The sequence below is a fragment of the Pseudomonas sp. PSPC2-3 genome, assembly GCF_049898265.1.
In the GTDB taxonomy this organism is placed as follows: domain Bacteria; phylum Pseudomonadota; class Gammaproteobacteria; order Pseudomonadales; family Pseudomonadaceae; genus Aquipseudomonas; species Aquipseudomonas veronii.
This window is the reverse complement of record NZ_JAFCXJ010000005.1, coordinates 228,770-286,440: the sequence shown is the minus strand read 5'-3', so window position 1 is coordinate 286,440 and position 57,671 is coordinate 228,770. Positions and strand designations below refer to the sequence as shown.

39 protein-coding genes (2 of these 39 running past the window's edge) are annotated in these 57,671 nt (G+C 62.9%); 10 read left to right on the top strand and 29 right to left on the bottom strand.

From position 1 onward, the window contains the following. From ACP7E3_RS13835 to tssA, 18 genes are all read right to left on the bottom strand, one after another. Window positions 1–646 carry the beginning of a response regulator gene (locus ACP7E3_RS13835; RefSeq protein WP_411220269.1) on the bottom strand. The gene continues 2,537 nt to the left of window position 1, outside the view, so the window shows 646 of its 3,183 coding nt (coding positions 1–646); it begins with the start codon at window positions 644–646; the stop codon falls past the left edge of the window. After that, entirely contained in the window at window positions 643–4,584 is a 3,942-nt protein-coding gene (locus tag ACP7E3_RS13830; RefSeq protein WP_426123397.1) for a type VI secretion protein IcmF/TssM N-terminal domain-containing protein, read from the bottom strand. The genes ACP7E3_RS13835 and ACP7E3_RS13830 overlap by 4 nt, the downstream gene beginning before the upstream one ends. After that, window positions 4,584–5,252, bottom strand: coding sequence for a DotU family type IV/VI secretion system protein (locus ACP7E3_RS13825; protein WP_046383451.1), 669 nt, complete (start codon window positions 5,250–5,252; stop codon window positions 4,584–4,586). The genes ACP7E3_RS13830 and ACP7E3_RS13825 overlap by 1 nt, the downstream gene beginning before the upstream one ends. After that, complete coding sequence (gene tssK / locus ACP7E3_RS13820; RefSeq protein ID WP_046383450.1) at window positions 5,249–6,631, bottom strand: type VI secretion system baseplate subunit TssK; 1,383 nt, start codon at window positions 6,629–6,631, stop codon at window positions 5,249–5,251. The genes ACP7E3_RS13825 and tssK overlap by 4 nt, the downstream gene beginning before the upstream one ends. Before the next feature lie 63 nt (window positions 6,632–6,694). Next, window positions 6,695–7,336 carry a type VI secretion system lipoprotein TssJ gene (gene tssJ, locus ACP7E3_RS13815; RefSeq protein ID WP_017849109.1) on the bottom strand — a complete coding sequence of 214 codons (642 nt, stop codon included), beginning with the start codon at window positions 7,334–7,336 and terminating at the stop codon, window positions 6,695–6,697. Further along, on the bottom strand, window positions 7,333–7,737 hold the full coding sequence (locus ACP7E3_RS13810; RefSeq protein ID WP_026140301.1) for a DUF4150 domain-containing protein: 405 nt from the start codon (window positions 7,735–7,737) through the stop codon (window positions 7,333–7,335). Before ACP7E3_RS13810 ends, tssJ begins: the two co-directional genes overlap by 4 nt. A gap of 8 nt (window positions 7,738–7,745) precedes the next feature. Next, window positions 7,746–8,393 carry a DUF3540 domain-containing protein gene (locus ACP7E3_RS13805; protein ID WP_108524108.1) on the bottom strand — a complete coding sequence of 216 codons (648 nt, stop codon included), beginning with the start codon at window positions 8,391–8,393 and terminating at the stop codon, window positions 7,746–7,748. After that, window positions 8,390–9,295: a pentapeptide repeat-containing protein gene (locus ACP7E3_RS13800; protein ID WP_426123393.1), complete on the bottom strand. Its 906-nt coding sequence runs from the start codon at window positions 9,293–9,295 to the stop codon at window positions 8,390–8,392. The genes ACP7E3_RS13805 and ACP7E3_RS13800 overlap by 4 nt, the downstream gene beginning before the upstream one ends. Window positions 9,296–9,344: 49 nt before the next feature. Further along, window positions 9,345–11,939, bottom strand: coding sequence for a DUF2169 family type VI secretion system accessory protein (locus ACP7E3_RS13795; protein ID WP_426123391.1), 2,595 nt, complete (start codon window positions 11,937–11,939; stop codon window positions 9,345–9,347). 42 nt (window positions 11,940–11,981) lie between these two features. Then, window positions 11,982–14,609: a type VI secretion system Vgr family protein gene (locus ACP7E3_RS13790; RefSeq protein WP_426123389.1), complete on the bottom strand. Its 2,628-nt coding sequence runs from the start codon at window positions 14,607–14,609 to the stop codon at window positions 11,982–11,984. A gap of 36 nt (window positions 14,610–14,645) precedes the next feature. Further along, on the bottom strand, window positions 14,646–17,378 hold the full coding sequence (tssH, locus tag ACP7E3_RS13785; protein WP_426123387.1) for a type VI secretion system ATPase TssH: 2,733 nt from the start codon (window positions 17,376–17,378) through the stop codon (window positions 14,646–14,648). Then, entirely contained in the window at window positions 17,379–18,386 is a 1,008-nt protein-coding gene (gene tssG, locus ACP7E3_RS13780; protein ID WP_301556195.1) for a type VI secretion system baseplate subunit TssG, read from the bottom strand. It abuts the gene before it with no gap. Continuing rightward, complete coding sequence (gene tssF, locus ACP7E3_RS13775) at window positions 18,350–20,065, bottom strand: type VI secretion system baseplate subunit TssF (RefSeq protein ID WP_193040417.1); 1,716 nt, start codon at window positions 20,063–20,065, stop codon at window positions 18,350–18,352. The genes tssG and tssF overlap by 37 nt, the downstream gene beginning before the upstream one ends. Before the next feature lie 3 nt (window positions 20,066–20,068). Further along, window positions 20,069–20,488 (bottom strand): type VI secretion system baseplate subunit TssE, encoded by a 420-nt coding sequence (gene tssE, locus ACP7E3_RS13770; protein WP_226926231.1) that lies wholly within the window; start codon window positions 20,486–20,488, stop codon window positions 20,069–20,071. Between the two features lie 70 nt (window positions 20,489–20,558). Continuing rightward, complete coding sequence (locus ACP7E3_RS13765; RefSeq protein ID WP_017849099.1) at window positions 20,559–21,047, bottom strand: Hcp family type VI secretion system effector; 489 nt, start codon at window positions 21,045–21,047, stop codon at window positions 20,559–20,561. Between the two features lie 159 nt (window positions 21,048–21,206). Continuing rightward, window positions 21,207–22,691: a type VI secretion system contractile sheath large subunit gene (tssC, locus tag ACP7E3_RS13760; RefSeq protein ID WP_017849098.1), complete on the bottom strand. Its 1,485-nt coding sequence runs from the start codon at window positions 22,689–22,691 to the stop codon at window positions 21,207–21,209. Between the two features lie 3 nt (window positions 22,692–22,694). Continuing rightward, window positions 22,695–23,192, bottom strand: coding sequence for a type VI secretion system contractile sheath small subunit (gene tssB / locus ACP7E3_RS13755; protein ID WP_017849097.1), 498 nt, complete (start codon window positions 23,190–23,192; stop codon window positions 22,695–22,697). A gap of 98 nt (window positions 23,193–23,290) precedes the next feature. Further along, the gene (tssA, locus tag ACP7E3_RS13750; protein ID WP_426123383.1) at window positions 23,291–24,841 is read right to left on the bottom strand and encodes a type VI secretion system protein TssA; all 1,551 of its coding nucleotides are present in this window, start codon (window positions 24,839–24,841) and stop codon (window positions 23,291–23,293) included. A 638-nt stretch (window positions 24,842–25,479) separates the two neighbouring features. Here tssA and ACP7E3_RS13745 point away from each other — a divergent pair. Next, window positions 25,480–26,535 (top strand): helix-turn-helix domain-containing protein, encoded by a 1,056-nt coding sequence (locus ACP7E3_RS13745; RefSeq protein WP_169881074.1) that lies wholly within the window; start codon window positions 25,480–25,482, stop codon window positions 26,533–26,535. Here ACP7E3_RS13745 and ACP7E3_RS13740 read toward each other — a convergent pair. The 11 genes from ACP7E3_RS13740 to ACP7E3_RS13690 all read right to left on the bottom strand — a co-directional run bounded on the left by ACP7E3_RS13740 (window position 26,529) and on the right by ACP7E3_RS13690 (window position 48,425). Further along, window positions 26,529–27,806, bottom strand: coding sequence for an MFS transporter (locus tag ACP7E3_RS13740; RefSeq protein ID WP_046383439.1), 1,278 nt, complete (start codon window positions 27,804–27,806; stop codon window positions 26,529–26,531). The genes ACP7E3_RS13745 and ACP7E3_RS13740 overlap by 7 nt on opposite strands. Window positions 27,807–28,102: 296 nt before the next feature. Next, window positions 28,103–29,329 carry a RhtX/FptX family siderophore transporter gene (locus ACP7E3_RS13735; RefSeq protein ID WP_426123380.1) on the bottom strand — a complete coding sequence of 409 codons (1,227 nt, stop codon included), beginning with the start codon at window positions 29,327–29,329 and terminating at the stop codon, window positions 28,103–28,105. Between the two features lie 13 nt (window positions 29,330–29,342). Continuing rightward, window positions 29,343–30,833 (bottom strand): PepSY-associated TM helix domain-containing protein, encoded by a 1,491-nt coding sequence (locus ACP7E3_RS13730; RefSeq protein ID WP_426123378.1) that lies wholly within the window; start codon window positions 30,831–30,833, stop codon window positions 29,343–29,345. Next, complete coding sequence (locus ACP7E3_RS13725) at window positions 30,830–31,111, bottom strand: hypothetical protein (RefSeq protein WP_034097888.1); 282 nt, start codon at window positions 31,109–31,111, stop codon at window positions 30,830–30,832. Before ACP7E3_RS13725 ends, ACP7E3_RS13730 begins: the two co-directional genes overlap by 4 nt. Then, entirely contained in the window at window positions 31,111–33,183 is a 2,073-nt protein-coding gene (locus ACP7E3_RS13720) for a TonB-dependent siderophore receptor (protein WP_017849090.1), read from the bottom strand. Before ACP7E3_RS13720 ends, ACP7E3_RS13725 begins: the two co-directional genes overlap by 1 nt. Before the next feature lie 142 nt (window positions 33,184–33,325). After that, the gene (locus tag ACP7E3_RS13715) at window positions 33,326–35,020 is read right to left on the bottom strand and encodes an ABC transporter ATP-binding protein (RefSeq protein ID WP_426123377.1); all 1,695 of its coding nucleotides are present in this window, start codon (window positions 35,018–35,020) and stop codon (window positions 33,326–33,328) included. Continuing rightward, window positions 35,017–36,744 (bottom strand): ABC transporter ATP-binding protein, encoded by a 1,728-nt coding sequence (locus tag ACP7E3_RS13710; RefSeq protein WP_426123375.1) that lies wholly within the window; start codon window positions 36,742–36,744, stop codon window positions 35,017–35,019. The genes ACP7E3_RS13715 and ACP7E3_RS13710 overlap by 4 nt, the downstream gene beginning before the upstream one ends. Then, window positions 36,741–37,790, bottom strand: a complete 1,050-nt coding sequence (locus ACP7E3_RS13705) for a Gfo/Idh/MocA family oxidoreductase (protein WP_426123373.1) — start codon at window positions 37,788–37,790, stop codon at window positions 36,741–36,743. Before ACP7E3_RS13705 ends, ACP7E3_RS13710 begins: the two co-directional genes overlap by 4 nt. Next, the gene (locus ACP7E3_RS13700; RefSeq protein WP_426123371.1) at window positions 37,787–43,108 is read right to left on the bottom strand and encodes an amino acid adenylation domain-containing protein; all 5,322 of its coding nucleotides are present in this window, start codon (window positions 43,106–43,108) and stop codon (window positions 37,787–37,789) included. The genes ACP7E3_RS13705 and ACP7E3_RS13700 overlap by 4 nt, the downstream gene beginning before the upstream one ends. Then, window positions 43,105–47,376, bottom strand: coding sequence for an amino acid adenylation domain-containing protein (locus ACP7E3_RS13695; RefSeq protein ID WP_426123370.1), 4,272 nt, complete (start codon window positions 47,374–47,376; stop codon window positions 43,105–43,107). The genes ACP7E3_RS13700 and ACP7E3_RS13695 overlap by 4 nt, the downstream gene beginning before the upstream one ends. Window positions 47,377–47,531: 155 nt before the next feature. Then, the gene (locus ACP7E3_RS13690; protein WP_017849084.1) at window positions 47,532–48,425 is read right to left on the bottom strand and encodes a helix-turn-helix domain-containing protein; all 894 of its coding nucleotides are present in this window, start codon (window positions 48,423–48,425) and stop codon (window positions 47,532–47,534) included. Between the two features lie 222 nt (window positions 48,426–48,647). Between ACP7E3_RS13690 and ACP7E3_RS13685 the strand changes: the two genes are divergently transcribed. The 9 genes from ACP7E3_RS13685 to ACP7E3_RS13645 all read left to right on the top strand — a co-directional run. Continuing rightward, complete coding sequence (locus ACP7E3_RS13685; RefSeq protein WP_169881079.1) at window positions 48,648–50,303, top strand: (2,3-dihydroxybenzoyl)adenylate synthase; 1,656 nt, start codon at window positions 48,648–48,650, stop codon at window positions 50,301–50,303. Beyond that, the gene (locus ACP7E3_RS13680) at window positions 50,300–51,070 is read left to right on the top strand and encodes a thioesterase II family protein (RefSeq protein WP_269783918.1); all 771 of its coding nucleotides are present in this window, start codon (window positions 50,300–50,302) and stop codon (window positions 51,068–51,070) included. Before ACP7E3_RS13685 ends, ACP7E3_RS13680 begins: the two co-directional genes overlap by 4 nt. Further along, window positions 51,067–51,372 (top strand): isochorismate lyase, encoded by a 306-nt coding sequence (locus ACP7E3_RS13675; protein ID WP_169881080.1) that lies wholly within the window; start codon window positions 51,067–51,069, stop codon window positions 51,370–51,372. The genes ACP7E3_RS13680 and ACP7E3_RS13675 overlap by 4 nt, the downstream gene beginning before the upstream one ends. Further along, entirely contained in the window at window positions 51,369–52,766 is a 1,398-nt protein-coding gene (locus tag ACP7E3_RS13670) for an isochorismate synthase (RefSeq protein WP_426123367.1), read from the top strand. Before ACP7E3_RS13675 ends, ACP7E3_RS13670 begins: the two co-directional genes overlap by 4 nt. Window positions 52,767–52,850: 84 nt before the next feature. Next, entirely contained in the window at window positions 52,851–53,579 is a 729-nt protein-coding gene (locus tag ACP7E3_RS13665; RefSeq protein ID WP_017849079.1) for a helix-turn-helix domain-containing protein, read from the top strand. A 183-nt stretch (window positions 53,580–53,762) separates the two neighbouring features. Next, the gene (locus ACP7E3_RS13660) at window positions 53,763–54,827 is read left to right on the top strand and encodes an SDR family oxidoreductase (RefSeq protein WP_372813538.1); all 1,065 of its coding nucleotides are present in this window, start codon (window positions 53,763–53,765) and stop codon (window positions 54,825–54,827) included. Then, on the top strand, window positions 54,824–56,083 hold the full coding sequence (locus tag ACP7E3_RS13655; protein WP_017849077.1) for an aspartate aminotransferase family protein: 1,260 nt from the start codon (window positions 54,824–54,826) through the stop codon (window positions 56,081–56,083). Before ACP7E3_RS13660 ends, ACP7E3_RS13655 begins: the two co-directional genes overlap by 4 nt. Window positions 56,084–56,097: 14 nt before the next feature. After that, on the top strand, window positions 56,098–56,541 hold the full coding sequence (locus tag ACP7E3_RS13650; protein WP_046489543.1) for a type II toxin-antitoxin system RatA family toxin: 444 nt from the start codon (window positions 56,098–56,100) through the stop codon (window positions 56,539–56,541). A 3-nt stretch (window positions 56,542–56,544) separates the two neighbouring features. Beyond that, window positions 56,545–57,671 carry the 5' portion of an acyl-CoA dehydrogenase family protein gene (locus ACP7E3_RS13645; RefSeq protein WP_017849075.1) on the top strand. 16 nt of this gene lie beyond the right edge of the window, so the window shows 1,127 of its 1,143 coding nt (coding positions 1–1,127); its start codon is at window positions 56,545–56,547; the stop codon falls past the right edge of the window.

Genomic DNA, 57,671 nt, shown 5'->3' with positions numbered 1-57,671 from the left:
CATAGCCGGTCATGAACAATGGCTTGCCCGATGCATCCCGGGCGACCATCGCAACGCTGATCAACTGGCGGCCCAGCAACGGCTCGTAATAGGGGCCGTCCCACACAACCTCGGGCCCACCTGCCGGCAGCCCCTCGAACAGCGCCCGCAAATGGGTCGCCCGGGCCTGGGCGAAGCCCGAAGGAATATCGACTTGCGTGGAAAAAGCCGCCCCCGCGTCGGGAAAATAGAAAAACGTATCGACGGTCATCGCCTGGCCGGCCGTGCCGAATGCTTCGGCTGCGGAAGCGGCGCGGGCCAACCGCTCAGTGGCGGCGGCAGTGTCCGTGGCGCCCTGCCCGGGCGGGTTGAGCACCCAATGCAGGGTGCTGCGCTGGAAAATGTTGCTGCCGAACTCGTTTACCGCGCCGCCGTTCCAGCGTGACATGAGTCGTCTGGCGCCCTCCTCCGCATCGCGAAAATCGTCATTGTCGACACTGGAGAGCAGCGCCAGGCGCTGGCTGAGATCGTCCAGCGCCTTGCCTTGCAGCTGTTCATACGTGCGCCAGGCGCTAAGCCCGGCGGCCACGCACCAACTCAACGCCAGTACCAGCGCCAACACACAGGTAATGCGCAGCGCCAGTGACGCGCGCCACCCCTTTATCACAGGTCGACCTTACTGGCGGCCGCACTGTCGAGTGTGGCCGCCACGCCCATTTTGCGCACGATATCGCGGATCGCCCGTTGCGCAGCCGCGTCGTCACGCAGCGCCACCACCAGCAACCGCGTCACCTTGTCACCCGTTATCGCCTGCGTGGCTTCGCGCCGGCTGGTCAAGCCGAGGATACGCAGCTGTTCCTCAAGGTTCTTCAAGCGCGTCTCGTTGCCATAGGTGCCAAGATCCAAGCGCAGCCCTTCACCTGCCGACAGCCCCGTTACCACGGGCCGGGGCGTCCAGCACCAGGCAATCTGGGTCGGCGGTTGAATACTCGCGACCCCCTGTTCGACCGGTGAACCGAGGGCAGCCAGCCGCACATTCGTCGCGGCGGCCTGGGTATCCATCGCCGCCAACTGTTCGGCGGTGGCACTCAAGCGTGCATCGATGAGATTGGCCTCGCGCTGCATTTGGTCGGCCTGGTCGTACTTGTCCAGCAACACCTGTTCGCCTTCCTGGCGGTAAGTCAGTTGGATGCCGATGAGATTCTCACTGCCCATCAAATTGCGCTGGCCGGGGAAATCGTCGGCGCTGAAGGTGTGTTGCCCACCGTTGAACAGCCGCAGGAAGTCCACGAACGCGCGGTCTCCGGTCCAGTGCCGGGTCAGCTTGAAGTTGGCGAAGCTGATCTCCAGGGCGACATCGGCACAGGCCCCCGGCGCCCAGACGAAGCTGGCGCTGGTGGGGAAGTTGAAGTTGTCCAGTACCGTCGAACGGCCACTGCATTGCAGCGTCAGGCGCGTCTGCTGGGGCAGCGAACGGGCACCGAGGTTGACCTGCGACGGCGCGGCGGACAATTCCACCACCGCCGCGGTGGCCTGCAGTATGGCGATGCTCTGCTTGAGCTCCGCCCGTTGCGCCACAAGGCCTTTTTGCTCGGCTTCCAGTGCCTGTCGGCTTTGCTGCTCCGTGGCCTGCTGGGCCTGACTCTGTCGCTCGGCACCGAGCAGATCGTTGCGCGCATGCTGCATGCGGCTGACATAGGCGTAGAACGCACCGGTCAGCGGAATTTGCACACCCAGCGCCTCCCGTCCGCTGTAGCGCAGCACATCGCGTTGCACGAAGGTTTTCACCGCTCCGCTCATAAAGGCCGGCAGTTGACCGCGCTCGCCGTACAGCAGCTCGTTGAGCATGACCGGGTCCTGCACGCCCTGAATCGAGCTGAGCAACTGCCCGCTCCAGTCGCCTTGCAGGCGGCAGGCCGCCACTTCGGCGGCGTAATGCGAGGAGAAATCCAACTGGCCGGTGGCCAACGCCCAGACCGCATCTTCACGCGGGTCCGGTCCCTTCAGCGCCTGGATCAAGGCGCTGCGCACGCTGTCGGCTTCCCAGAGCGGTGCGGACTTCACCGAAGGATCGGCGCCGAAGCCCCACGTCTCCACGGCCACCTGGAACGCTTGTGCGTCGCTTTTCTGCAGATCGGCCACCACACCTTTCATCAACTGTTGGAACCTGGCCAAGGCACGGGCTTGGGTCAACTCGTCGCGCAAGCCGTTGACGCCACTCTCGATCGAACCGCCACTGGCCACGCCCTTGAGCATATCGCCGCCCAGGGCATTGGTGATTTTCAGACTGCCCAGCGCCCCCGCTTCGGCATGCAGATCGTTGTTACTGGCCAGTTCAAGCAAACGATCGAGCGACACCGCGCGGCTCGCCCAAGGTGCCCGCTGCTCGGGCGGGATCAAGGCAAACCGTTCGGCACTGCGATGCAACAGCTTCAGGAACGGATCATTGGGCGTACCGACCACACTCAGGGCCAATTGCCAGTCGCTGCGCGTCTTCAAGCGTGTCTGTGCACTGAGCAGGCTGCCCTGGATAAACCGATACCAGGCGTCCTGGGTATCGCTTTGGTACTGATCGAGGAATTTCACCCGCTGTGTCTTCCACAACGCGCTGTCACGGCTGGCGAGGCCGAGTTCATCCATGAACGCAAAAATCGCGCTGTGCCCTTGCAACGTATAGGCACCGGAAAGACTCAACCCCGGGTTATCGCTATCGCTCCAGTATTCCGTCAGCCGGATCGGTTGCAGATTGCCCTGCAGTTCCGCCCAGGCTTTCAGCCACGTCAGGGGGCGTCCTTCAAGCCCCATGCTCTCCAGCTGGCCCAGCAAGGCGGCGCGTTGGCCCTGCATCTGCGCCATATCGGTTTGCCACTCCAGATAGGAGCGATAGCTGCTCCCCAGGGTGACCAGTTGCCCGGCGCTGGTCGCTTCCTTGGAACCGTAGGTCAGGTTCAGGAAACCCACCTCGGAACCCGGCAGCGGCAAGTTATCCATCGACTGGTTATTCAGGCGGGCATCGAGCAGGTTGATCCGGCGCACGAGGAATTCGGCATACGCGGCAATCAGCCGTGGATCGCCGCTGTTCAACGCGCCGCGCAGGTTCTGCGAAATGAAACCATCGAATACCGGCGTGCGTATTTCGCTGTCGAACAACCTCACGTAGTCAGAGCGGTAGTGCTCCTGGACCTGTTCGATATGGCGTGAGAACGGCAGCAAACCATGCCATCCGCCCTGCTGCTGGTCAGATAAGCTGATCAACGCTTGGCGAAACCGACGCAGCGCATCCAGGTCGCTCTCCAGCCCACCGTTGAAGTCCTCGGCCGCTGGCGGCTCGTCCAGCGCGTCGGTGAGCACGGCTTGAGTGTGGTGGTCGGCATACACCAGCAATGCGCCAAAGCCGATACACAGCCCCAGCCAGCCGATGACTGCGGCGTGGGCCAACAGCCTGCGCCAGCGATGCCAGCTATCGATGGGCTGATAGGCGTGGCGTTGCGCAGGCAAAAGCCTGCCCAGCAACTCATGACTGAACCAGCCTTCGCTTGTGCCGTCTGCCTCTTGCCCTTGCGCGGTCAGGAACAGCCCGCAGAGCAGCGGCAACTCGCTGTAGGGGTTGGCGTCAAACGCGGGTAACAGCAGATGCTGGAGACGCGAGCGCAGTTCAACGATGCGCTCCGGCAGGCTGAAAGCTTCTTCATCCGGCAGGCCACGCACGCCCAACTCGATGCGCAGGTCGAACAGACGCTGGCCAAGCCCGCTGAACATCTCGTCGAGAAACACCTGCGCCGCCCCCGTGCGCTGTTGGCTGAGCAGGCCAAACGGTTGCTCGCGTTGTGGCGGCGTGAGAGCGCAAGCCCACTGGGTGAAGCCCGGCAAGGCTTCGGCACCGGTAATGATGAAATACACCGGCAGACGGGCACCAAAGACCTTCACCAGATCATCCAGGCGGCGGCGCAGATTGTGTCCCTGCTCGGCCAGGCGCGCATCGGAGTCGCTCAACAAGCGCTGGCAGTCGATCACCAGCAGTACACCGTTGAGGGGTTCGCGGCGCCGCGAACGCAGCAGCCAGTACAGCAACCGTCGCCATTCCGGGCCGGCGTCGCTGTTGCCCTCCGCCATGCGGCCGGCGGGGTCAATGATCACGCCACGCTCAAGGAACCACCAATCCAGAGTGCCGGTCGAGGCCGCCGGCTTTCCACCGCGGGTCGAACGCAAGGCCGAGGTCAGCCCGCTGTTGCCCAGCAACCGCCGGGTGCCGCTGCCACTCTCGCCCAGCGTCAGGAACCAGGGCAGCACATACAACGGTGAACCCAATCGACTCAGGCGCGACTGGCGCAACATTTGCACGCCGCTGTTCCAGTCCTGATCAAGCGCCGGCGCTTCATCGCGACGACTCTGGGGCAACTCGCTGTTCATCCGGCGACGCAAGCGCCAGGCATACCAGCGTCGCCCGACCCCGCGCAGGCAAAAAACCACCAACAGCGTCACGATGCAAATCAGCGGCACGTACCACAATGGCCAGCTTTTGTAGAGCGCCAGGCCCCAGAGCAATAGCACGATGCACGCCAGCAGCAGCACCCAGAGCAACAACACCCCTGCTTTCTTCAACATCAGCGCATCTCCAGCAATTGGCTGACTTGTCGACCCAGCGAGAGATCGAAACTGATGTAAAGCACGGTCAACAGAATCAACGGCACCCCGATCAGCAACAGCAGCGAAAGACCGGGCAAGCCCCGGCGCACCACACGCAGGCGCGTTGGCAGGTGGTCCTCGGGTTGTTCGAAGAGATGGCTGTTGGCGTCCAGCGGCACCATCTGCCGATCGAGAATGATCCGCTCCAGGCAAAGCCGGCGGTATTGCATCAGTTCACCACCCGGGCGGGTCGCGTAACGCCCCTGGAAACCGCCGAGCAAGGCCAGGCCGAAGACCTCGCGGGCACCGACCGCCGCCTCGGGCAAAGCCTCCAGGCGTTGGAAGAACTCGACACCGGCGCGACTGGTGGAAAAATAGTGGCGCTGCAACGGCGCCCGCCGCCATTCGGCCGCCCCGGGCCATTCGCCGGACATGGCCGCTTCGTCGATCCAGGCGACCACTGCGAACAGCGCCTCGCGCACTTCGGCTTCGGCAAAGTGCAGCTCGCGGGCCCGATTGGCGGCGCCATCGAGCTGCACGATGAGCGCCGGCGCAAGTGTCTCATAGGACTGTGCCGGATCAACGAAGCCGCGCTTGGCAGCCTCGAAACTCGACATCCAGCAGTCAGCCAGGCGGGGATTGATCATGTGCGAACCACCACCAGGTCGATACTCAGGTCAGCCGGCGGCTGGGGCAGGAAGAACGCCGCCTGACGCTCCTGCTGCAGCGTTTCCCAACCCTCGCTCAGCGTTTCCAGGCGGAAGTACAACGCGCCGGCCACCCGCGGCAAGCCCTGGGGCGGAACCTGCAGATAGATCAACTCAACCCCGGGCAACGCGCGGTTGACCAGGCCTTGCATGACGCTGAGAGCTCCCAGCTTGCCATCCAACGGCAGGCACTCGGCCAGCCACACCGGATCGACCAGACTGCGCGCCACCAGATAGTAACGATGCCGCGCGCCGAAAAACGCGTCCGGCAATGGGGCCTGATAAAACCCTTCCTGCAGTTGCAGGTGGACCAGCAACTCTGAGCCGATGCTGATCTCATTGAGCTGCTGGCCGATCAGGGCCACCAGTGCAATCGTCGCCGCGCCCGCGTCCTCATGCTTGTAGGCCGGCACCAACAGACGGCCATCCGGGGTTTCGCCGAGCATGTCGCAGACATCGGAAAACAGACTCAACTCACCAACAAGTTGGCGCAGGGTGCCGTAAAGCTGCCATGGCGACACCTGCGGGGTTTCCAGCAAATGCGTCAGCAACGGGCCATAGCGATTCAGTACCGCCAGGGCCATCAGGTGGTTGACCTGGGCCGCGTCGAGATCGCCCCGCCGCGACTCCCCCGGCTGCTTGTACACCGACAACTGCCGCGCCCGGCCGACCAGTTCGTCGCGGACTTCGCGCAAGGTTTGCAGGAGCATCGGCGATGCCGCCAGATTGACCGACGGCGGCACGTAGCGTTGGGCCGGCCGGAGGCGATCACCGTCCAGCTCAAGCCGTGCAATCGGCAGCAGCTCGTAGGCGCTCAGATGCTCCAGCTCATCGTCCCAGAACAGCCGCAACACATAGGACATGGGCCGCACCCGCGCTTCCGGGGAGTCGCCGAGACGGTCACCGATCACTTCCGGATCGGCCGCCACGATAAAGCGCGCTTCCGCCCGGGACCCCGCCGACAGTGTCTCGAACACCTGCGCGTTGGCGTCCCCCGGCAGCAAGCGGCGTAGCCCCACAAACAGCGTGCGGCCGCCACTGAATTCGCCGAGGTCAAGGGTGCGCGACTCCAGCACCGCATTGCCCGGATATTCAGCCAGCGTACCTTCGGCAAAGCGCACCGACAATTGCTCCAGCAGGCACTGTTTGGCAACCAGCGCGGGCTCGTTGATCTTCAGCGAGATCAAACCCCACGGGTACGGATGGTTCAACTCTGTGGTCCGGGTCAGACGATGCTCGATACGCGCATCGTTCTGTTGAAAATGCTGAGGCTGGAGGAACAAGCCCTGGTGCCAATACAACAACTGATCGATATTCATAGGGCTCGGTTTCAGGCAAAAAATTGAAAAAGCGTGGCCACTGCAACGCTCACGGCAAGCAGCTCAGTCCTGTGCGCCGGGCAGGCGCACCTCACCCTCTCGGGGCTGCACCGGCTTGGGCAACGCCAGGCGACTCTCCTTGCCACGCAACAGCGCATCGGGCCCGACGAGCAGGTCAATGGCGATGGGGCGCGGGGTGGCGGTCCAGGTCTTGCTGAAAAAACCTGTCGACGTCACGTCGACGCCGATCTGATAGAGCTTGACGCTGCGCGTCGGGTCCAGGTGCGCGTAACCGGCGGCGATACCGACCATCTTCGCGCCCTCCAGTCGCGGCAGGCTCAACTGGCGGGTCTGGCCCGGCTCGATAAACAGCCGCGTCAGCCCGATCATCCCGGGCGGCGCACTGTTCATCAGCAGCAGGCTGCTCAGTTGCTGGGAACTGCCGGTGTAGGCGGAAAACGCACTGATCTGATCGAACTGCGTGACCACCACCAACAGGTTATGTGCCTGGCCGTCGTACTGATTGAGGTCGTTATCGGCGGTGAAGCTCAGCTCGATGGCGTTTTCGGTGTAGTCCCATTTGAGCGCGGTGAGGGCCTTTTGCTCGGGGGTGAGGTCCTGGCTGCTGCAGGCGGCGAGCAGGATGCACAGGGCCAGTCCGCCCATGGAAAACTTGATGGAGGGCGCACGCCCCGCGCTGCTCACGCCATCACCAGCACAGCGGTCTGGCTCGGCTGCGAAACCGTCCCCATGGTGTTATTGGCGTTGTGCATGGTCTGGCAGGTGACACGCACGGCGGGCTTACCGGCGACCATCACTTTGGTGCTGCCATCGATGAAGATCATTTCACCCTTGACCTTGCCGCTGGTGACGCCACCGGCCACCCCAGCTTCATCGCCACTGGTCATCAACACCTTGCTCGACATATTCATCGCTGGCATGCCGTCCACCAGCACGTCCATCACCAACCCACCCGGGTCCGCGGCACTGGTATCGGCAGCGTTGGGATAAGGCAATGGCACTGGCCCGGCGGGCGGAACGGGCGTCTTGCAGATATCGGGCACCGTGGACAGCGCCATCGCACCGCCGTTATTGAGCATATACATAATCGATCTCACCCCAGCTTGATGCTGTCGCCATCAATGGCAACGCTACGTTGTGCATTCAGGTCCAGCGTGTCGGCCTGCACGCTCCAGTCATCGCGCACGCGCTGGCGCAAGGAGCCGGAATGAAGTTCTTCATGGCCTTCGACGCGACGGCGGCTGTCAGCAAAATCCGCCTCGTGGCGCACGGCCTTTTCGCGGTGATAAACGCTGCTGTCGTGGCGCTCGACCCAGTGGTTCTGAAGATGCTCGCCACTCATGGCCAGGGTGCCGACAGTCAGATGGGCACGCTGCATCTGCACACTGCCCTGCTCGGCGCACACCCGTAATGCGAGACCGGCATCAAGGCTCACACCGTCGCGGGCCTGAATGCTCAACGCGCCGGCGGGCAGGCTCAAATGCAGGTCACCCTCCAGATGCATACGCGCCGGTTGAGCGATGGCGCGTTCCAGCACGCTAAGGATGTAACCGCCTTGCGCGTCCAGGCTGACCAACACCTTGTCCCCCACTGCCGGACGCACCAGGCAACCGAATGCGGGTTTTAGCCAATAGCGGCGGCCATCGCTGCTGACCACGCCGAAACGCTCGCCATCCAGTGCGTTGACCTGTGCATGACGCAATTGAGCAGCGGCATCGCAATACTGCGGGGCTTCATTCATCTCGATTTTCCTAAAGAGGCAGGCTGCCATTGCTCGGCGGCGAGGCGTTCGGTATCTACGGGCTGGATGGCCTGGGGGTTGCTCTGCTGCCAGTCGGCCTGGGTGAAATCAGCGGCATGGGCATTCATGCCGGTCACGTCGGCGGCGACGAACGAGGCGCGTGGCGCAAGCAACGCGGTGCAGTCGGCATAACGCAACAGGGCGCGGTCAAAGCGCGCGCCTGGCATCTGGGCGTCGATCAGGATGGCCATCTCCAGAACGGCATCACTGAAATCGACCGAGTCAAAATGGCTGGCATTGAACAGAGCGCCCTTGAGATGGACACCGGCAAACATCGGCGCGGTTCCCTTGCTGCGGTAGAACGACGCGCCCTCGGCCTGCGCGGCATGAAAATCGGCCCCGCTCAACGACGATTCGTCGAAGGCACACTGCTGCAACGACGCCAGGCCGAAGCGCGCCTGATCGAGTTGGCAATCGATCAATCGTGCCTTCGCAAAATGCGCCGACTGGGCATCAAGGCCCGTCAGATCGCAGCGGTTCCATTGGGATTTGCTCAACTGGGCGGCTGCCAGCCTGATACGCGGTACGCGGCACTCCGCGAGTGTAAAAGCCTGTAGCTGCGCGCCCGACAGATCCAGATCCTCGCCGTGGCATTGCGCCCAGCTGGTCTTGTTCCAACGCACATTCGTGAACAATGCGCCCTGCAATGAACACCCGTTCATGTACAACGAGTCCGCGGTGCTCTCGGAAAAATCGGCGCCGTCCAGGCGGCAGTCTTTCCAGTGGCTTTGGGTCAGCATGGCGCCATTGAATTGCGCGCCACGCGCATCCACTTGTTCCAGCCGCGCGTTGCTCAAATCGACACCGCGATAGTCGCCACCGGCCAGATTCAACGCGCGCAAGGGCTGCCAATCAGCCAGCAATGCCCTTAGACGCTCAGCACTTAATACCTCAAGCATGAGTCAGGCTCTCCTTGAGTCGGCAGCGCGTCATCAATGCCTGCTCCAGGCGCACACCGCTGCCGTGTACAGCGTCACTGGCCAAGCCATGCAAGTTGCTGCCACTGAGGTTGGCCTGCTCCAGGCATACCTTACGCAAGCGGCCGTTAAGCAGGTTGGCGCCAGACCAATCAGCGCGACTCAAGTCACATCCCGACAGGTAGACACCTTGCGCGACCAGCCCGACACCGTCGGAATCACTCAGGTCGCAACCGCTCAGCAGCGCGTCGTTAAGCCGTGCGCCGCGCAGGCTGGCGTGATTCAGATCGGCGTCTTGAAAACTGGCAGCGGTCAGGTCGGCATCGTCCAGGCGCACACCCGGCAAAACGCAGTGAGCGGCCAGGCGCAGGTTCTGCAGGTTGCACTCGCGCAAGTCCAGGTCGCGGCCCACCACCTTGGCGAAATCGGCTTTGCTGAGGTTGGCGCGGCGCATGTCCGTCGCGTCCAGTGTGCAGTCGTAGAGCTTGGCTTTGTGCAGGTTGCTGTCGGTGAGTCGTGCGCCGCTCAGGTCGCACTTATTGAGGCGTAGTTTGCTTAGATTGGCGTTGCTCAGTTGAGCCTTGTCGAGGCTGCATTCGTTGAGTTGGGCTTGTTGCAGGTTGGCTTCGGTGAAATCAGCAGTGGAGAAATCACAGTTCTGAGCGCGGATATCGATCAAGCTGGTGCCGCAGAACGAAGCGCCTTGGCATAGAACCCTATGAAACATTGCGTCCTGCAAGCGCGCCTTGCTCAGATCCGAAGCACCCAAGTCGCAGTCGATGAACTGACAGTGGCTCAGATCGGCGTTCTGCAGTCGAGTGCCATTGAGCTTGCAGCTCATAAAAGTGGTATTTCTCAGGTCAGCGCTGCTCAGATCGATTTCGCAAAGATCAAGGCTCTCCAAACTGAGGTCTTGCAGCGTCTTACCTGCCGCGTGCAATGCCAGCAGCCGCTCACGGGTCAGACTGCAGTATTCAGGAAGCGGGAGAATGGGGGCGAATTGGATTCGATCAGCCGCCAGCGCTTTGTTCATGGTGCTTAAAACACGGTCTATCTCAGCTTCCACGGCTTGAGACTCTGCTATGGCGGCAGTCAGTTTTTCCTTGGCTTGCGCCTGCTGGTCTGGAGGCAGCTCCAGGCGCTCAAGCATGTCCATGATATCGACCTTCGGTGCTGGCTGTTTAGCACGCGCCAACGCTTGCTCTGCATCTATGCCCAGCCGGGTCATCATCTGCTGGGCATACTCCATGCCTTGGGCCTTAGCCTTGGCGATTTCCGAATCAATTTCCAGCGCCAATGCCTCGGGGTCAAAGGGCTTGAGGGGGCGCATCGGTTCGCGCATCAGAACCGTAAAGTCCGTTTTCGCTGATGGTGGGTAATCGGTTGGGTTGAAAGGCAGGTTCATGCGAGTCGCCATCATCTGAGCGTATTGCATGCACTGCTCATGAGTTGCGCTTAACTCTGCATATTGCGCATCCGCAACGGCCTGCAAACTGGCGATTATCGGCCCGGAGTCGAACGGGGTTGGTTCGACAGGCGCAACCTTGACCGACTCGACGGGAGGGCGTGGCCAAAGCCGCTCAATCCAGACTTGCGCGTCCAGCACGGGGTCACCCGCTCGCTCGAGGGCCATAGCCAATTTGACGATATCTTGCGCATCTATATCGAGTACCGGTACTTCGACGCGGTACAGCAGAAGAGCACTTTGCGCATCAGGGAACAGCCATACCGTATCCAGGTCCATCGACATTTCGGTAACGGGTACACGCTTATCCGCACGCTCAATAAACAGCCGTGGCCGCAGGCCCGGCAATCGCCCGGCGACCCGGGCCTCGGTAGGGTGCATGCCTGAGATCGACCAGGCTTCGTCGCCACGCCAAAAACCGGCATTGCATTGGTCCTGCGCCACTTCATCGAACCAGCGCGCATCAGTATCCGTCGGTAAGAATGGGGCGCGATAAGCAGTCCAATGCTCGTCAAGGGTGCCCATATACTGGCGGCGCTCAGCGCTTTGTACTGGCAATGGCAAAAAACTCGCCAGGGCTGGCCGATCATCGGGGTCAACAACTGTGGCATTCGCCACTTCCAGTTGTGCCAACGGCATTCCTTGCGCGGCGTCCACCTCCGGATAATGGCCTTTGCCTGTCGGATTATCTGGCCACTTATTACCGCCATAAGCGCTTTCAAAGTCCAACGGCAGGTTATCCAGTTGACCGCTCACAACGGACGTCCAACCCAGAGGCCCTTTGCGCCATTGCCGCGGCGCGAGTACATGCAATGTTTTTTCCATATCCCCCAGACGCACCCGCACCGCCATGCCACCCCGTTGCACATCGGTCAACGGATAAGCCTTACCCTGTACGGCAAATGTGCCTCGACTTTTCTTTAAACCCCGATCAAGCATCTGCTTGCCAAGTCGCTCGGTTAACCAGGCCCAAGTTTCCCCAGCGGCCATTACCTGATCTTCAGCGTCCACCAGCAGACCCAGGGTGACGACCACGCAATGAAGGTCCAGTGGTTTGGCATTGGCGAGCAATAAAAGGCTGGCCTGTTCACATTTGAGCTGCATCGGACTCTCCGAATAGGAAACTTACGCCTCTTTTTTTCCGTATCACGGCGCGGCAGCGGGCGGCGCAGCTGCATCGCCCGCTGCCGCGACCGCATCGGCGGCGCCATCAAGCAGGCCAACGGCGCCGTTTACAACCGCATTGGCTCCGCCCGCGGCCACTTTCACTGCAGCAAGACTTGGGCGTGATGCTAGCTTCAGACTCAACAGGCTGGGGCTGGGGGCTAGTTCAAAACACGGAAACTCCTGTACTTGATCCGACGTGATCGTTGCTCCCACTATAGTGCCGCTGACTCTCATGAACTTATTAAAAAAGGCGTTACCGCAGACTTCTAAATCCCCATCCACAAGAACATCACCAGTAACATGCACCTGGCCTTCAAGATGTATGATCTTGTCCGACTTTATGACAATCCCTGCCGCATTGATAAGTATGCTATTCCCACCCAGCTTAATCTCATATGAAGTTACATTTTCATGGCAGTAAATATCCGTATTCTTCAACTCCATCTTTGAGTTGGATGCTCGAACTATATGCATTCCTTTCAGATATTCTGAATTTTTAATACTCGCCTTATGATACTCCCAGGCACTGTTGCCAACGCTTTTCTTATACAAGCTGTAGTCAGCCGAAAGCGAAACCAATCCAAGTTTCACTGACACGCCAACCCCGTAGAGAGAGAGACTTCCGCTGGCTATATTTACGTCACCCTTCAATTGAAGCATTGAAGTTGTAACGTCTAATTTTGTGCTCAGCTTTGGGTTGGTTATTGCATCTTTGAAATTATCAAATCCGCTTTTCTCTGATGCGCTATTTGTTGTGCTTGGCGCGGAGGCAAGCTTGCTGCTACTTGCGGGAGTGGGAGGCCGATCTTTAAAGTTGGCACCCATCAAACTCTCTGAAGAGCTCGTCCCCGCCACCGGGGCCGGCGCATGCCCTCCCCCTATGGATTGCCAATAAACACCTGGCACCTGATGCTTATACGAACTGGACGCCAGCTGCATATGCTTGTCCGTGCGCAAATGCGCCCCACTGACATCGCCCTCACCCAAGGTAAAACTACAACCGGTGGACGCCCCCATCTTCATCATCGGCCCGGACGGGCTGTCTTCCATCGCAAACAAATGCCCACCGGGAGTGCTCAAGCCACTTTGGGTCGCGTTTTCGCCGGTGACCACATTGGGATTCTCGGAGTTGGGCACACTACCGGTGATCACCGGGCGGTCCGGGTCGCCGCCCAAGAACGAAACCAGCACTTCCGTGCCTTTGAGCAGTGGGAAATTCATGCCGTGGCTCGAACCACTGGACAGCGTGGCCATACGCAACCAGGCCGAACCACGCGTCGCATTCTTCTCACCGCGAATGAACGGGAAACTCACCCTGTAACAACCATGCTCATTGAGCAGCGGCCGACCGGTATCTTCATCACCATCCACCACCGCACTGAGCACGCCCTGCACATAAGGCCGCGGTGTCACACAGGGTGCGCGGAACTGCACGTCGCCGGGCAAGGCGATAAACCGCGTGTTGATCCCCTGCCCCGGCCCTTCCCCCTCCGACCCCAGGCCCGGCAACGGCTGATAACCGTCGTGGTGAACTTCAATTACCTGATAACCGGCATTGAACAGCGGACGCGGGTGGCCGACTAACAGCATCGGATAACCGGCGCGCAACCCCGTGGCTCGACCGCTGCCATGAAACTCCCGTTGACGGCAACCGATGGCCTGGGCGCGGCGATTGGCCAACCATTGCCCCTGTTCGAGCGAACCGAAGTGCTCGCCATACAACCCTTGCCCGCCGATAAATACAGACGAACCGGAGACGGCCTCTCGTTGTGCGGTTGAGGCATCTGCGCCAAGGCTGGCAGCTGCCACCGAAGCATTGACCTCTAACTTCAACTGCGCGTTACTCGCGGAAAAGTCCTGGAGCGTGACCCCCGCCGCTTGCCGCACGAGTTTGCGCTCGAAGGTCCGCGCCACCGCCAGGACCCGGCCTACATCCAGTTCCGAATCTTGGCGGCGATAGGTCAGCAGGCTGGGGAGTTGCGGCTGGTACAGTCGGTCGCCACAGAACACCAGCGCCTCGCCGTCAGGCCCCTGCTCAAAGAAGTAATACACGCCGAAATATTCAAGAAGACGTGAAATAAAGGCGAAACTGGTTTCTTCGAACTGGCAGGTAAACGTCGCCTGAGTCAGCGGATCATCGGCCAGCGGCAGGCGGATATCGAAGTCATACGCCGCCCCGGGCAAACCGTTCATACCCGGCCCTTCGACAGTCAGGTCGGCCAACTTGAGCACGTCGCGAATCAGCTCCGGCAGACTTTTGTCCAGCCAGATTTCCGAAAAGCGGAAATGCCGCAACTGCACGAAGCGCGGTTCCAGCACCACGCGGTAGTAGTAATACAAGGAATCGGCGTCGAGATAATCCACCTCCGTGACCACACCCTGATAGGGATGCGGCTGCCCCAACGCATCGCTCAGGGTCAATACCGCCCGGTTGCCCAGCAGCGCTTCGTCGTCGAACAATGAATTGATCGTGGCCAGCCGAACCTCGAAGCGATAGGGCTGAGAGAGCTGTTCCTCGCCCTGCCACTGCTGCACCCATAATGTTTCGAGCAGCAGCGAGGGTGCCAGGCTGGCAAAAGTGCAGAGTGCATGATCATTGAGAGCCATCAATCAATCCTTGTTCTTCAGTCGGTAAACGAGCGGTCACTCTAGGGGCTCAAGCAGCGCTTCACGCTCGGGTAAAGACCTGATCGCATCGACGTCTTGCGTGGTAATGACCCACTCGCCGCGCGCATCCACCGCCACATGCAAGCCGGCCAGGGGCCGCTGATCGGCAATCGACCCCAGCAACACGTCAGACAAACGCGGCGTCAGGCTTTTACGCAAAATAAAGTCGATATTGCGCGCCCCGCTCTCCACTTCCGTGCAGCGCGCGGCGATGGCGTCGGCGACCTCTTCTGCAAACGTCAGACGGACTTTCGACGAAGCCAGCAGACGCTCGCTGAGCCGGCCCAGCTTGAGGCGCACGATGCCCGCCAGTTGCGCGCCACCCAGGGTGAAGAACGGCACGATGGTCATGCGCGCCAGCAGCGCCGGTTTGAAATGCCGGGACAGGGTCGGGCGGATTTTTTCCGCGAGGGTGTCCGGGTCGGGCCGCCCGTCGACGCACAGGTTCTGGATTTCTTCGGTGGCCAGGTTGCTGGTCAGCAGCACCACGGTGTTGGAGAAATCGATCTGCCGCCCTTCGCCGTCGGACAGGCTGCCCTTGTCGAAGACCTGATAGAAAATGTTCACCACGTCCAGGTGGGCTTTTTCCACTTCATCGAGCAACACCACCGAATACGGACGCTTGCGCACCGCCTCGGTCAACATGCCGCCCTCGCCGAAGCCGACATAGCCGGCGGGCGAACCCACCAAGCGGCTGACGGTGTGCTTCTCCTGGTACTCGCTCATGTTCACCGAGATCATCGCCTGTTCGCCGCCGAACAGATGTTCGGCCACGGCCAGGGCGGTTTCGGTCTTGCCGACCCCCGACGGCCCGACCAGCAGGAACACACCCAACGGCTGTTGCGGATCGCGCAGGCCGGATTGCGCGGCCTTGAGGATTTCCGCGATCTGCTCGACGGCGGTGTCCTGACCGCGAATGCGCGTCTTGAGGTTGTCGGCCAGGGCCAATACGCCGCCCGCCGCATCGCGCAGCACTTTGCCCAGCGGCACGCCGGTCCAGTCGGAAACCACCTGGGCAATCGCATCGGGGCTGACTTCGGTGAACAGCAACGGCGCGTCGCCTTGCAGTGCAGCCAGGGTTTCACGGGCCTGATCCAGCTCGGCCTGACGTTCCTCCAGCGAGGCCAGTACCTGCACAACCTCGCCTTCGGCCGAAACCGGCAGATCCTGTGCTTGCCGGGTCAGTTGCTTGCGTGCTTCAAGGACACGCAGCGCCGCGTCGCGCTCGGCCAGCCAGCGGACTTCCAGCGCAACCCGACGCTCGTCAATCTCAGCCTGTTCGTCGGCGATATCCGTCAGGCGCTGGTCTTCTACGGGAAAACCATTGCCACGGTCGCGCTCCAGTGCGCTCTGTTCACGCGTCAGACCGGACAACTGCCGCTCCATGCGCTCCAACTCGGCAGGCTTGATGCCCAGGCCGATGCGTACCCGGGCGCTGGCGGTGTCGAGCAAGTCGACGGCCTTGTCCGGTAGCAAGCGCCCGGTGATGTAGCGATCCGACAATTCGGCGGCGGCGACGATGGCGTCGTCACGCACGCTGACCCCGTGAACTTTTTCGTAGTGCCCCTTGAGCCCGCGCAGGATCAACACTGCGGTTTTGACACTCGGCTCGTCCAGCTTGACCAGTTGGAAACGACGCGCCAGGGCCGGGTCTTTCTCGAAGTACTTCTTGTACTCCGACCAGGTCGTGGCGGCGATGGTGCGCAACTCGCCACGGGCCAATGCGGGTTTGAGCAGGTTGGCCGCATCCGAGCCACCCGCCGCGCCGCCGGCGCCGATCAGCATGTGCGCTTCGTCGATGAACAGGATCACCGGCGTGGCGGAGGCCTTGATCTCTTCGATGACGCCACGCAGACGGTTTTCGAACTCGCCCTTGACGCTGGCGCCCGCTTCCAGCGCACCGAGATCCAGGCTGAGCAAACGTGTGTTTTTGAGGAAGTCGGGGACTTCGTCCTGGCTGATCAACAACGCCAGGCCCTCCACCACGGCGGACTTGCCCACACCTGGCTCGCCCACGGCGATGGGGTTGTTTTTACGCCGCCGGGCGAGGATGTCGATCATCTGGCGAATCTCATCATCGCGCCCGAAAATCGGGTCGATGCGCCCCGCCGCTGCCTTGGCGGTCAGGTCTTCGCAAAAGCGCGCGATATTGTCTTCGGCTGCGGGCGCACTGCCGCCGGCGCCGGCCAACGAAGCAGAGGCCGCGCCGGTCTGCAGGCTGTCCAGCGGACCTTCGCTGGAGCCGCCCAACAGTTGAGCGAACTCTGCGGTCAGGGCATCGGTGGAAATCGGCTTGAGCAGTTCGCCGTAACGCGTGCCAGCGCTGTAGTAGCCCAGGCGCGATACCAGCGCCAGCAGCAGCGAACCACCGCGAATCCGCCCGCTGCCGACCACCAGCGAGGCAATCAGCCAGGCGTCCTGAATCCATTCGGTGAGCAGGCCAGCGAACACCGGACGTCCCGGGTTGCCGTTTTTCAACTGCGCCAGGCCCTCATCCAGCAGCGCACGCAAGCGCATCGGATCGATCTCGAAGCGCGCGAGAATGCGCGTCGTATCGGCATCCGGATCTTCCAGCAACTGGCGCAGCAGGTGCTCCAGGGAAATCTCGTAGTGAGCGCGCGCCAGGGTCTGGCCCGCCGCGTTCTCCAGGGCCTTGGTGCTGTACACATTGAGCCGTGCGAACAGCGGTTTGAGTTCTACCTGAATCATCTAGCGAGCCCTCTCTTCGAGCATTGGTCCGTGTTCGGCCGTCAGCATGAATACAACGTCGTCCTGTGTGTCTCCGTCACCGAGCCAGGTATCCAGGCCCAGCCGCTGCCAGCCGCCGCCCAGCGAAGCGCACTGCTGCTTATCTGCCGCAAGACGCATGACCAGACGGCTGCGTAGCGGTGTCTGCAAATACAATCCCACCAAGCGTTCGAGCTTTTGATACAGCGCCTGCCCCGGCAATAACCCGTGAAAACGCTCGGTACTCAGTGCCGTCAGGCGGATATCCAGGGTGCCGCTGCGGTCCATGACTTCACGACCGAGCAGGCTGTTTTCGCCCAACACCCCGCACTGCGTGCCCAGGTAAGTGCGTGCCGTGCGGTCGATCCGCAGGCGCGTCTCGACACACGGCACGACTTCCACCGTCACATCGCTGAGTACCGCCTTGACCAACTGCTGCAGACCCAGGGCCGAGCGCGGGTACTGGTTGAACAACCCGGCATACCGCAGCAAATCGGTGGATTGATCGCGCTGCTCCGGACGCGCATCCGCAATGCCGATCAGCGCCTGCAACTGACGCAGGCTCTTGACGTCGCGCCGCTCGGTAATGTCGATCCAGATCCGGTGCTTTTCCCAGGCACGGAACAGCAACGGATAGAGCGAGGCATGCAGGATGTCGAGAAAGTCACGTCCCGCAGAGTGGCCCAGCAGTTGCTCGTCGATCAGGTCTTCGGTGTAAAACGTCGGCAACGGCGAAGTGACGCCATACAGCCCGAAGAAGTTGGCCTCGATCCGATAGCGACCGTCGTCGTCCTGCTCGATCCCTTCGATATCCCGCAGCGGAAACCCGAGCCCCAGCCGCGGCCGGACCCGCACGTTGTCGACGAAGTGTTTTTCGCTCGGGAAACGTAACCGCAACAGGCGCAAGGCCTGGAAAAACCCGAACTCGCCGCCGTCATCGAGCAGCGGATCGATCACAACAGGCGTTGGTGCCCGATCTTCGCTGGCCATTTCAAGGTCTCGTGGTTGACGCTGTCGAACAGCGTGAAGGCGGTAAAGCTGTTGATGGCCGTACAGCCGGCGAAAAACTCATCCAGCACGCAACCGAACAGGTAGAAATTGCCGGGGCTGAGGAAATAGTCGCCCCGGCACTCGACCCGGACCACACTGCCTTCGATCGGCAGCCCGCGAATAAAACGCCGCTCGTGGCTGACGGTGACTTTTTCGATGGCATCGATGCGCCGCTGGTTGGCGTCCTGGGCCCCTTCGCCGACGCTCGGCAGATACAGCGCGAGCAGGCCGCGCAGGTAGTCGCGATCGGCCAGGCGGAAGTGGTTGGCATTGAGCTGCGAGAGCATGCGCCACAGCAACTTGTCGTCGAACTTGGGCGGCTGGCACGGTGTGATGCCACGGATGCTCTTGAACTCGACCCTGGGCGGCGTGTTGTCGGTGGGCTGGTTCAAATCGCCCAGGCGCAGGCTTTCCGGCAGCTTGCCATTGGTGCAGAGCAAGCCGATGGACAAGGTCATCTCGCCCGGCACTTTGCCTTCGCTGTAGGGCAGGCTCAGATAGTGGTCATAACCTTGGGCATCGATGCTCGAGGCGCGGATGCGCAGGTTATACGTGTCGCGCTGCGAGAAGGTATTGAACGGTTCCAGCAGCCGCTCCCCGCCTCCGGCGGAATAAGCACTGACCTTGAGCACCGAATGAATCCGCATGCTCATGCGCTGGCCATGGTCGGCAGGCTGGATGCGATAGTCGACTTGCTTGTGGTCGATGCGCAGCGGGTGTGCGTCCTGGGCGAACAGATTGATCGCCGGCGTCACCCCCAGCAAAAAACTGTTGGCCGACAGGTTCGGTGTCCAGTCCGGCAGGTTCTCGAACATCAGGCGCACGCTGAAGCGCCCGTCTGCGCCTCTGGCTCGCCACTGTTTGAAGCCGCGAAGCTCGATAAACAGGAATTTCTCGGGCAGCGCGAAGTATTCCTGCAGGCACCGATAGGCCGGGTGCGCGGTATCGGGAAACGGCAGCAAGGTGTTGCTCGCATCGAATCCCAGGCCACGCAAATGGCTGGCCGGCAATACCGTCATGGGCTGCTCTTGCGCAGAGATGCGAATCTCGCGCAGGTTGAGCTGCAACAGACGCAATAACTTGGAGCCATCGACCAGGCCATCCCCCAGATAGAAACGCAGGCTGTCGGCCAGCCAGCTATTCGGGTCAGCGGTGGTAAAAGCGAAGTCCAGGACCAGGCTGCGCTCTTCACCGGCGCCGCCGTCCCAGCGGCTGCCGAGCAGTTGCAGCGGTTCCAGGTCGACCGCCGCGGTACTGCTAAAGCGCACGCGCTGGCCATCGACCGGTACCGAGGCAATTTCGCAGCCGGGCTCGATACGCGTAACCTCCTGCAATGCCGTGCGCGGCTGAAATTGCAGCAGCGTCAGGCAGGGCAACGGTTGCAGGTAATGGGGATAGAGCAGCTGCGCCAACTCTTGAATGAACTCGGGAAACTCGTCATCCAACCGTTGGCGAACCATCCCGGTAAGAAACGCCACACCTTCGAGCAAGCGTTCGACGTCCGGGTCATTGGCCGAGTCCACCCCCAGTAGCGGCGCCAGGGCCGGGTTGCGGCGAGCAAACTCATCGGCCAGACGCCGCAGTTGGTTGAGTTCACTTTGATAATGGCTGTTGAGCATGACTTAGTGCATCGCCAGGGACACGCGACCGTCCGAAGACACACGCGTTGCCAGGTGAATAGGAATGTCCCGGTCATCGATCGACACCACGCCCTCAAGACTGAAACTCAGCGACAGCACTTCCTGGGCACCTTCGGCGACCAGGATGCGCGGCGATTTCAAGCGAGGCTCGTAGCGGGCGATCATGCGCGTCATGTTCTCGATTATTTGCGTGGTCTCGCCGGTCGCAAACGAACCGGCCAGATTGGTGAAGTCGGGTACGCCAAACTCGGCGTCGATCGGCACGCTGCCGCGCCGGGTATTCAAAATGCGTTGCAGATGCTGGACGATCGACTGCGTCAACACTTCAGCCTGGGTCAGGTGCGTGCGACCGGTTTCGGCCTGCAGGCTTGTGATGCGCTCCAGCAATCGCTTTTCTCTCAACGCGGTGTACCTTCTGCAATAACAAGAACACCGCCCTGGACCAGGGCGGCATTGAACTGTCGAGCCTGGCTTACGCTTTTGGCGCCAACCACGAGTCTTCGGCTTCGATACCGTCCGGCACCCAGGTCCAGACGATTTTTTCGTAGGTGATGCCGATGTCTTCCATATGGCCCATTTGCTTGAACTCAGGGCTCAACACGTTCGGCACCCAGGTGCGGGCCGAAACGAGCACGGCATTGCTCAGGGTGATGGTGTAGTACTTTTCTTCGGTGCCTTTAGGCGAGATCCGATAGAACTCCAACACAACAGACTTGAGCTGCTCGCCGGAAGTCAGGGCTTGCAGCAGCTTTGGAGAAGACTTATCGATTTCCTTGGTCAGGGTCATACCCTGGTGGACACGCTTGCCGGCCGGCAGGCCGGTCTGCGGGTTCTTGGGAATATCGATCAGGTGTTCGACGGCCTGAACAAGGATCTTTCCTTCATGACCGGTAACCGTGCTGGAACCTTCGATCTTGCCTTGGTTCTGGCCTTCGATACTCAAGTAGCATGGCATTGGCATAACGTGTACTCCGGGTTTAATCAGTGAGTTTTCAGGCATCGATCAGCGCCTCTGGCCCTGTCTCGCTGCGTTGAATCCATCTTATGGAAACGCCGAGGCAATGACCCTCGGGTGAACACCTGAATGGGCAACGGCGGCGTTGCCCATTCGCGCTACCGATCAGCTCTTGTCGAGCTTGCCCACCAGCGACAGCGTGAAAGACGCGCCCATGTACTTGAAGTGCGGACGGACTTTCAAACCGACGCGGTACCAGCCTGGATCGCCTTCGACGTCGCTGACGGTAATCTCCGCCTGACGCAGTGGGCGACGGCTGCGTACACCGGCGGCGGGGTTATCCATGTCGGCCACGTACTGGCGAATCCAGGTGTTGAGTTCCGACTCCAGGTCGCCACGCTCTTTCCAGGTGCCGATGTTTTCGCGCTGGATGACCTTGATGTAATGGGCCAGGCGGCTGACCACAAAGATGTACGGCAGTTGGGTGCCCAGCTTGTAGTTCAGCTCGGCTTCCTTGCCTTCTTTGTCATTGCCGAAGAACTTGGGCTTCTGGCACGAGTTGGCGGAGAAGAACGCCGCGTTATCGGTGTTCTTGCGCATGGTCAGTGCGATAAACCCCTGCTCGGCCAGCTCGAACTCGCGGCGCTCGGAAATCAGCACTTCGGTCGGGATCTTGGTCTGGGTTTCGCCCATGGCCTCGTAGTTGTAGATCGGCAAATCACCGACGGTGCCGCCGCCCTGTGGGCCAATGACGTTGGCGCACCAGCGGTACTGGGCAAAGCTGTCGGACAGGCGACTGGCAAAGGCAAACGCAGCGTTGCCCCACAGGAAGTCCTGGTTGCCGCCACCGACGTTCTCGTTGTAGCGGAACGTCTTGGCAGGGACCGTGTCTTCGCCATAGGGCGTGCGCAGCAGGAAGTGCGGCAATGTCAGGCCAACGAAACGCGCGTCGTCGCTTTCACGAAAGGCATTCCATTTGGTGAACTGCGGCCCCTCGAAGACGGCTTGCAGATCCTTGAGGTTGGGCAGGTCGGCAAAGCTGTCGATGCCGAAGAACTGTGGTCCGGCCGCGGCGATGAAGGGCGTGTGGGACATCGCCGAAATCGCGGCGACCGACTGCAGCAACTTCATGTCCTGCGGGCCGGGGTTGAACTCGTAGTTACCGATGATCGAGCCGAACGGCTGGCCGCCGAACTGGCCGAACTCGGCGGTGTACACCGCCTTGTACAGACCCGAACGGGTGATCTCCGGCGCATCCTCGAAATCTTCGAGCAGCTTCTCTTTGGACACGCTGAGGATTTCCAGCTTGTTGTTCTCGCGAAAATCCGTGCGGTCGACCAGAAACTTCAGCGAGCGCCAGGACGACTCCAGCTTCTGGAACTGCTGGTGGTGAATGATCGCGTCGACCTGCCGGCACAGCTTGGCATCCAGCGTGGCGATCATGTCGTCGATCAACCCGGCGCTGACCTTCTCGGCCTGCCGGGCCGGCTCGAGCAGTTCGGTGACAAACGCTTCGAGGCCCTGACGGGTGACGGCATACGCCTCGTCGCCCGGCTTGACGCGCGTCGCTTCCACCAACTGATCCAACAGGGAAACCGACTCGACCGCCTGGCCGGTCGTGCTCGCTGCCTGACTCTTTTCTTCGCTCATGGGTTATTCCTTGTCCTTTACGCCAAGTTCCGAGAGCAAACGCTCGCGGGCCCCGTCATCGTTCATCAGGGCCTGCAGCTGCTTGCGAAACTCCGGCAAGTTACCCATCGGCCCTTTCAAGGCCTTGAGCGAATCCCGCAGGGCGATCAGTTGCTGCAACTCGGGAACCTGGGCCACGATGGCATCCGGCTCAAAATCGCGAATGGACTGGAAGGTCAGCGAGACCGGGATCTGCTCGTCCTCCGGCGCGTTTTCCGCCAGATGATTGGGCACCGCCAACTGCAGGCTCAGGTTCTGGCCCTTGAGCACATCGGTGAAGTTGTCTTTGTCGACGCGGATCGGTTTGAGGTCTTCAACCGGCGTGTCGTCTTCACGCAAGGTGAAGTCGCCGATCACCAGTTGCTTGAGCGGCAGCTCGACCTGTTCCTGCGCGCCGCCGGTGTCAGAGCTGTAAACAATATTGACGCGCTCTTTAGGCGCGACCGAACCTTCACTAGCCATTAAATCTCACTCCTGTTTACCGGACTCGCTCAACGCAGCCGTTAGAAAACTCATGGCATGGATATGCACACGCCTGCCAGGTATTGCCTGTTGCCCATTCAACTTGCCGGCGGGCTGGCCAAGCGCCAGAACGCCGGCAAATCCATTGCCGCCAACTGTTGCGCCCACAGCGCTCTCGAACCGCCGTCGTCATGCGCCAGTGCCAACTCCAACAACGGCCGGACCAGCTCCGGCTCCCAACGATCGAGGCCCTGCTCCGTCGCTTCCTGGAGCAACACATCCAAGGCAACACCCAACTGAGCGCGCGGGTCGAAACGCTGTAGCAGATGGCATTGGGCAGCGCGCAGGCGAAACCGCTCGCGGCCGCTGCCGGCCTCTCGCACGGCGGCCTGCAAACGCGCCAACGCTTCGTTCAAACGGCCTTCGGCGGCATCACGCGCGACTTCATCGATCAGCGTTTGCAGCCCATCCGTGGCGCCGCTGCCGGCCGCCGGTGCCAAACCTTCGAGCCAACTGCGGGTCGCGCCGTCGGCGAACGGCTGGCCGTCGGCGAATGTCAGCTCGACCAGCGCCGGCAGGCGCGCCAGAAAATGACGGGTTTCCAGGGCCAGGCTGGCAGCACCGGCCTGCGCCGCCGAACCGAGCCTCAAGAGCGCGGCGTGACTGGCCCGATTGAGGTCCAGCCAGCACGGATAACTTGGTAACCGACCTTCGCAAAAACGCACGATGTCCAGCGGCTCGCCAACGCTCTGCAAGCGGCTGAAACTTTCGAGTTCCGCGTCCGAAGGCGGCGGCACGCGTGTTGTGTAGCCTTGCGCAGGAGGGACCTGCTCCAGGGTCGTCCACGCCAATTGACGATTGAGGCGAAACAGCAACGGCAAGGTCGCCCGAGACTCCAGGCAAAACCCCAGCAGCGGTGCAAGCGCGGCAAACACGCTATTGACCGCGTTCTCGATGGCTTCATCGCTCTCAAGACGGCCCAATGGCGGAGCCGACACCAGGGCCGGGAGCGGCGCCGAAGGGGCGTGCGCAACCGGCGTCGGGAGCGCTGTAGGCGCATCGACTGCCGCTGGAACCTCTTCCGCCGTCACCGCTATTGGCTCGACACCCGCTTGCACGGGCAACTGCGATAGACGACGACGCAACGCAAAAAAGCTTGGGCCGTCGGCGTCACGGTCGCGCCAATGGCGATCGATAGCGTCCCAGTCTTCGAGCAACTGCGCCAATTGTTCTCCGGGCACCGCTTCGAAGCTGCCTTCAAGCTTCACTGCAAGCCACTCGAGCATCCACTCGGCCTGGTTGCGCCGGGCACGCAATCGAGCCGGCGGCGGGGTCAGGGTCTCCCAATACAGCTCAAGCATTTCGCGCACTATATGCACGCCGGTCGCCAGGCCGGAAATGCCTTGCAGAGTGGTCCAGGCACATAACAACCAGACCGCGGCATTAAAGTCCTTGCCCTCTTCTCGCAGCACTTTTACACAGGCATCGGCGACTTTCTGCCAATCCACTCCGGACTCGGCGTGGATATTGTTCAATTTATCCACTTCGATTTGCGCGAGGGAAAAAGCCAGCCCTTCCCGAGGATTAACGCCAGCAGGATGAGTCAAACTGATCGCAAACGAACCTACTTCCCGGTCGAGGCAACTCATCCGTTACTCCTTACTTCAATAGGTTGTTTGATACATCGTTGCCGCGTAAAAAAAATCGCCGCCGATGCCGGGTTGATTTATGCAGCGGTGACGATCTTCATTGATTGATCCAATGCCTGATATTTCGCCCACCGCGGCTGTAATCCGCTAAGCCAAAGCCCCGCGCGTTGGACCGTCGGACAAGCATGTGTCAGCCAAGGCGCCGGGGCCATCGGGTGAACACCTGAAGTACTCGCCGGTTTAACGTACCCGTTCAGATCATCGCGCCGAAAATAACAAGACCAATACCCAGCGCACTTTGCTTGAGAAACAAGCGCACGCGTTCACAGCGTGGAAACACATAAACGCTGTCAAATTCGAATTCGCGTCAATCTATCAAGCGCCTTGCAGATGGCTTGACCCTGCGTTGCAACTTTTCAATTATTTTCAGGCGCCCGGCCCCGCTCTTGCCGCCGCCAGAAAGTGCGCAACAAGTTGGATACAAGAGGGATTGTCATTACTTTCATGGAGAAACCGGTTATAAGGAGCACAACAACCCATTCTGACTGGCTGCCGCTAGGCAGCACGGACGTACAGTGGGAAGATGCAACGCCTGTTCACGGGGCGTGAACATAGGCTTTCCGGGTTGTAGTGAATCCATGAACAAACCAGCCTCACTCATATGCGCCCCTAAACACGTCGGCTCCAGGCACGCCCATGATCACTTCGAGGTCAGCGCCGAGCCGGTTGCCAACCAACTGCTGGCCTGGCGTGATCGGGTCGGACACGTCATCGACGTCCTGCCTACATCCCACGCAACCACCACGCCCTTCAACGCGAGCATTGACCGCTACAAATTGGGTGATCGCGTTTTCACCGACTGCTCAAGCGACGCCTTGTTGCTCGACCGTTCGATTGCGCGCATCTCTACCGACAAGGTCCGGGACTATGTTTTCCAGGTCTTCACCCAAGGCGCAATGGAGTCCATTCGAGGCGGCCCCCAGGAACATGGCGCGTCCGCCAGGGCGAGCATCGTTGCCATGGACATGAACCAGCCGATCAAAATGAGCCGGGGGCGTTGCCGCGTATTGACCTTCTTTGTCTCGCGCCCGGTGGTGGAAGCGGCGCTGCCGCATGCCGAGTCGATCCACGGGCGTGTCTTCGAGAATACGACGCCTATGACCCAATTGATGATCGAGCACGTCGAGGCGTTTTCCAGAAAACTGCCGGTTATCAGCAGCGCCGAGGCCGCGTCGACATTCGATACCGCCGTTCAACTCATGCTCGCAGCCTTCTCGAAACAGGCCAAGCTGGGTGGGCACGTGCGGGCGGCGGCGCGCAGTGCGATGTTCGATAAAGCCAGGCGTTATGTGCAGAACAACCTGTATCAACCCTGGCTGACGCCAGAGTACGTGCTGATGGCCATGCAGCTGCCTCGCGCCACGCTCTACCGTCTGTTCCAGCATGAGGGAGGGTTGGGTCGCTACATCCTCAACTGCCGCCTGCGTGAAGCCGCGGACGAACTGGTGCGCTATCCGGACCGCCAGGTGATTGAGATCGCCTACAGCCTGGGCTTTAACAGCGCATCGGCGTTTACCCGCGCGTTTCGTCGTCGCTATGACCTGGCGCCGCAGGACCATCGCCTGATGGCGGCACAGCGAATGGGCAACGCTATGCCGGGGCACCGTAACGTCGTTGGCCGAATCGATCAGTGAGCCGGCTGGCGCGCTGGAAATTTCACCAGTGCGAACAGGCTGACCAATAGCGCGCCCAGCAGATACCAGGAAGGCGCCATTGCGTTCTGGGTAACTCCGATCAACCACGTCACAAAAAACGGGCAGAACGCCCCGAAAATCGTCACGCCGAAACTGTAGACCATCGACATCCCCGTGGCGCGGTGATGCGCCGGAAAAGCCTCCATGATCATGACGGTAGCGACGCCGTTGTTGCCCATCGCGACAGCCGAATAGATGCCGATGATCAGCAAGGAAGCCAGCTCGCCGACCCCATGGGTCAAGGCCAGGAACACCGGATAGACCAACAGGATGCTGAGGATCATCGTCACGTATTGGGTCGGCTTGCGTCGCGGCAGCCGGTCGGCGAACCGCGCAAACAATGGCGCGGCAATGAACAGCATCGCGCTGGAAAAGCACGCCGAAAGCAAGCTCATGCTCGGCGACAGGCCTAACGTGCGGACCAGATAGGTCGGCATGTAGAGCACCATCAGGTAGATGCTTGCGGTGGGGGTTGCCATCATCAAGATCCCCAGCAATAGCTGGGGGCGATGGTTTTTCAGCAAGACACGCAGCGACGGCGACTGGATACCACGCCGTGTTGTCTCCACCATATTGCGCCGAATGAACCACCCGAACGGCGCAATCAAAAGCCCAAGCACGAAAGGAATACGCCAGCCCCAGGCCAGCAACTGTTCGGGGGTCAGCAATGCGGTCGTGGTGGCACCGACAACCGCCCCCACCAAAACCGCGGCCGCCTGGCTGGCAGAACGCCAACTGACCAGATAGCAGCGTTGATTGCGCGCCGCCAACTCCATCAGCACCACGGACGACACGCCGATCTCCCCTCCGGTCGCGAACCCTTGCAGCAACCGCGAGAGCACCAGCAACACCGTTGCGGTGACGCCGATCGATGCATGCGTCGGCATGAACGCGATCAAGGCGGTACCGGCTGCCATCAATAGATTGGTGACATTCAAGCCGGCTTTTCGCCCTTTGCGGTCGGCGAGGTTGCCGATCACGATTGCGCCCAGCGGGCGCATCGCGAAACCGATGCCAAACGTCAACAATGCCATCAGCAACGAGGCGAACGAACTGTCCGATGGGAAAAACAGCTTGCCGATGATCACGGCAGAAAAGCTGTATACCGTGAAGTCGTAGATCACCAGGCCATTGCCAACGACTGTCGCCAGTATCACCTTCTTCGATTGCCTGAAGGTCACCGGACAATCGCCAGATTCAAGATAAGACATTTAGGCCGAGGTCCCGTCGAGTCAATCAAAGTGCGCTGGGTAGCGAACACGTGGGCCCAAAAGGCCCCTCATGGGCACGTTGGGCGCTAACAGCTCGATCGACGGGCTATTGATTTGTAGTAGCGTCCTGGCGGGAGCATCCTACGGAACAATATCAGGCTTGTATGTACCCCTTTTATAACGCCAGCAGGCGCGCACTCACTGCGGCTCCGCGCCGCACGCTTGATGTCGGAAGATCACGAGCGCTCGCACTGATTGACCCGTTGAGCGCCTTTGACGATCGCCGAACCTATCAATCAGCCCGCCGCTCTTTCCCCCACACGGTGACGTGACACATTCAACGCCACCAACGACGCCAGGATCGCCATCACCATCCCCGCAAGAAACCCACCGCTATACCCCGCCTGCGCAGTCAACCCCACCAGCAAGGTCGAAGACAGCATTTCCCCCAGATCACGCGTGCTTTGCACGGCGGTCATGTCCGTACCGGCCTGGTCGCTTTGCGCGGCGAAGGCCATGGAGGCAGTCATGATCACCACCGAGGTGGCGCCGGTCGCGAACGAGCCCAGGCCCACGGCCAACCAGATCAGTCCGGTTTGCGTGGCAAGCATGCCGTTGGCTTGCAGCAGCCAGGTCAACGCGGCAGCGCCGGCCATGCCCACCGCCAGGATGAACGTCGGCCACAGCCCCAACACCCGGATCAACCACGCACCACCGCCGCAGCCGAGGACGATGGTGACCACGCCGCCGCTCATGCCCAGTTGGCCGATAGCCTGCAAGGACCAACCGGCGTCATTCAGGAACAGCTTTGACAAGCCAAAACCCGACACTGACGTCATGGCCGACAACAAGGCGAGTACCACCAGCGCCAGCGCCTTCGGCCGCTTGATAAACCGCCATAATGAGGCATGCGCCACATCTGGCTGTTTTTCCTTGGCCGGTGCCACGTGCAGCCAGCCGACGCACACCAGACTCAACAGCGGCACCAAAGCCAGCAGACTGAACGCGCTGGTTTGCCCCAGGTAGCCGCTAAGCAGCAAGGTGCCGGCGCCGCCAACGAAGAAGCCGACCATGGTGCCGCCCACTTGGATGGCGTTAATCCGCGCGAGCATGTTGCCGCTAAAGTACTCGGCCGCCATGCCGTCGGTGGCGATGTCCTGGGTGGCGCTGGCCAGCGAGGCAACAATCAGCAGGCCCACGGCGATGCCTGCCGTCTCGACGCGCGGGCCGATGCTTGCCAGGCAGGCAATGCACAGCAGCACCAGTATCTGCATGGGAATGATCCAACTGCGGCGCCGTCCCAGGCGTGGGCTCCAATGGTTATCCACCTGGGGCGCCCAGAGGAACTTGACCACCCACGGTATCCCCACCAACGGCAGGAAGGCCAAGGCGTGGAGCGCCGCGCCGTCATGACGCAGCAGGGTCGGCAAGGCGTCCATGGCGATGCCGAAGCAAATGCCTTGGGACAGGTACAACAGTGCAAAGGTCAGCACCATGCGCCAATGTTTCAACAGATCCAGCATTACAAGTCTCCCCTCAGGCAACATTGGCGGCGGCAGCCCGTGCCGCACGCGTAAAAGAAATCAGGCGCCGCAATGCCCACAGGGCACTGGCCGCGCACAGCAGCAACACAAGATCGATGGGCCACAGCGGCACGCTGCCTTGTTTCAGGCTGCCGGCCAGGTGCAGCAGCGCCGCCGCCAGGAAGCCCAGGCCCATCACGGCCAGCAGCAGGTGCAGCGGTTGACGCCTGGGGGGCATCAGGCAGGCCAGCAGCAGGCTGGCAAGCCAACCGCCCCAGAACCACCACGCCAGGTTGGCACTGCCCAGCGCCCCCGCGCAGAGCAATACCGCCGTGGCCGCCAGCAACCCGCCACCGCCGCCGATCACCAGGCGCAGTAGCACCTGCCAACCGCCGCCGGCCTTGAGGCGCCGACGCTCCAGCCACAGGTACAAGCCGCTGAGCACCAACCCCGCCGCCGCCAACGCCATGCCGAAATGCACGGCACGCAGCAGTGACCCGCCAACAGGCACCCAGCGGTAGTCGGCAAAGTGCAGCGGCTGCACCGCAATAAACGCCTGCAACCACAGACCGCGCCCGCTGGCGCTGCTGGAGCCGACGGCGAGGCCGTCAGCGGCGCGATAGGCATGCCGTTCAAAGACGGCCGTACTGGGCAGGCCTTGTTGGATACCACTCACTTCCACCCAGGCATCCGGCTCACCCCAGTGGTGCAAGGCGACGTTTTGAGCAGAGAACCCCGGATGGGCGACGGCGTCCTCGCGCAGCAACTGATCCAGATCGACCGCCGGCGCCGAAGCCGTTGTTCGGTCGACCTGCGGCGGCGCCCCCAGCAACTGCATGAACGCTTGCTGCGGCGCGCCCGGGAACGCCTGCGCGGCAAGCCCCAAGGTGCCGAGCGCCCCCAGGCCGGACAACGCGCCAGTGATACCAAACAGCAGCAACCAGGGCCCGCACCAACGGCCGATCAGGCTGTGCAAGTCATGGGCGAACACCCGTGCCCCACGGTCGCGCCGCAGGCGCTTGAGGTCTTGCAGGCGCCCACTGTGTAATGCACTGCCTGCCCAGATCATCAGCAACAACACCACGCCCAACAAGCTGATCAAAATCCGGCCGGGAAAACCGATGAACAGACTTTTGTGCAGGTTGAACAGGATATCCGCCGCGTTGCCTGACGCCAGCTCACGGCCGCTGACGGGGTCCAAGGCGACCGTGCAGTCCTTGGGCGATGCACACAACTCGACCACCGAGTGGTGGCTGTCCGGCAAACGAATGCGCAATTCACCGAGCGCCAGGCCGCGCTCGCGAGCGATAGCCGGCCATTGCGCGACCGGTAGCGCCGGCCCGTGAGCCAACGCCGCCGGGCCGCGAAACCAGGCGCGCAAGTCTTCATGGGCCATGCTCCACGCCCCCGTCAGCAGGATCACGAACAGCAGTACCCCAAACACCCCGCCTGCCCCGGCGTGTACACGCTGAACCAATGCCCTAGGTGCGCCCATCAGGTTCATCGCCAGGCTCCATCCCAAAGCAGCCAGGGCGTAAACAGCAGCAGCCAGACGCTGGAGCGACACACCACGCGTTTGCGATCCGGCGCCAGCAACGACCACAGCAGTACCGTCACCAGAAACCCCAAGCCCAGGAACACGCCGGCATACAGCCGCTCCAGCCCACCGCCCCACGGATAATGCCGCGCCAGCAGGACGGCCAGTTGCAGGCTGCTGAGCACACTGCCCGCCAGCGCCAGACAAATGCGCAGCGGCCAGGAACCGAGGGCCGGCGCGGCCATCAGAACGTACCTCGCAGGGTCAGATTGAGGCTGCGCGGTTCGCCATAGCGGTTGTTCCAATTGACGTTGGACAGGCTCTGGTAGTACTTGCGGTCCGCCAGGTTGTTGCCGTTGACCGCGGCAGTCCAATGCTCGTCGATGCGGTAGGCGACCCGCGCATTGAGTAAGGCATAGCCGCCCTGCTCCAGGGTCACAGCGCCGGATTGGGTGGAGTAATCACTTTGCGCCTGCACGCCGGCACCGACGCTCCAGCGGCGGTCCTGCCACGGCAACTCGTACTGGGTCCACACCCGCGCCATGTGGCGCGGCGTGAAGCTGGCATAGCGCTCACCCGAAGCGTTGGTGTCCTTGAGGTACTCGGTGCTGGTGTAGGTATAACCGGCGGAGACGTTCCATTCGGGGGTGATATAACCGCTGCTCTCCAGCTCGAAGCCCTGGCTGCGCACCTTGCCGCCGCTGATGTAATAGGTGGTCGGCCCCACACCCGGGTGGTCCGGATCGACCTGCGGGTTGTTCTCCAGGTCGATACGGAACACCGCCAGCGACACATTCAAACGCCCGTCCGCCAACTCGCCCTTGATCCCGGTTTCATAGGTCTTGCCCTCCACCGGTTTGAGCAGGTCGCCGCTCCAGGTTTGCCCGGTCTGCGGCTGGTAGACCTCGGCGTAGCTGGCGTACCACGACCAGTTCTGCGCAAAGTCCCAGATCAAGCCGCCATACGGGGTTATTTCCCGGCCGGGGGTGAAGTGGCTGGTCGGCGCGTTCTGGTCCCACCAACTGGCCCGGCCGCCGATGACCAGGGTCAGCGGATCGAGCAGTTTGTAGCGGGTCAGCGCGTAGACGCCCTTGGAGGTGGTCGTCGTGGAACCGGGCGATGTGTAGGCGCCGATCCCGGGTTTGGGCACACTGCTCGGGTCCCAGCGATAGACATTCACCGGCACGTTGAGCGGCGTGGTGAACTGGGCGGTGCGCTGCTCGGTTTCGCCGTGGCTGTAGTTGGTGCCCAACAGCAACTCATGGCTGCGGCCAAACAACGAATACGGCCCATTGACCGAGGCATCCACGCTCTTTTGAGTGCTGCTGAATTTATACGCAGCGCCCATCAAGCGACCGCCATCGCCAGTGAGCGGGTCGATGGCGCCAAAAGCACCGGCATAGCGCAGGCTTGAGTCGGCATCCTGGTATTCGGCGGCGACCTTGGCTTTCCAGTCGTGATCCAGTTGCTGCTCAAGAGAGCCGAACACCCGGCGCGTGGTCCACTTGAAGCGGTCCCAGTCCACGTCCAGATAGGTGGAGCGCGACAGGTTCAGGCTCGACCCGTCCTTGGCCATGGGCACGCCGGCCATGTTGGTCACCGAATCGATGGTCTGGTATTGCGCGCCCAGGGTCAGCAGGGTGTCGGGGCTCAGGTCGAATTCGGTGATGCCGTAGAGCAACTGGGTGTCTTGCTTGCCGACATCGTAGAAGTAGTCGCGATCCTCGTAGGCCGCCACCACGCGCCCACGCACGTTGCCAGTCTGGGTCAGCGGCCCGCCGACATCCACTTCGCCACGGTAACGGTCCCAGGTGCCGCCGCTGAGGGTGGTGCTGGCGGCGAATGCCTTTTGTGGGCGCTTGCGCACCAGGTTGACCGTGGCCGCCGGGTTACCGCTGCCGTGCAGCAAACCATTGGAGCCACGCAGGATTTCGACGCGCTCATACACCGCCATGTCCTGAGGCGAACCGGCGGTTTCACCGAGCATCGCCGGCACGCCATCCAGTTCGAAAGAGTTGATCTTGAAGCCACGCACGTAGTACGCGGTGGTCAGCAACTGGAACGGCTGCACCGTCACGCCAGTGGCCTGCTGCATCACTTCATCGAGGCTGAACAGGTTTTGCTGCTCAATGCGCTCATGGTCGATGACGCTCACCGACTGCGGCGTTTCCCGCAGTTTGAGCGGTAGCTTGCCGATGGTGGTCACGCCGGGCGGGGTCACCTCGCCCGAGGTGTCGTCACCCGCGACCTTGATGTCAGGCAATTGCACGGTCGCAATCGCCTGTGCCAACGGGCTCAGGCCCAGCACCAGCACCATCCCCAGTTGCGCCCCATTACGTTGGAAACCCCGCCCCGCCTTTGTTGCTCCCCGGTGTGACATTGCCCAGCCTCTTTATCGATAATAATTCGCATTAGTATCGTTTAAACGAACACTGCGACTTTTCGATTAAGGGACTTTTTCAATGGCTGCCCGGCAGGTTTTGCTCGACGAACTGCGCATACCAGCGGTGCGTGGCCAGCAACTGCTCATGACTGCCGCAGCCACTGACGCTGCCGCCTTCCAGCACCAGGATCTGATCGGCACCGCGCACCAACATCGGGTTGTGCGACACCAACACCACGGTGCGCCTGCCATGCAGCGCCTGCAGGCTGCGATTGACCCGTGCTTCGCAGCGCGCATCGAGGCTGGCGGTGGGTTCGTCAAGCAACAGGATCGGCGCCGGGGACAGCAGCGCGCGCGCCAGGCCGACCCGTTGCCGCTGGCCGCCCGAGAGTAATGCGCCGCCCGGCCCTACCTCACTGTGCCAACCCTGCGGCAGGCTGCTGAGCACCTCATCCAATGCAGCATCCTTGGCGGCGTGTTGCAGTTGCGCAGGCGTGGCTTGCGGCCGGGCCATGCTGACATTCCACAGCAGGCTGCCGGCAAACAGCCCGCTGTTCTGGAACACTTGCGTGAGGTGGTTGGCCAAGGTGTGTTCGCTTAGCTGGCGAATGTCCACCTGGCCGAGTCGTACTGCGCCGGTCTGCGGGTCCATGCCACGCCCCAGCAAGGCCAGCAGAGTACTTTTACCCGCGCCCGACGGACCGACAATCGCCGTGAACGTTCCCGGCGCGCAATGGATGTCCACATCCTTGAGCAACTGCTCGCCGCCTTCGCCGCAGATATTCAAGCCTTGCCCTTGCAAACTCGCATCCTGAGGCTGCTCTCCGGGGTGCGGGCTGTGCAGCGTCGGCACGGCCAACACCGTGAGCACTTGAGACAACGCCTGCCACGCCATACGTAAAGCCTGGTCCAGGTAAGCCAGTTGCGACAGCGGTTCGATGAAGCGCACCAGCAACACCAACACCGCCACCAACAGCGCGCCGGATAACTGCCCCGCCGCCACCGCCAGCACGCCACCTGCCAACACCAGCGAAAACACCACCTGCACCGCCGCCGCAAAGCCAAGCCCGCTGGGCAACGCACGGCGGTTGAGACGGTGCGTGGCCTGGTGTTGCTCGTGCAAGGCCTGACGCAACGCCAACTGGCCCTGGCTGGCATCACCGGCGCTGCGGATCAAGGCCTGTTGCTGCGCGAATGTCTGCAACAGCTGCCCGGCGCGACGGTCGACTTGCTGGCGCAGTTGCTCCAGCGCCAGGCTACGTCGCCCGGCCCAACGCAGCAGGGCGAACAACGGCAGATAAGCCAGGGCCAACGCCAGCGCCAAACGCGGTTCAATAAAGATCAGCCCCAGCACCACCATCGTCGGCGTCACCAGCGCCGTTACCAGCGGCGCCAGCAAGTGCGCCGGGATGCCCATGCTGTTGAACACCGGCCCGCGCACCAAGTCTTCCAACTGGCCCTGACGCGCCAATGGCAAGCGCGGCAGCTGTTGCACCAGTTGCGAGACCAGGCCGGCCGCCAACCCGGCTCCCGCCAGATAACCACGGCGCTGGGCAACGTAGCTGACCAAGGCCTGCAACAACGTCAGCCCCAGCAACAGCAGCACACTTGGCTGCACACTCTGTTGATCGAACCAGGCCAGTATCAGCGGCACCAGCGCCAACCCCGCCAAGCCATCCAGCACGGCGGCCAGTAGCATCCACCCCAGGGCGCCGCGCAGTACGCGCCGGGCCTGGTCGGGCAAATGACGCAACGGCGAAAGTACACTCATGACACGAACTCCAGTTGATCGGCCGTCGACATTTGCTCGTCCCACAGCTGGCGGTACAGACCGTCCACGGCCAACAACTGTGCATGACATCCGCGCTGCACAATGCGCCCTTCGCAGAGCACCAGGATCTGCTCGGCATGGGCGATGGTTTCCAGGCGATGGGCGATGATCAGCCGCGTGCGCCCGGCCGCGTCGTCGCGCAGTGCAGTACGCAAGGCGCGCTCGGTCTGCGGGTCGGTGGCGGAGGTGGGTTCGTCGAGCAACATGATCGGCGCCCGCGACAGCAGCGCCCGCGCAATCGCCAGGCGCTGCAATTCACCGCCGGACAGCCGCACATCATCGTCCACCACGCTGGCGTAGCCCTTGGGCAACCCCATGATCCAGTCATCCAGGCAGGCCGCCTTGGCCGCAGCGCGAATCTGTTTTTCACTGGCGTGCGGCTGATACAGGGCGATGTTTTGCGCCAGTGACAGGCGCAATGCCCCCGCCTGCTGAAACACCAGCGCCAGATGCTGCTGCAATTGGCGGCTGGCGATCTGCCGAACATCCACCCCGCCCACGCGCACATGCCCGCTGTCGACGTCCATAAAGCGGGCGATCAAACCGGCCAAGGTGCTTTTCCCCGCGCCGGAAGGCCCCACCAGCGCGGTGGTAGTGCCCGGTTCCAGGCGCAGGTTGATCGCCTTCAGTACCGTGACATCACCCTGGGAGAAGCTCACATCGAGCATCTCCACGCTGGCGTCCCGAGGCGATTGCGGCGCGTCGGGCTCGATCAACGGCGGTGTACTCAACACCTCCTGTAGGCGTCGGGCACTTGCGCGCGCGTTGTTCAGCGCATCAAAGCCGTGCCCCAGCGCCAATACCGGCGCTGCCATGGCGCGCACCAGCAGCAAAAAGCCGCACACCTGCACGGCGCCCACTTCGCTCACGCCGATAAATAGTGTGCCGAGTACCACCCAGGCCAACAGCCACGGTGCGCTGAGCAGGACCTGGATCAGCGCAGCAAGATGACCGGCGCGACTCACCCAATGGCTGAAGCGCTGATCAAACTGCTGCACCGCCTCTTGCACACGGCGATGAATGCCCGCGCTGGGAAATTGCCGGACCAGGCCCAGGTTGCCGGCGAACTGGCTGTAGTCGCTGAACAACCGCTGGATTGCGCCATTGCGCTGGGCTACGTCCTCGCGGTAATGCGCCGAGCCCAGGCGCCAATAGCCCAACACGCCCAATGCCAACGGCAACAGGCACCAGAGCGCCAGGGCACTGTTGCTCCACAGCAGGTAGGCCAGGGTGGCCATGGGAATCAACAGCAGGTTGACCAGGTCGGTCGGCGCATGGCCTACCAGTTGGTGCAAGGCCCGCACATCCTGCTCGGCGTAACGGGTGACGCCCTCGGGCCCCAGCCGTGCAAACCAGCCCAAGGGCAAGCGTTGCAGATTCTCGGCCAGGCGCACGCGCAGACGGTCACACAGGTCGGCGTCCACCTGATGGGTCAGGTGCAAGGCCAGGGTCTGGCCGCACAACCACAGCGCTGACGCCACCACCGCCACCACCACCCAGTTCAGTGCCGAAGACGCCAGCGGCGGCGCCTGGCGCAAGCTGTCCGCCAGTTGCGCCAAGGCTATCAGCGGCAGCAGCGAGCAGATCCCGGCGACGGCCTGCAACGCGATCGCCGCCCCTAAGCGCGCACGGAAAGGACGCAGCATTTCGCTCAAGTGGCTCATCGGACGTGCTCCAATGCCTGGGCCAGGCCGGCCGCCGGTAACGTCAGCGACGGCTGCTGCGGGAACCCGAGCGCCGCCGTCACCTGTTGCCATAGCCTCACCACTTCCAGGCTGCGCTGTTGCAGGCGCGCCAGCCCCACCCCCGTGATCAGCGGTTGCAATGCACTGGCCGCAGCTGTCGGCCAGACGCGGCGGTAAACCTGCGCCCAATCCGCCGCCGCGGCCTCCAACACTTCGGCGCAGGGCAGCGGCTCATCGGCCTGCGGCCCAAACAGGTCGAACACCCCGTCGGCATCTTGCACCGGCGCACGCACGGCCGGCAGCCACAGCAACGGTCCGTGGGGCGAGGCCAACAGCAACGTGCCGCTGTCAGTGGCGATGCTGATGCGCTGCAGCCTCTGCATGCGCCCGTCATCATCGGCGGCCAACTCATTGAGCACGCGCAACGACACCGGCACTTGCGCCATGACCAGGCTGATATCGCGCCAGGCCGACAGCGCCGGTGCCACGCAGTCCACCGACCATGGGCCTACCGACTCCAACAGCGCCGCCAGCACATCGAGGGTCGCGTAACTCACCTGCACCGCGCAGTCGGCGTCGATATGGCGAATGCCCTGTTGACGATGCAGCTGCCGCGCCAGCTCGATGAACCGCGCCACGCACGGCAACTGCGGGTAGAAACTGTTGAGCAGGCAGCGCCGATGCAGGCGCGCCGCCGTGCTCAGCAAGTCTTGCAGTTCCTGGGGCAGCAACGGGTGCTCGATCAGCACATCAATGCCCCGCTCCATCAGCGCTTGCGCCAAGGCGGGGCCCTGTTCGCCCCTTGCTGCGCCGCCCACCGCTACGCAAGCCAGTTGTGTGTCGGCGGGTACGTGGGCCAAGGCCTCGAAACACGGCACTTCGAGATAGCGAGCCAGTGCGCGGGAGCGACGACTGCCCTGCCCCAGCACCCCGACCAGTTCCAGGTGCTCGGCCGCAGCCACACCAACGGCGTAGAACTGGCCAAAGCGCGAGCCCACCACCAGGGTTTTCACAGGCATAGTCATGGGCGTTCCTCCAGCAAGTAACGACTCAGCCCGGCGTTCAAGCACTCGAAGTGATTGCCGCGCAGGGTCTGCACAGTCAGCGGCGCCAACGACGCCGCCTGCCACCAGGCCTGCAGAGAGGCCTGGTGATCGGGGATCAACGGGTTGGCGACACTCGGTACAAACAGGCGGATGGCGCCCACATACGGCGCGCCGTCGCTGTAGTGGCTGGCGCGCACGGAATGAGCGAACACCCGATACAACTGCTCATCGGCAATGCCCTTGGCCGCCGCCAGTACGCGGGATTTGAGCGCAGTGGCGTCCAGACCCAGGTGTTTGTCGAGCAACTGTTCAGCCGCCGGCAACCCCAGCGCAGCGGTGTCCAGCCCCAGGGTGCCGGCGAAGCTGTAGAGCATCTGCACTTCATCCTCCACCAGGTACGGAATGCGGTAGCTCGATACGATGTCCACCCGACGCACCTCGGCGCCCAATTGCAGCAGGGCCTTGGCCAGCTCCAGCGTTACCAGCCCGCCGGAGCAGTAGCCCAGCAAGTCGAAGCGGCGCCGGCCGCTGTCCCACAGCGCCTGGGCATAGCGTTTGCCGAGGGTGGCGTTGATATGCTCCGGCGGCAGGCTCAGGTAATCGTCGCTGTCATGCACCGCCAACCCCAGCAACGGGCCGCTGCCGGCCAGTTCGGCGATCAACCCGCGATACGGCAGCAGCGTGCCGAGCCCTTCATGCACCAGCACTCGCGCGGTGCCTTCACCCACGGCCAGTTGCGTCAGCGCATCCACCCGCCCGCGCCCACCCAACGGCGCACGGCGGGTGTCCGTGGAGGGCACCACTGCGGGGGCTTCACTGCTCGACTCACTGCGCAAGCGCTGGGCCAGGCCTTCCGGGGTCGGCTGGCTGAGAGCCCAGCGCAACAGGCGGTCGAAGGGTTGCGCACGGGCCAATGGCTCTTGCTCGCGCAAGCCGGCGATCAATTGTGCGATCAGCAGCGAGTCACCACCGGCGCCGAAGAAATCCTGATCCGCCGACACCCCACTGCAATCGAGTACTCGCTCCCAATGCGCGATCAAGCGCTGCACCAGCTCATCCGCCACTTCCGTGCGCGCACGGCGTGCCGGTTCGAGCTGGCGCTGCTCGGCTTGGGTGGTCAGCGCGCGGCGGTCAATCTTGCCATTGGCGGTGACCGGCAAGCGGTCGAGTATCCGCACCTGCGCCGGCACCATATAACGCGGCACGCGCTCGGCGATGAAGGCCAGCAACGTCTCCTGGCTCAGTAATGGCCGGTCGGTTTTCACGCGTGCGACCAACAGGTCGTAGCCCAGCAGGTGCAGCACACTGTCGGCCGACGCCAGCGATTCGGCCTGGTCGCCGGCCTCGCTGTTCAGCCACGCCAGCCACTGGTCCGTATGCACGAACAGCTGCCCGGAGGTGGCGCGCACGTCCTGCGGCGTCTCCATCATCAGGCTTTGGCTGATGCTGATTTCGCGGTGTTCGCGGGTCAGTTCCTGGATCACCAGCCAGGCATCGGCTTGCAGCAATTGGCGTAACCCGGCGAGCAGGCGCGGTGTATCCAGGGCGTTGTTCAATGCGCCGGAGCTGAGCAGCAGGTCCAGGGACCCCGCGGCAAGCCCTTGTTCGCAGGCGGGTTTGTTCATGTCGAACGGCATGAAGCGCACCCACGGATACGCGGCAAAGCGTTCGCGCGCAGCGTTAAGGAAATAGCTCGACACGTCGGAAAACACATAGTCGATCTGCACCCCGTCCGCCACCAACGGCGCCAGCGCCGGGATGATCAGCGCACTGGCGGCACCGGTGCCGGCGCCCACTTCCAGGATGCGCCAGCGGCGCTGGCTCTGGCGCGCAACGATCGCGCAAACCGCCTCGGCCATGGCCCGATGCAGCACTTGGGCATGCTGGCCACGGCTGTACATCGCCTCGGCAATATGTGCCGAGCCCTGCGGGAACATCAGGCTTGCCGGGCTCAGGCGCCCGTCCAATTGCTCGGCCAGGCGGGTCGCGCTGGTGCGCAGGTAATCGACCAATTCCAGCGGCCAAAGACCGCTCGGCGCCAGACGGGCGAACTGTGCCCAGGCATCGTCCTGACTCAGGTCAGCCGTGCTGACCTGGCAGCGCCAACCGTCATTGTCCGCACACAGGTAGCCGCTGTCGGTCAACAACGTCAGCCAATGCCGCAACAGGCGATGCTGACCGGCGTCGAGTTGCAAGGCCTGGCACAGCGAGTCGAATGCCACGGACTGCCCCGGGATCAGCAAGCCACTGCCGCCCAACCAGTGCAGCAACGACACATCCGCCGCCCGATCCAGCGCCGCCAGTGCCGCTTCGATGGCGGCGCGCGGGCCGAAATCCGCGTGTTCAAGGGTGTGGCGTGCCTGGCGCAGGACTTCGTCCAGCTGCGTGCTCAGGTGAGGCGCAGGCGCGTTGGTGTGCAGGGTGACGAAGCTGCACAGCGAACGTTCGTGACGCTCGCCGAGCAACACCGTGGTACTCGCGGCGATCTGCGGATGGGCCAGCCAGCCCGCGTCGATTTCCGCCAGTTCGATGCGGTGACCGCGAATCTTCACCTGGTCATCCTGGCGCCCAAGAAACTCGATCAAGCCTTCTGCGTCCAGGTAACGCCCCTGGTCACCCGTGCGGTACAGGCGACGCCCGCTGGCATGGGTAATGAACCGCTCGGCGCTGCGTTGCGGGTCTTCGGCATAACCCAGGGCCAGGCCGAGTCCGCCGATATGAATCTCACCACGCACGCCCACCGGGCACTGGCGGCCCAGCGCGTCGAGCACTTCCAGGGTCTGGTGCTTGAGGGCCCGGCCGTAGGGGATGCTCGGCAAGGCCGTATCTTCGGCACGAATGGGATGCTCCACCGACCAGATCGCCGCTTCGGTGGCGCCGCCCAGGCTGAACAACTGGCTTTCGGGCCAGCGTTGCCACCAGCGCGTCGGCAGCGTGGTGGGAATCCAGTCGCCGGACCACAGCACACAGCGCGGCCCGGGGATTGCGCCGGGCTCGGTCTCCAGGTAATCCACCAGCATCTGCCCTTGTGCGGGCACCGAGTTCCACAAGGTGATGCCGTGTTCCTGCATCAATTGCGCCCAGTGCGAAGGATCGGCGCCGCGCTCGGGGTCGGGCAGCACCACCTGCGCACCGACCGCCGTGGCGCCGAAGAAGTCATACACCGACAGGTCGAAACTCAACTCTGCCAGGCCCAGCACGCGGTCATCGACGTTCACCGCGTAGCGCTGGTTGATGTCATCGAGGGTGTTGACCACCGCGCCATGGCTGAGCATTACGCCTTTGGGCGTGCCGGTGGAGCCTGAGGTGTAGATGATGTAGGCCAGGTCCGCGGCCTCTACCGCCAGCGGCTCACGGGGTGGCCAATGCGGGTCGGCGGCAAGCGTATCGATGGCAATGCGCGGAAGTTCAAGGGTGTCCGGCCATGCCTGGGCTTGCAGGACAATCACCGCGGCAATCCCCGCGTCGCGCAGGATCGCCTCGCGGCGCAAGGCCGGTTGGCGGATGTCCACCGGCACATAGGCCGCGCCCATCTGGGTAATGCCCAGCACCGACATCAGTTGCCAGGCACTCTTGGGCAGCATCACCGCCACCCGCGCCCCCGGCTGCACGCCGAGCGCTTCAAGCGCCTTGCGCACCGCGGCGGCATGCTGGGCGACCTGACGATAGCGGTAACGGCCGTCGCGGTCACTGATCACAAGGGCATCCGGAGTTCGCCGCGCCTGTTGGGCGAAGCCGTCGGCGATATTGCGCGCTGGGGCGCTGGCGTGGATTGGCGGGTTTGCCTGCTGCGCGGGCAGCACGATATCGCCACGCGCTTGCCACAATTGCGGGTCGCAGGCCAAGCGTTGCAGCAAGTCGACGTAGGCTGCGAACATCTGCGCGGCCATGCCCTCGGGCAACACGCCGATGCGGACATCCCAGCCGATCTGCAAACCGCCGTATTGGTCGCTGACCTGGCAGTCGATCCACACTTGCGGGGTTTGGCTGATCATGTAGCTGGGCGGCTGCAACACACGCCCGGCATCGCCGAGCATGCGTTCGACGCTGCCGATGCCACTGGTGAACACCACCGGCATCAGGTCGGCGCCACGCCCTCGCACACGGGCCAGTTCGCGCAGTACCTCAACGCCGGTGAAGCGGCTGTGGTCGAGGTCATCGAACAGCTGCGCGCCGATACGCCGCGCACGCTGGACAAAACTGGCGCCCTCGGTGCCGTCCACCGCGAGCAGGCTCAGCGCGGTGAAGTCTCCCACGACCTGGTCCAACTGCGGGTGCAGGTTCGGCCGGTTGAGCACGGTGAGGTTCAGGCAAAAGTCCGGGCTTTGGCTCCAGCGCCCGATCACCTCGACAAACGCGGCCAGCGTCACGCCCGCCGCGCTGAGGCCTTGGGCGCTGGCAAGGGCGCACAGGGCGTTCCATTGCCCGCTGCTCAACACGCCATGGTGGTGGGCGAAACGCGTGGAGCCCAAGCCCGCGTGCTCGCTCAGCGGCAGGTCCGGACGCCCGGGCAGGCTGTCCAGGCGCGCCAGCCACCACGCCTTGTCGGCGTGCCAGGCGGTGCTGCCGCGCGCTTGCTGTTCGTGCTCGAGGTAGTCGCGAAAGGTTGCTTCCAGCGCCGGCCAGTGGCGCGTCGGTTCCAAGTAGCGCTGGGTGAGTTCTACCAGCAGCAGTTGCAGGCTGGCGTAGTCGAACAAGGTGAAATCCACCGAGCAATGCAGGATTGCCTGCTCGCGTCCCACGCTCAGTTCGGGCAGCAGGATCGGCCATTGATCGAGCGCATGGCAGGCATGGTCCAGGCGCTTGCGCACGCTGTTCAGGTGCGCCTCGAACGCCTCGGGCGTGGCGTCGCGGCGGTCATGCACCGGCAGCTGTTGCCATGGCACCTGGGCTTGCACACGTTGCTGATGGTTATCGACCACCGCGCGCAGCATCGGGTGACGTTGCACCACGGCGTTCCAGGCCTGTTCAAGGTGCCCGGTGTCGACGTTCGCCGGCCACGGGTATTCGACATACAAGTGGCAAGCGTTGCCGCCATAGTCAAAGGCCGGGTTGCGCCCCAGTACATAGGCGCCCTGTACCGCGCTCAAGGCGAAGGGTTGCAGCGCCTGCTCCGGCTGTGCGCGCCATTGTTGGGGCGCGAGATGCACCAGCAGCGCTGGCCGCTGGGCGCGAATACGCTCCGCCAGGGCTGAGTCCAATGCGCCTTGAGGCGCGCGAAAATGCAGCTTGCCGTCAGTCGCCCAGAGTTCGATCTGGCGTTCACGGCAGATGTGCAGCACATCATCCAGGCTCATAACACGCCCTCCTCGATAGCCACTTCGCCGCTGCGCACCAACAGCGCGGCCATGCCTGCCAATGTCGGCTGCTGGTAGAAATCGCTCATGCGCAGGCTGGTGCCCAGTTGTTCACGCACGCTGGCCAGCAGCCGCGTCGCCAGCAGGCTGTCGCCGCCCAGGCTGAAAAAACTCGCCTGGGCGCTGCGCACCGGCCGTCCCAGGATGGCCTCCCAGCACGCGGCCAGGGGCTGTAGCTCGGCACTGAGTTCGCCGTCTTCGTTGTTTGCCGGTTGCCTGCGTTGCAACGCGGCGCTGAGGCTGGCGTGCAGGCGCGCGCGGTCGATCTTGCCGTTGGCATTCAGTGTCAGGCGCGGTACGGACCACAGATGCTCGGGCCGCATCGCCTGGGGCAAGCGTTGTTGCAGCCATTGGTCGAGGCTTTCAGCGGTCAGGGTTTCATCCGCCGCACGCGCACTCAACAGCAGCATCGCGGGGTTTTGCCACAGGCATTCCAGGTGGCGAAAACCGCTCTGGCCGAGCAGGTGCGCCAGTTCGGCAGCGTCAGGCAATACCGGTGCGCGCTCATCCAGCAGCGCCGCGCTGACCAGCCGCAACGGCGAGTCGCGCAGCAGGTCGGCCAGCAACAGGCGGCCTTGCGGCTTGAGCAGTGCCTGCGCCAGATTCAGCCCATCGCCGGGCTGAGCATAACTGTGCAAGGCCGCGAAGCTGATCACCACGTCGTACTGTGACCAGTGTTCAGCGGGCAGCACGCCCTCCACCAGCAGTTGGCTTGCCACGCGCCGGCGCTTGCCCACGCTGGCCGCCAGCAGGCCGGGGCTGCTCTCGAACAAGGTCAGTTGCACGTCGCGCGAACTCGCATGGTTCAGCCATTGCTCCAGCAACTGCCCGCCGCGCACATCCAGCACCGCGACTTTCAGCGGTGTGCCGCGGTGTTGTTGGAGCGCCTGGCTCAGGGTGTCCAACACCTGGCGGCCCGCCGGCAGGTTCAACGCCATGGCCTGCGGTGCCAGCAACGGATCGAACAACACTTGCGAGGCGCCGTCTTCGGTGCGCAACAGCACCTGCAAGGCACCGACCATGCGGTGCAGATCCGCCTCGCGCCACCCTAAGTGCGCCAACGCGTCGTGCAGGCTGAGCGACTCGACATGCTCGGCCAGCCACTCGCGCCACGTGTCGAGCAGGGCGCTGGGCGGCGGGTCTTGCAGCAGGCGGCGCAACAGCTGCGCGGTGACCTGGTGTTCTGCGGCCAAGGTGTCGTCGAGCATCGAGACGGCCGGCAACGCCTGCGCCGATGCAGATTCAGGGCTGATCACCACGGCCGCGCCGAGGCTGCCTTTCAAGACGGCGGCACAGGCGCTTTCAACCCGTGGGTGGGCGGTGAGCGCCGCTTCGATTTCCCCCAGTTCGATACGCTGCCCGCGCAGCTTGACCTGCTGGTCCATGCGCCCGAGAAACTCAAGGGTGCCATCGGCCCAGAAGCGCCCGCGGTCGCCGGTGTGGTACCAACGCCCGTGCTCATCACTGCGAAAGCGCTGTGCGGTCAGCAGCGGGTCATTGCGATACCCCCGCGCCAGGCTTGCGCCACCGATCAACAGTTGCCCGATCACCTGGTCCGGCACATCGCGCCCGGTGGCGTCCACCACCCGATACGCCTGGCCGGCCAAAGGCTTGCCATAGGGAATCGACGGCCAGTGGTCGGGGACCTCATCAATGCTTTGCAGGTTCGACCAGATACCCGCCTCGGTGGCGCCGCCCAGGCCGTACACGCGGCACTGCGCGGTGGCGTGGCGCCGCAGGCGTGCGGCGAGGTCGAGGGCAATCCAGTCGCCCGACAGCAACACCGCCCGCAGGCTTCGGTAATCACAGGCATCGGCGCCGACGCCCAGGGCCATTTCCAGCAATGCCGGGGCCGAATTCCACAGGCTCACGCGGTGTTCGGCGATCAGTTGCGCCCAACGCGCCGCATCGCGGGTTTCTTCAGGTTGCAGCAGCACCAGGCGAGCGCCCTGCCCCAGCACGCCAAACAGATCGTACACCGACAAGTCGAAATCCAGCGCCGACACGGCCAGCAGGCAATCATCCGGCGTGACCTGCAGTTCGGCCTGCACCGCGTCGATCGTGTTGATTGCGGCGCCATGGCAGACTTCAACCCCTTTGGGAATGCCGGTAGAGCCCGAGGTGTAGATCACATACGCGCTGGCGCGCGGCGATAGCGTTTTCGGCGCGGCCAATGGCGCGGACTGCTCAAGCACCGCCGGGTCAAGCCATTGCAGCGCGTTGCCCGGCGGCTGGTCGGCAATCACTCGGGTGATGCCCGCAGCCGATTCGATCAGGCTGCGCCGCGCAACCGGCTGTGCGGTGTCCACCGGTACGTAGCAACCACCGGCCGCCAGCACGCCGAATACGGCGGCGATCTGGCGAGGCCCACGCGGCAGGCAGACCTCCACCGCCTCGCCCTGACGCATGCCAGCCTCAAGCAAACCCGCCGCTATACGCAGGGCTTGGGTGGCCAGATCGTTATATGTCCAGCGTTGCGCGCCGCAGATCAGGGCGAGTGCGTCGGGTTGTCGGGCACTTTGGCGAAAAAAGTCTTCGAGCAGGCCACGCCCCGGCGCCAACGCCGGCAGGCTGTTCTGCTGGTCGCGGCGCGCCTGTTGCGCCAGCGGCAACAACACCGGTTGCGGCTGGTTCCAGTCGCTGTCGGCGAGACGCTGCACCAGCTCGACATAAGCGCTGAACATCGCCTGCGGCACGCCTTGCGGGAACAGGTCGGCAACGCTGTCCCAGGCCAGCAGCACACCGTCCTCAAGCCGATACAGTTGGTGGTCGAGCCACACTTGCGGGGTTTGCGAGAGCATGTCGTGCAGGTCGCCAAACACCTCGCGAAAGCTGGCGGGGACAAAACCCGAATCGCTCAGGTTGCAGGAAAACACCACCGGCGCGGAACGCGGATGACCTTGGCTACGAGCCTCACGCAGCACTTCCAGCGCGGGAAACGCCGCGTGGTCGATGGTGGCGTGCAAATCGCGCTGGTAGCGTCGGGCGCCTTCGGCAAACGGCAACTGCGGTGCGTCTTCACACGCCACCAGCAGCAAGGTGGTGAAGTCGGCGATCACCTGATCGATGGATTGCTGGTCATCGTGACGGTCGAACAACGGCACATTGAGCAGGAAGCTCGACTGTTCACTCCAGCGTGCCAACACCGCGTTGAATGCCGTGGCGAACACACTGGGCAACGTCAGGCCATGGGCCGTCGCCTGGCGTTGCAGGCGTTCGGCTTCTGCGTGACTGAGTACGTAAGCCTGGCGGGTAAACCGTGGCGCACGGATCGATTCCGGGGCACAGGCCAGCGGCAGTGCGGGGCCGTCCGGCAACTGCGCAAGGCGTTGGCACCAATACTCACGATCTCGCGCATACGCCTCTGCGCGACGTTGGCGGCGCCGGCCCAGGTAGTCGGCAAATTGCACGTCCGGCGCGGGTGCAAGCGCGGCCGGCGCCTGATAGGCCTGGCCCAGTTGCGCCATCAACAGGCGCAGGCTTTCCACGTCAACCGCCAGCAGGTCGACACTCAACCACACACGATCACGGCCTTCGGGCAACTGCACCAGACCGACCAACAACACCTGGCCCGCGTCCACGGCCAGGCATTCATGCGATCGCCATTCACGCAGCGCGTGCCAGGCGTCTTGCGCAACCGCTTGAGTGTGGTGGCGCCAATCCTGATGGTCGAAAACCGGCAATTGCGTTGCGCCAAGAATGCGTTGGCGGCCGTCGTTGAAACTGGCACGCAACATCGGGTGACGCGCCTGCACGCACTTGACCGCCGCTTCCAGGCGTTGCGCATCGATGCCCTGGCAATCGAATTCCAGCCATGCGTGGCAACTGATATTGCCCAGCACTTCGGCGGGCCCGCGCCCCAGCCAGTACGCCTGTTGCACCGCGCTGAGTTCAAAACTGTCGTCGGCTGCGCTCAACGGGGCGACATCAGCCACCTCCACACGTCGCACCGCCTGGCCATGCAGCAGGCCAAGCCAGGCCGCGAGGCTGGGTTCGGCGCTGAGTTGGGCGAAGTCGACCCGCAACCCATGGCTGCGCAGGCGCTCCTGCAAGTACATCAGGCGGATGGAATCCAACCCGCAGCCCAAGAGGTTTTCCTCATCGCCCAGGCTGTCGATTTCTTCCACGGTAGCGCCCAGCAACTGGGCAAGGTGTTCGATCAGCCATCTGCGCAGTGCGGTGGTGTCTGCTGTTGTCAGCTCGCTCATGAAAAGCTTCCTGTGACCCGTCTAGATAAAGTCCCTGGCTCACCAAGATGGAAGCCATTCTCAATTGGAACTCTATCGCAAGCGGTTTTTCAGAAAGCGCTCAGGGCTTTAGATAAACAGGCCTTTTCATTCGATTCAGAGACACCGTGCCGTGATCAACGGATTTCGCTGGGCGATACACCATAGCGTTTGCGAAAGGCGATGGAAAAATGCGCCGGGCTGAATCCCACGCCATAGGCGACGGTAGACACATTGCTTTCCTCGTCGCTGAGCATGCGGTGGGCTTCGTTGAGACGATGTTCGTGCAGGTAGCCGAACACGCTGGTACCGAACACTTTGCGAAACCCCGCCGTCAGTTTGCGCGGGCTCATGCCCACGTGGCTGGCCAGGGCGTTCAGGCTGGGCGGTTCGAGCAGCGAGCGCACCAGACGGTCCCGGGCGGCGTGTACACGCTCCACATCCGACGAGGTGATGCGCAGCTTATGCTCCGGCTGCCCGCGCTCACCGAGCAGGAACTGCGCGCTCAACGCGGTCAATTCCAGCGCCTTGCCACCCAGGTACAACGAGCGGCTCGGGCCCTGCATCGGGCACGTCGCAATTTGCGTGGCCAGTGCCTGCATCGCGCGCGGAGCCGGGCGCACCATCATGTACGGGTCGCCGCCGCCACTGCTGAGCAGCTTGCGCGGGGCCAGGCCGAGATGGCGGTCGAGGGATTCGAGGTCCAGCTGGACGATGGTGTAGCGCAGTGGCGTGGTGGTGCCGTAGATCTGCGACGAGGTGAACTCGCCGTCGTTGACGATGGTGCACAGGCTCGGCCCCTTGATCGACTGCTCGCTGTGCCCGGGGATGCGGCACGACAGCTCGCCACTTTGCACCAGAATCAACTTGAGGCCGCGCTCCAGCGGGTCCTCGACCCAGTTTTCGCTGTCTGACCACAACGTGCCGGTGACCAGGGTCATGTGCGGGTCCAGGTAGACCGTTCCGGGTTGGTTGCCCTTGGGTTCGGCCTGCGTCTCTTGTCGACTGGGGGCGATGATCGTAATAGTCATTGGGTTTTCCCTTGATCCTGAGGCCATTACGCGGGGCCTGACCTGAATGAGGAGGAGGCTTTTAAACCGTAAACCTCCCTGTTTATAGCCGCTGTGTATTTCATCTAATGAAAAAGTCACAGGTCCGAAAGCCTTGGCGTTGAGAAGCGCTCGGCGAAGGACAATGATAATAGATCTCATTTAGACGTTTGTAGCCAATTATTTCTACAAATAGGGGATTCCATGTCATTGCACACCTGCGCACCCGATTCAGACAGCGTTGGCGACGCGCCCGACTGGCCTGCCGCGTTCGCCGAACGCTACCGCCAGGCCGGTTACTGGCAAGACCAGACCTTCGCTCAGGCCCTCGATACGGTCGCCGCGCGCACCCCATCGGCCATCGCGATAACCGACGGCCCCTTGCACCTCAATTACCGCAGCCTGGCAGACCGCTGCCGGCGCCTGGCTGGCGGTTTGCACGCGCTGGGGATCGCAGAGGGCGACAATGTGGTGGTGCACTTGCCCAACGGCACTGCGTTTATCGAAGTGTGCTTTGCGTTGTTCCGCCTAGGCGCCCGGCCGATCCTCGCCCTGCCCGCCCACCGTCAACATGAGATCGGCGGTTTTTGTGGCTTTGCCCAGGCCTCGGCCTACATCGGCTGCGCTCAATTGGAGGGCTTTGATTGCCGCTCGATGGCGCGCCGACTGGCCGCTGCCAACCCGCTGTTGCGCCACGTGGTGATCGACGGCGATGCGCAGGAGTTCACCGCGTTGAGTGAGCTTTACAACAGCGCGCCGCTGGAACGGGACGCCGGTCGCGCCGACGCCGTGGCGTGTTTCCAGCTGTCGGGAGGCACCACCGGCACGCCAAAGTTGATCCCGAGGCGGCACGCCGAATACCTCTATAACGTGCGCGCCAGCAGCGAAGTCTGCGAGCTGGATGCGCGCACCGTTTACCTCACCGCGTTGCCCATGGCGCATAACTTCACCCTGTGTTGCCCGGGTGTGATCGGCACCCTGCTGGCCGGTGGGCGCGTGGTGTGTACGCGCCGCTCGGACCCGGAGTCCTGCTTTGCGCTGATCAGCGAGCAGCGTGTCACCGTCACCGCCTTGGTGCCGCCGCTGGCGATGCTCTGGCTGGACGCCCAGGACCAGCGCCAGGCCGACCTGTCCAGCCTGCGCGTGCTGCAAGTGGGCGGTGCGAAATTGCTCAGCAGCGCGGCAGAACGGGTCACGCCGACGCTGGGCTGCACCTTGCAACAAGTGCTGGGCATGGCCGAGGGGTTGTTGTGTTTTACCCGCCTGGATGACCGCCCGGATCTGCTGCTGCATACCCAGGGCCGTCCGCTGAGCGCCGATGACGAAGTACGCATTGTCGATGAACAGGGCCAACCGGTGCCCGAGGGTGAAGTGGGTGAACTGCAAGTGCGCGGCCCCTACACCATTCGCGGCTACTATCGCCTGCCCGAACACAATGCCCGGGCGTTCACCGCCGATGGATTCTATTGCAGCGGTGATCGGGTCAGGCGCACCGCCGACGGTTACCTGGTGGTCGAAGGTCGTGACAAGGACCAGATCAACCGCGGCGGTGAAAAAGTCGCTGCCGAAGAAGTGGAAAACCTGCTGATCGGCCATCCCCAGGTACACGACGCCGCACTGGTGGCGATGCCGGATGCGGTGCTCGGCGAATCCACCTGTGCCTTTATCGTCGCCCGTGACCCGGCGCCCTCGGCCTTCGCACTCAAGCATTACCTGCGCGGCCACGGCCTGGCGGCGTTCAAGGTGCCGGACCGTATCGAGTTCGTCGCACACTTCCCGCACACCGGCGTGGGCAAAGTCAGCCGCAAAGACCTGCGCGAGCGCCTGCGCCAGGCCTGGCTGCAGAGTGTCGCTTCGTGAACCTGCACGACGAACGCTGGGTACGCGCTTATCGACTCACGCCCATGCCACGCTGGCGATGGGTGTGTTTCGCGCATGCCGGGGGCAGTGCGAGTTTCTTCCGCGACTGGGTCCATGCCCTGCCCGCCGACATCGACCTGTTGGCCATCCAATACCCGGGCCGCGAAGACCGTTTCAGCGAGCCGTGCCTGACCGACATGCAGCGCCTCGCCGACGGTGCCGCGCACGCGTTGTCGTGTTACGCCGACCGGCCGCTGGTGTTGTTCGGCCATAGCCTGGGGGCGGTGGTGGCATATGAAGTGGCGACGCGCCTGGAACAACGGGCAATCGCCGTCGACCACCTGTTCGTGTCCGCCCACCCCGCGCCGCAGCGCCAACGCGGCGGGCAGTTGCACCTGGGCCCCGACGCGGCCTTGCTGGACGATGTGCGGCGCCTGGCCGAGCGCCCCAATGCGTTGCTGGAGAACCCGGCCCTGTGCGAACTGTTCCTGCCCGGCTTGCGCAACGATTACCGCATCGTTGAAACCTACACTTGTGCGCAACCGCGGCCACTCAAGAGCCGCATCGGGGTGTTCTACCCCGAGCAAGACCCGGAAATCGAGCTTGATGAAGCCGTGGCCTGGCAAGCCGCCAGCCTCCAGCCACTGCACCTGCAGCGCTGGCAAGGCGGACATTTTTACCTGGTCGAACAGCGCCAGGCACTCATCGACGCCATCGTCGCGACGCTGTCGACCCCATCGCCCTCCTTGAAGGAAACCTGTCAATGAAAACCCCCGACGCCTGTGATGGCCTGCAGGACATTCGTCACGCCATCGATTCACTGGACCACCAGATCGTCGACCTCATGCGCCAACGCATGGCTTACGTCAAAGCCGCCGCGCGCTTCAAGCCGACCGAAAGCAGCATCGCCGCGCCCGAACGTGTTGCCCAGATGCTCCCGCAACGCCGCGAGTGGGCCGAGCAGGCCGGGCTGGACCCGCACTTCGTCGAAACCCTGTTTGCCCAGATCATCCATTGGTACATCGGCCAGCAAGTGTTGCACTGGCGTGCGATGAGAACGCTGGCATGAGGGCCTTTGCACCGTTGCACGCTCATGCCGAGGGGATGACCGAGGTGTTCGAGCACGCCCAGCGGCGTGCCGTCGAACAAGGTGAACCGGTGTTAGCCAGTTACTCGATGAGGATCGCCCCGCTGGACTTGCTGGCGCTGTTTGGCAGCGTCGACCAACCTGGCGCCGAGTGCCTGTTCTGGCGGGCGCCGGAAGACGACAAAAGCCTGTTCGGCTGGGGGGTGGCGGCGGAACTGAGCAGCGCGGGCCCTCAGCGTTTTGCCTCGGTCGATGCGCAATGGCGACACTGGCTGCAAAGCGCGGTGATACACGGCCCGCTGGCGCCTTCGGTGTGCGGCGGCTTTCGATTCGATCATCAGGTCAAGGCCAGCCCCGCCTGGCAGGGTTTTGGCGATGCGTCCCTATGGCTGATGACGTTATTGTTGGTGCGCGACGGTGCAGACTGTTGGCTGGTGTGCCAACAGCGCGTCGCGCCCAGCGATGCGGCGCGTTGCTGTTGCGAGCACGTACTGAAGGAGTGGAACACGCTGATGGATCGCTACGTCAGCGGCGCGCCCCCGACGGCTGCACGGCAGCACACCCGCGACCAGAGCCTGCCGCGGGTCTGCTGGGAAAGCAAAGTCGCGCATGCCCTGGACGTGTTGCGCGACACCGCGTTGAACAAGGTGGTGCTGGCGCGGGAAGTGGTCAGCGAATTTTCCCGGCCCATCAGTGCCGGGCGCACCTTGGCCGCCCTGGCGATCAACGACCCCACGGCGTACTTGTTTGCGTTTCGACGCCACCACGCGTGTTTTATCGGCGCCTCCCCGGAGCGCCTGGTCAAACTGCACGACGGTCACCTGCAAACCCTGGCGCTGGCGGGCACAGCCCGGCGCGATCCCTGCCCGGAGCAGGATGCGCAACTGGCGCAAACGCTGCTCGACTGCCAGAAGAACCAGCATGAGCATGCCGTGGTGGTGCAGATCATTCAGCGTGACCTGGCGCCCTGGGTACGCCCGTTGCACGTTCCCCCGGCGCCGCACATCAAGCGGCTCAGCCGCGTGCAGCACTTGGCGACGCTGATCGAAGGCGCACTGCGCCCGCAGAGCAGTTTGCTGGACATGGTCGCAGTCCTGCACCCGACGCCCGCCGTCGGCGGCCATGAACGCGGCCAGGCGCTGGAGCATATTCGCCAATTCGAGGGCTTTGACCGTGGCTGGTACGCGGCGCCGTTAGGCTGGCTGGATGCCCACGGCAACGGCGAATTCATCGTCGGTTTGCGCAGCGCTTTGCTCAACGGCAACCAAGCCCGTCTATTTGCCGGCTGTGGCATCGTCGAACACTCCGACCCTGCCAGCGAATACGACGAAACCTGCATCAAATTGGCGGGCATGCGCGCCGCGTTGCAGGTATAACCCGCTGCCCGATGCTTGAATCAAGTCCGGCGCAGGCCTACCCTGCACACGGAAAATTCACCCTCTGAGTCAGGAAGACCTTACATGTGGGATGGCAACGTTACCTTTGGTGATTCATGGGCCGGCTACATTGGCCGCGCGGATCAGAACACTGCCCACTCCCATGTTGCCATTCAGCTGTGCATCGGCGTACACCAGCCCGTCACCCTGGAGCTGCCCGGCCAGTCGATCCGCGCGGCCGGCGTGATCATCGGGCCCAATGTCGAGCACCGTGCCGTGCCCGACATTCATCCGGTGGCCTTTGTCTACGTCAACCCGGATACCCCGTTGGGGCGTGCGCTCAACGCGTTGCTGCAAGACAATGGCATTGCCCTGGCCAGTGACGAACTGCTCGAGTGCTTTCGCCACTCCAGCTCCCTGTCTCAGTTTGTGGAAGCGCTGGGGCGCTTGCTGGCGATTACGTCGCCCATCGACCAACGCCTCTACAAGGCCTTGAACATTCTGCGCCTGGACCGCGACGGTCCGGGCTCCGTCAGCCGCGCCGCGAGTGCGGTCGGCCTGTCCAGCCCGCGCTTGCGCTATGTCGCCACGCACCAGATGGGCGTGTCGCTGTCCCAATGGATCATCTGGAACAAACTCGAGCGCGCGTCCAAATCCCTCGCTGACGGTTCCACCTTGTCGGATGCCGCCGCCGACGGCGGCTTTTCCGACCAGGCGCACTTGGCCCGCATCATGCGCCGCATGATTGGCATGACGCCCCGCACCGCTGCCAGGGTTTTGCGAAAGACAAGCGTTTCGTTCAAGACGCATTGATATCAAAAAGCCAATATCGATCGCATCTTATTCGCGAAAACGATAAGCGCTGATTGCCGGCCTTACACAGCACCTCAGCGCTACCGACAGTGAATGCAAGAGTGTTCGCCAGGGGTATCCGTGCCCGGGATTTGGCGGAACGCACCGTTAATTCTTTCGATGAGTCCGCAGGAAGCGTCCTACATGTCAGAACAGCAAAAATTAACCGTCCTTCTCACGGGTGGCTCAGGCGTACTCGGTGAATCACTGATCGACTGCCTGGCAGAGGACTTTGACCTGGTATGCCTGGCGCGTAAAAGCCGCATTCGCCACCCGCGCGTGGAGGTGCTCAAGGGCGATATATGCAGCCCGCGACTGGGGCTGGACGTCAGCGATTATGAAGCGCTGCTCAAGCGTGTCGATTGGGTGATCCACGCCGCAGCGGTGACCCGCATGGATGGCGATATCGACCAGATCTTTTCGGTGAACTACCTCGGCACCGAAAACGTCGTGAACTTTGTCCAGCAAGCCAACGTGCCGCTTTACCACGTCAGCACCGCCTTCACCCATCCGTGCGACTACTACGAAGGCGTGCAAGCAGAAACGCCTTACGAAGTCGCCAAGCGCCAGGCTGAAACGCTGGTGCGCTCGGCAGGTATCGATGTTTCGATCTTTCGTCCCTCCATCATCATCGGCGACTCGGACAGCGGGCACATGCCCAACTTCCAGGGGTTTCATATGACCATGGGGCTGATGATGTCCGGCGTGCTGCCTATCGTGCCCTGCCCGCCTGCCGGGTATATCGACTTGATCGCCCGTGACGTGGCGGCGCGGGCGATTGCCAACGCGTTGCGCCAGCGCTTGATCGGCGCAGACTACTTTCTCACCAGCGGCCCGCAGGCGCTTGATCTCAACGGCCTGTTGGACCTGATGTGCCAATCCATGGAAGCCCAGGCCCAAGCCTTCACCCGGCCGCGCTGCATGGCGCCGGATATTTATGAGCGGCTGATCCGCCCAGTGTTCCTCCCGGCACTGACCGGCAATATCCAGGCCGCGCTGGGCCGCGCCAACCAGCTGTGTCGCTATGCCTGCCTGCGTACACCGCTGCCCACGTCACTCCCTGAGTTGCTCGGCGAACCGGCGTTCAGCGCACGGGATGTCAGCCGTGAGTTATTGCTCTCGCTCAACCACTTGGCGCCCAAGCTGGGCGCGTTGACGCGCATGCTCAAGCAGCCGATGCCAACCGTCGCACAGGCGTCAGTCGCATGAACCCGCTTCTTACCGAACCCGCAGCCGACGCCGCACAGGTCGACCAGTACTTCCGCCAGCACGTGAATTCAGGGTATGCGCGCCTCGCGTCGTTGATGAATTTGCCGATCGAACAGTCCAGCCATGGCGTTTATATCTACGACAGCCAAGGCCGCAAGTACCTGGATGCCGGCGGCTATGGCGTATTTTTCCTCGGCCACGGCCACCCGGTGGTGGTGGCGGCCGTCACCCGGCAGCTGCAGCAAAACGCCCTGGCCAGCAAGCTGTTGCTCAACCCGCAACAGGCTTTCGCCGCGCAAGCCCTGGCTGCGCATTGCCCTGGCAACTTGGACTATGTGTTCTTTTGCAACTCAGGTGCCGAGGCCACCGAAGCCGGCCTGAAACTCGCCCGGCTCAACGGCTGCCGCCGCACGCTGTCGACCCTCGGCGGCTTCCACGGCAAGACCCTCGGCGCACTCGCCGTCACCGGCCGCGAAAGCTACCGCGAGCCGTTCAGCGGCCTGCTCAGTGAAAGCACGTTCGTCCCCTTCGGCGACAGCGCCGCGCTGGAACAGCAATTGCGCGCTTCGCCGGACAAGGCCTGTGTGATTCTCGAACCGATCCAGGCCGAAGCGGGTGTGATCCTCGCGCCGCCAGGCTACCTGACACGTGTCCGCGCACTGTGCGACCAGTACGGCGCCGTGCTGATCATCGACGAAATCCAGTCCGGCATGGGCCGTACCGGCCATTGGTGGGCATGCGACCAGGAACAGGTGGTGCCCGACATCATGCTGGTGGGCAAAAGCCTGTCCGGTGGCTGCGTGCCGGTCAGTGCCATGGTCGCCAGCGCGGCGATTTACGCGCCGTTCAACCGCAACCCCACGGTGCATACCTCGACCTTCGGCGCCAACCCGCTGGCCATGGCGGCCGTGCAGGCCACGTTGCAAGTGATGGTGCAGGAAGACCTCGTGGAACGTGCCCGGCTGATGGGCCAGGACCTGCACGCCCGCTTCAGCGCGCTGTTGCAGCAGAGGGGCCTGGCCGAGCGCGTCAAGTTGCGCAGTGCCGGCTTGTTGCTGGGCTTTGAATTCAGCGACGCCTCGGTCGCCGCGAACATGGTCATGGCCCTGATCGAACAGCAAATCATTGTGTGCCACTCGCTCAATGACCACCGGGTCGTCAGGCTCACGCCTTCCCCGCTGCTGACAGCCCAGGATTGCAATCGGTTGATCGAGGGGTTCGCCCACGCGCTGACCACCTCAATACCATCCCTTTGATTGGAGTTTCCCCCATGCAAGAAGTCAACGTACTGGCCCACATCCCCAGTGCCTGCGCTGATGAAGTCTTTGCCGTGATCAGCGACTTCAGCAACTACGTCGAGCTGTGCGAGTCGGTGCGCAATATCACGATCAATAAGGTCAGCGACCAGGTGTCGCTCACCTCCTGGGAAGTCAATTTCCACAGCGGCATTCTCAAGTGGCAGGAGCGTGACACGTTCAATGCCCAGACCCGGGAAATCCACTTCGAGCAAATGAGCGGCGATGTCGATCACTTCTCCGGCACCTGGCAAGTACTGGCGGACGGCAAAGACGCGGTCATCACCTTCGCGTCGCGCTTTGACCTGGGCCTGCCGATGCTCGCCGACATGCTCGACCCCGTGGCCCACAAAGCCATCCGCGACAACATTCACTCGATCATCACCGGTCTGTTCCCGGCGAGTTACTTGAAGGCCTGAACCATGTCCCTTTCACTGTTGAATCGCTCGCGTGCCTTGCTGCACAGCTACGCCCCAGGTTTTGACGAACGCCTGGCGAGCATCGCATTCGCCGAACGCGAAGCGCCGCCTAGCGAAGTCATCGCCCTGTTCAAGCAACAAGGGCCGGTCGGCCTGTTGGTCAACCGCGCCGCGGGCGGGTTGGGTGCGGGCATCCTTGATGCCGTGCATGTGCAGATCGCCCTGGGCGCGCGTTCACCCTCGCTGGCAGTGGCCAGCACCATGCATCAGTTTTCCGTGGCGAGCCTGTTGGCCCTCACCCAGAACGGCGGCGGCGCCGAAGGTTTGCTGTTGGCGGCGGTCGCACAAAAGCGCTTGCTGTTGTCCTCGGGGTTTGCCGAAGGCAACTCGGGCGCCGGCATTCTCGATTCGAACATGCAGGCGCTGCAAACCCCTGAAGGTGTATTGCTCAGCGGCAGCAAAAAGCCCTGCTGCCTGGGGCAGTCGATGGACTTGCTCACCGCCAGCTACACCCGCCAGACCGCCGAGGGCGAAGAGCTGATGGTCGCACTGATTCCGGCGAATGCACCGGGCATCACGCGGTCTCCGTTCTGGCAGAACAGCGCACTGGCCGCCGCCGAAAGCATCGAGGTGCGCCTCAACGAAGTCTTCGTGCCCGAACGCATGTTGTTTTCCGCCGGCTACAAACACCTGTTGGGCGACGTGCAAACCGTCGGTTTCATCTGGTTCGAGCTGTTGATTTGCGCGTCCTACGTGGGGGCCTGCGCCGGTTTGGTCGAGTCTGTGATCGAGGCCGGGCGCTGGACGCCCCATCACCGCGTGGAGCTGGCGGCTCAGCTGCAACTGGCGATCAGTGCCCTGGAAGGAGCGGCGCTGGATATCGAACGCAACCCGCAGGACCTGCCGAACGTGCTGGCCCGCCTGCTGCTGGTGCGCTACGGCATCGAACAACTGCTCACCGAGCTTTCGGACCAGGCCCACGCCATGCTCGGTGGGATGGCGTTTATCACCAGCAACCAGAGTTCGAACTGGTTGATGGCCTGCCGTGGCCTGCAGTTTCACCCGCCAGCGAAGATCTCGATGGCGAGCAACCTCGACACCTACTTGTCCCACTCAACCTTCAGCATCGC

Bases quoted from the DNA above. Each gene is read 5' to 3' on its own strand.
- ACP7E3_RS13830 (WP_426123397.1), bottom strand. From the start codon at position 4,584: ATGTTGAAGAAAGCAGGGGTGTTGTTGCTCTGGGTGCTGCTGCTGGCG.
- ACP7E3_RS13825 (WP_046383451.1), bottom strand. From the start codon at position 5,252: ATGATCAATCCCCGCCTGGCTGACTGCTGGATGTCGAGTTTCGAGGCT.
- tssK (WP_046383450.1), bottom strand. From the start codon at position 6,631: ATGAATATCGATCAGTTGTTGTATTGGCACCAGGGCTTGTTCCTCCAG.
- ACP7E3_RS13810 (WP_026140301.1), bottom strand. From the start codon at position 7,737: ATGTATATGCTCAATAACGGCGGTGCGATGGCGCTGTCCACGGTGCCC.
- ACP7E3_RS13805 (WP_108524108.1), bottom strand. From the start codon at position 8,393: ATGAATGAAGCCCCGCAGTATTGCGATGCCGCTGCTCAATTGCGTCAT.
- ACP7E3_RS13795 (WP_426123391.1), bottom strand. From the start codon at position 11,939: ATGCAGCTCAAATGTGAACAGGCCAGCCTTTTATTGCTCGCCAATGCC.
- ACP7E3_RS13790 (WP_426123389.1), bottom strand. From the start codon at position 14,609: ATGGCTCTCAATGATCATGCACTCTGCACTTTTGCCAGCCTGGCACCC.
- tssH (WP_426123387.1), bottom strand. From the start codon at position 17,378: ATGATTCAGGTAGAACTCAAACCGCTGTTCGCACGGCTCAATGTGTAC.
- tssG (WP_301556195.1), bottom strand. From the start codon at position 18,386: ATGGCCAGCGAAGATCGGGCACCAACGCCTGTTGTGATCGATCCGCTG.
- tssF (WP_193040417.1), bottom strand. From the start codon at position 20,065: ATGCTCAACAGCCATTATCAAAGTGAACTCAACCAACTGCGGCGTCTG.
- ACP7E3_RS13765 (WP_017849099.1), bottom strand. From the start codon at position 21,047: ATGCCAATGCCATGCTACTTGAGTATCGAAGGCCAGAACCAAGGCAAG.
- tssC (WP_017849098.1), bottom strand. From the start codon at position 22,691: ATGAGCGAAGAAAAGAGTCAGGCAGCGAGCACGACCGGCCAGGCGGTC.
- tssB (WP_017849097.1), bottom strand. From the start codon at position 23,192: ATGGCTAGTGAAGGTTCGGTCGCGCCTAAAGAGCGCGTCAATATTGTT.
- tssA (WP_426123383.1), bottom strand. From the start codon at position 24,841: ATGAGTTGCCTCGACCGGGAAGTAGGTTCGTTTGCGATCAGTTTGACT.
- ACP7E3_RS13745 (WP_169881074.1), top strand. From the start codon at position 25,480: ATGAACAAACCAGCCTCACTCATATGCGCCCCTAAACACGTCGGCTCC.
- ACP7E3_RS13740 (WP_046383439.1), bottom strand. From the start codon at position 27,806: ATGTCTTATCTTGAATCTGGCGATTGTCCGGTGACCTTCAGGCAATCG.
- ACP7E3_RS13735 (WP_426123380.1), bottom strand. From the start codon at position 29,329: ATGCTGGATCTGTTGAAACATTGGCGCATGGTGCTGACCTTTGCACTG.
- ACP7E3_RS13730 (WP_426123378.1), bottom strand. From the start codon at position 30,833: ATGAACCTGATGGGCGCACCTAGGGCATTGGTTCAGCGTGTACACGCC.
- ACP7E3_RS13725 (WP_034097888.1), bottom strand. From the start codon at position 31,111: ATGGCCGCGCCGGCCCTCGGTTCCTGGCCGCTGCGCATTTGTCTGGCG.
- ACP7E3_RS13720 (WP_017849090.1), bottom strand. From the start codon at position 33,183: ATGGTGCTGGTGCTGGGCCTGAGCCCGTTGGCACAGGCGATTGCGACC.
- ACP7E3_RS13715 (WP_426123377.1), bottom strand. From the start codon at position 35,020: ATGAGTGTACTTTCGCCGTTGCGTCATTTGCCCGACCAGGCCCGGCGC.
- ACP7E3_RS13710 (WP_426123375.1), bottom strand. From the start codon at position 36,744: ATGAGCCACTTGAGCGAAATGCTGCGTCCTTTCCGTGCGCGCTTAGGG.
- ACP7E3_RS13705 (WP_426123373.1), bottom strand. From the start codon at position 37,790: ATGACTATGCCTGTGAAAACCCTGGTGGTGGGCTCGCGCTTTGGCCAG.
- ACP7E3_RS13700 (WP_426123371.1), bottom strand. From the start codon at position 43,108: ATGAGCCTGGATGATGTGCTGCACATCTGCCGTGAACGCCAGATCGAA.
- ACP7E3_RS13695 (WP_426123370.1), bottom strand. From the start codon at position 47,376: ATGAGCGAGCTGACAACAGCAGACACCACCGCACTGCGCAGATGGCTG.
- ACP7E3_RS13690 (WP_017849084.1), bottom strand. From the start codon at position 48,425: ATGACTATTACGATCATCGCCCCCAGTCGACAAGAGACGCAGGCCGAA.
- ACP7E3_RS13685 (WP_169881079.1), top strand. From the start codon at position 48,648: ATGTCATTGCACACCTGCGCACCCGATTCAGACAGCGTTGGCGACGCG.
- ACP7E3_RS13675 (WP_169881080.1), top strand. From the start codon at position 51,067: ATGAAAACCCCCGACGCCTGTGATGGCCTGCAGGACATTCGTCACGCC.
- ACP7E3_RS13670 (WP_426123367.1), top strand. From the start codon at position 51,369: ATGAGGGCCTTTGCACCGTTGCACGCTCATGCCGAGGGGATGACCGAG.
- ACP7E3_RS13665 (WP_017849079.1), top strand. From the start codon at position 52,851: ATGTGGGATGGCAACGTTACCTTTGGTGATTCATGGGCCGGCTACATT.
- ACP7E3_RS13660 (WP_372813538.1), top strand. From the start codon at position 53,763: ATGTCAGAACAGCAAAAATTAACCGTCCTTCTCACGGGTGGCTCAGGC.
- ACP7E3_RS13655 (WP_017849077.1), top strand. From the start codon at position 54,824: ATGAACCCGCTTCTTACCGAACCCGCAGCCGACGCCGCACAGGTCGAC.
- ACP7E3_RS13650 (WP_046489543.1), top strand. From the start codon at position 56,098: ATGCAAGAAGTCAACGTACTGGCCCACATCCCCAGTGCCTGCGCTGAT.